This is a genomic window from Halarchaeum grantii, from assembly GCF_014647455.2.
Classification (GTDB): Archaea; Halobacteriota; Halobacteria; order Halobacteriales; family Halobacteriaceae; genus Halarchaeum; species Halarchaeum grantii.
Genome location: NZ_BMPF01000002.1, coordinates 325,666 through 380,799, shown reverse-complemented (window position 1 = coordinate 380,799; position 55,134 = coordinate 325,666). Strand labels below are relative to the sequence as shown.

Sequence of the window (55,134 nt, the reverse complement as noted above, 5' to 3'; positions counted from 1 at the left end):
GCCGCGTGTGCTCGCGCACGAACGCGTCGTCGACGCGCCCGGTCTCGACGACGTGCGCGAGGACGGCGCGCGCGAGCGGCAGGTCGCCGCCGGGGTCGGGCTGAACGTGGACGTCCGCCTGCTCGGCGCTCTCCGTCTCCACGGGGTCGACGACGACGAGCGTCCCCTCGGCGGCGCTGTCCGTCACCCACCGGAAGAGTACGGGATGCGCGACCGCCGGGTTCGCCCCCCAGACGACGTGGCTCTCCGCTTTCGGGATGTCCTCGTAGCTACACGGCGGCGCGTCGCTCCCGAACGCGTCGTAGTAGGCTTTCACCGCCGACGCCATGCAGAGCGTGGTGTTCGCGTCGTAGTAGCGCGTGCCGAGCACGCCGCGCGCGGCCTTCCCGAGCGCGTACGCGGCCTCGTTCGTCTGCTGGCCGCTCCCGAGCACGCCGACGGCGTCCGGCGTCTCCGCGCGCGCCTCGCGCATCCGCTCGGCGACCTCGCCGAGCGCGACGTCCCACGTCGTCGGCACGAGTTCGTCGTCGCGGCGGACGAGCGGGCGCGTGAGGAAGCGCGCGTCCGGGTCCGCGGTCTCGCGCACGCCGCGCTGGCACGCGAGCCCGCGGTTCGTCGGGTGCTCGGCGTTCCCGCGCACCGAGTCGACGCCGTAGCCGAGGTCGGCGCCGCGCTGGAGGTGTCCGCAGCCGACCGCACACCGCATACACGTCGTCGGCACCCAGCCGTTCACGCCCGACCACCTTCGTGTTCAGAAACCGGGACACACTCCCGAAAAGTCGAAACGAACGTATTGGTTCTCATGGTAGTGTGGCTAGTGTGTCTTGCTTAAGAAACTAACCGTTGACGTACGTCTTATATCGGTGGTCGATACCGACCGGACACCCACTCTTCGTATGTGTATCCTCACCTTAAGGACGTATTCGGCGCGCTCGCGCGGCGCTTTTGGCGCTCCGTCCCCAATCACGCGACGTGTCCGACACCGACCGGTCGTCGCTCGTCGCCCCCGCGCCCGCCGAGGCCGCCGCGTACGTTCGGGACGCCCACGAGCGGCGCGCGTTCTGCACGCTCCTCGGTCGCTGTCACGTCGCCTACGACGGCCGCACGACCTCCCACGCCGGCCCCGCCGACCGCCTCGTCGCGCTCAAACCCGACCTGACCCTCCTTGTTCACGCCGCCGACGGCCCGAAGCCGCAGAACTGGCTCGCCGCCGACGCCCTCGACGTCGACGTCGAGGACGGGTCGCTCCTCCTCACGGCGACGCGCGAGTCGCCGACCGAGGAACTGCGCGTCACCTTCGAGTCCATCGAACAGGCGGCGGCGATGGCCGCCGACGAGACGGACGCCACCGTCGAAATTTCGGGGACCGAAGCCGACCTGAAGGAGCGCGTCCTCGCCGACCCCGCGCTCGTCGAGCCGGGCTTCCGCGCGCTCGCCGCCGAGCGCGACACCCCCGCCGGCCCCGTCGACGTCTTCGGGCGCGATAGCTCCGGGCGAGCCGTCGCCGTCGAGCTCAAAGCCACCCGGGCGGGCCCGGACGCCGCCAGCCAGCTCTCCCGGTACGTCGACGCCCTCCGCCGCGACCTCCACGCGGACGCCGACGTTCGCGGGATACTCGTCGCGCCCTCCTGTACGCCGCGCACGCGCCGCGTCCTCGCGCGCGACGGCCACGAGTTCGTCTCGCTCGAACCCTAGAGCTCGCGCTGGAGGCGGTTCAGCGTCGTCAACGCCTCGATGGGCGTCATCTCCGCGAGGTTCAGCCGCGCGAGCTCATCGAGCACGTCGCTCTCCGCGTCCGCGCGCCCGCCGTCCGCGCTCGCCGCCGTCGCGGTCGACTCACTCGCGTCGTCCCCGACGGCGGCGTTCTCCGCGTTCTCGACGACGAGTTCGCGCGCCCGCTCGACCACCGAGGGCGGGACGCCCGCCTCGCGCGCCACCTCGATGCCGTAGGACGCCGTCGCCGCGCCCTCGGCGACCTCGTGGACGAACGTCACGTCCCCGTCCTCGCGCTCCGCGCGGAAGTGCAGGTTCTTCGCGCCCGCGAGGTCGTCGGCGACCGCCGTCAGGTCGTGGTGGTGCGTCGCGAACAGCGTGTACGCGCCCACCTCGTCGTGGACGTGCTCCGTGATGGCCCGCGCGATGGCGAAGCCGTCCGCCGTGCTCGTCCCGCGCCCGACCTCGTCGAGCACGACGAGCGAGTCCTCGGTGGCGTCCCGGAGGATGTCGCTCAACTCCGTCATCTCCACCATGAACGTCGAGCGCCCGCCCGCGATGTCGTCGCTCGCGCCGACGCGCGTGAACACCCGGTCGACGAGCGGGAGCGACGCCGACTCGGCGGGCACGAAGCTCCCGAGCTGCGCGAGCACCGCGACGAGCGCCGCCTGCCGCATGTAGGTGCTCTTCCCGCTCATGTTCGGGCCCGTTATCACCGCGACCGGCACGTCGCGGGTGAGCGTCAGGTCGTTCGGGACGAACGACTCCACCGTGCGCTCGACGACCGGGTGGCGCCCGCCCGCGATTTCGACCGCGTTACCACCCACCTCCGGGCGACAGTAGTCGTACTGTGCGGCGACGGACGCGAGCGAGACGAGGACGTCCACGACCGCGAGCGCGTCCGCGACGTTCTGGATGCGCTCGGCCGCCTCGCCGACGTCGCGCCGAACCTCCCGGAAGAGGTCGAGTTCGTGCTCGTCCGCGCGCGCCGACGCGTTCAGGATCTCCTCCTCGCGCTCCTTCAGGGCGGGCGTCACGAAGCGCTCCGAGTTCTTCAGCGTCTGGCGGCGCTCGTAGTTCTCGGGGACGGCGTCGAGGTTCGGGTTCGTCACCTCGATGTAGTAGCCGTGGACGGAGTTGTGCCCGACCTTCAGCGAGTCGACGCCAGTCCGCTCGCGCTCCTGTGCTTCGAGGTCGTCGATCCACTGCTGGCCCTCGCGCTCGGTCGCGCGCAGCTCGTCGAGGCGCTCGTCGTAGCCGTCCGCGATGATGCCGCCCTCCGTGAGTTCGCGCTCCGGGTCCTGCTGGATCGCCTCCCCGATGAGGTCCCGGACGTCCGCGAGGCCGTCGAGGCGCTCGCGGAGGTCCCGGAGGAGCGCGCTCTCGGCGTCGTCGAGGCCCGCCCGTATCTCGGGGACGACGTCGAGCGTGGCCTTCAGCGAGCGCAGGTCGCGGGCGTCCGCGCGACGCCGTGACACCCGCGAGACGAGGCGCTCGAGGTCGTAGACGTCCGCGAGCAGTCCACGCAGGGTATCGCGCGTGAGCGGGTCCTCGGAGAGCTCCTCGACGGCGTCGAGGCGCGCCTCGATGCGCTCGCGGTCGACGAGCGGGCGGCGGAGCCAGTCCTTCAGCTCGCGGCCGCCGAGCGCGCACGCCGTCTCGTCGAGGACGTCCACGAGCGCCGCGCCCTCGCTCCCGTGGACGCTCCGGCGCTCGAAGAGCTCGAGCGAGCGCAGCGCCACGCCGTCCAGCACCATGTACTCGCGGGGGTCGTAGCGCGTCAGGTGGTTCAGGTAGTCGAGGCGGCCGTGCTCGCCGCCGCGCGTGTACTCGGCGTACGCGAGGAGCGCGCCGCAGGCCCGGACCTCGGCGCGCCCCGCGAGATGCGTCTCCGGCGACCCGAAGTAGTCGGTGACGCGCTCGCGCGCCGCGTCCGCCGCGAACGCCTCGGGGTCGTACCCCGTCACCATGCAGCCGTCGGGGAAGACCCCTTCGGGCGCCTCGGGGCCGACGATGGCCTCGGCGGGGTCGAAGCGCGCGACCTCGTCGCGCACCGTCTCGCGGGTGCCGGTTCCCGTCGCGACGAAGTCGCCCGTGGAGACGTCGAGGAACGCCACCCCGTAGCTGCCGTCGTCGTGCGCGAGCGCCGCGACGAAGTTGTTGTCGTCCGAGCGCAGGAGCTCGGACTCGGTGAGGGTGCCGGGCGTGACGACGCGCGTGACGGCGCGCTCGACCACGCCGGACGCCTCGTCCGGGTCCTCCACCTGGTCGGCGACGGCGACCCGGTAGCCCGCCTCGAGCAGCGACTCGATGTACGATTCGGCGCTGTCGATGGGGATGCCCGCCATCGGGTAGGTGCCCGTGGAGTCCTCGCGCTTCGTCAGCGCGATCTCGAGGATGCGCGCCGCCGTCTCCGCCGCCTCGCAGAAGAGCTCGTAGAAGTCCCCGACTTGGAAGAGCACGAGCGAGTCGTCGTACTCCGCGCAGAGGTCGTGATACTGGGCCATCATCGGCGTCAGCTCCTCGCGTTGAGCCGCCATCGCCTGCGGTGGTCCCAGAGCCGCGTCCATACCCTCAGTTCAGCGCGCCGGCTCGGAAATACTCGTCGTCTACGCGGGTGCTCAGTCGGCGGCCTGCCCGCCGTCGACGGGGATGGTGTGCCCGGTGATGTAGGAGGCGTCCTCGGAGCAGAGGAAGGCCACCGCGCCCGCCATCTCCTCGGGGTCGGCCTGTCGGTCCATCGGGACGTCCGCCATCGCGGACGTGTCGAAGGGGAGCGTCGACGGGTCGCTCCCGCCCGTCATCCCCTGCTGGATGTTCGTCTTCGTCGGGCCGGGCGCGATGGCGTTCACGCGGACGCCGCGCCCCGCGTACTCGAGCGCGACGGTCTTCGTGAGGCCGACGACGCCGTGCTTGCTCGCCACGTAGTTCGAGAGCCCGCCCATCCCCACGAGCCCGGCCTCGGAGGCGGTGTTGACGATGGCGCCGCCCGTTTCCTCCATAACGGCGAGTTCGGCCTTCATGCAGAGCCAGACGCCCTTCAGGTTCACGCCGAGGAGGCGGTCCCAGTCCTCCTCCTCGATGTCGGTCACCGCGTCGAAGCCAGTGAGGATGCCGGCGTTGTTGTGCGCGAGGTCGAGGCTCCCGTAGGTGTCGAGGGCGACGTCGACCATGTGCTCGACCGACGCCGCGTCCGTGACGTCCACCTCGACGAACGTCGCGTCGCCGCCCGCGTCCTCGATGGCCGCGACCGTCTCCGCGCCGCCCTCGGCGTCGACGTCCGCGACGACGACGCTCGCGCCCTCCGCCGCGAGGCGCTGCGCCGACGCCCGCCCGATTCCCGAGGCCGCACCCGTTACGACCGCCGTCTTCCCGTCGAATCCGTTCATTGTGTCTCGTCGCCGTTGACTAACCGTTCATTCAACATAGCTCTTCCCCCGGTGCGCCCCGCATCGCTCGTCCGGCGCGCTCGCGGCCCCGCCAGCCACAACACTAAGGCACGTGACCGCACATCCCCCGAGCGTGACATGACCGGCGACACCCGCGAGCGGGTCCGCGAGGCGCTCGCCACCCACCTCGACGCCCGCGACCCCGCGCCGTTCGACGCGCTCCCGGACGTCGAGGCCCTCGTGGAGCGCTTCGACGTCGCCGCCGACCCCGACCCCGCCGTCGACGCCTACTGGGTGACCGAACCGTACGCGCACGTCGCCCTCCGGCGCGACCCCGACACCGAGGAACTCCGTTACGACGTCCTCGAACCGACGCGCTCGGAGTTCGCCGACTACGTCTACGAGGACCTCCGCGACGTCGCCCGGCGCGTCCTCCTCGACGAGGAGTACGCCCACGACGAGTCGGGACGCGAGGCGTTCGCCGACCGCCTCGACGACGTCCTCGCCGAGCACGCGCGCGGCGTCCCGCCCGCCGAGCGCTGGGTGGTGCGCTACTACCTCCGCCGGGATTTTCTGGGGTACGGCCGCATCGACCCCTTCATGTCGGACCCCGCCGTCGAGGACGTCTCCTGCGACGGCGCCGACGTCCCGCTCTACGCCTACCACCGCGACCACGGCCACCTCCAGTCGAACCGGTCGTGGGGGAGCGACGTCGTCGAGTCCATCGCCGTCCGCCTCGCCCAGCGCGCCGGCCGGCACGTCTCCGCCGCCAACCCGCTCCTCACGACGACGCTCCCGGACGGCTCGCGCGTGCAGGTGACGCTCGGCGGCGACGTCGCGACGCGCGGGTCGAACTTCACCGTCCGCAAATTCAGGGAGGAGCCGTTCACGCCCCCCGAACTCGCCTCCCTCGGCACGTTCGACGCCCGCCAGCTCGCCTACCTCTGGCTCGCCGTCGCGCACAACCGCTCCGTGCTCTTCGTCGGCCCGACCGGCTCCGGGAAGACCACGAGCATGAACGCCTGCGCGTTCTTCGTCCCGCCCGACCACAAGGTCGTCTCCATTGAGGAGACCCGCGAAGTCAACCTGCCACACGAGAACTGGGTGGCGGACGTCACCCGCACCGCCGACGACGCGAGCGCCGACGCCCGCCGCGAAGTCGACGGCTACCGCCTCCTCAGCGAGGCCCTCCACCAGCGCCCCGACCACATCGTCGTCGGCGAACTCCGCACCGACCCCGCCGTCGTCCGCGCGTTCTTCCAAGCGGTCGGCACCGGCCACGACGGCTTCACCACCTTCCACGCGGAGACCGCCGACGACGCCATCCGGCGCCTCACCCACGACCCGCTCTCGGTGCCGCCCGACCTGCTCGCCGACCTCGACGTCGTCGTCGTCCAGCGCATCGTCGACGAACCCGACGGCGTCGCGCGGCGCTGCTGGCAGATCGCGGAAGTCGGCACGCCCGACGGCGACGAGCGCCCCAGCATCCGCGACGTCTTCCGCTACGACGCCGACACGCAGGGTTTCGAGCAGCGCGCCCCGGCGCGCGTCCCGCGCGAAATCGCGGCCGACCGGGGCTGGCGCGACGACCGCCTCCGCGAGGCACTCGACAGCCGTCAGCGCGTCCTCGCGCACCTCGCCGCCGAGGGGAGCTTCGACTACGAGGCGGTCGCCGACCGCGTCTTCACCTTCGAGCGCAACCCCGAGCGCGTCCTCGCGGACCTCCCCGAGGGCGTGCGCGAGGGCGCCGAGCGGGTGCGTATCGCGGATGACTGACCGAGAGCCGGGCGCCCGCGAGCGCGTCCGCACCGACGGCTACGGGCCGGTTCGGACGTCCGTCATCGCGCGCCCCGAGCGCTTCGCGCGCCTCGACGACGCCCTCGAGAGCGCGCACGTCCCCGAGACCGTCGACGCCTACGTCGCGCGCGTCGCCCGCCACAGCGCCGTCGGCGCGCTCTGTGGCCTCCTCGTCGGCCTCCTCGCCGCCGCGCTCGCGCCCCTCCCCGCGCTCGCGCGGTTCGCCTGCGTCCCGCTCGGCCTCCTCCTCGGAGGCGGCGGCGTCGCCGGCGGCCACCTCGCGCTCCTGCGGCGCCGCATCGCGAGACGACGGCGCGCCATCGACGGCGCGCTCCCGCACGCAACCGTCTTCCTCTACGCGCTCGTCCACGGCGGCACCGACCTCTACGAGGCGTTCGACAGGCTCGCCGACGAGACGGAGGCCTACGGTCCGCTCGCCGAGGAGGTCCGCCTCGCTGTCCGGGACACCGAGCGCTTCAACGCCGACCTCTTCGACGCGCTCACCACGACCCGCGAGCGCACGCCGAGCGACGACTTCACCGTCCTCCTCGACGAACTCGTCGGCGTCCTCGAGACCGGCGGGGACGTCGAGGCCTTCCTCGCGGACGCCGTCACCGACCAGCGCGAGCGCGCCGAGCACCGACAGGAGCGCGTGCTCGAGGACCTCGAAACCACCGCCGAAGCGTACGTCGCCGTCGCGCTCGCCGGCCCCGCGTTCCTCTTCGTCGTCGTCCTCGTCGCCTCCTTCACCGCGCCCGGCCTCGTCGGCGCGCTCGCCGCGCTCACCTACCTCCTCCTCCCCCTCCTCCTCGTCGCGTTCTCCCTCGTCTTCAAGCGCCTGCTCGCGCGCGCCCGCCGCCACGGCGCCGACCCCGTCGCCGCCGTGGACGCCGGCGATGAGTGCGACCCCGCCGCCATCGACGACGGCCCGATAGACGACTACCTCGCCGGGCGCGAGCGCGCGACGTGGCGCGAACGCCTCGCCGCCCCGCTCGCCGCCGCCCGCGACGCCCCCCGGCTTCTCTTCCTCGCGAGCGTCCCGCTCGCCGCGCTCGCGCTCCTCGCGCTCGCCGCTATCGGCGTCGTCCCGCTCTCTGTCTCGGGGATGGCCGCGACCCCCATCCGCGCCACGACCGGCCTCCTCGCCGTCCCGTTCCTCGTCGCCGTCACGCCGTTCGCGCTCCTCTACCTCCTCGAGCGCCGGCGCGAACGCGACCTCCGGGGGCGCTTCCCGGACGCCCTCCGCGTCGTCGCGGACGCCGCGAGCAACAGCGTCCCGCTCGCCGACGCCGTCGGCCTCGTCGCCGAGCGCACCACGGGAACGCTCGCGGACGAACTCGACCGCGTCCGCCGGGACGTCGCGTGGACCGCGGACTTCCCGCGCGCCCTCCGGACGTTCGCCGACCGCCTCGGCGTCCCCGACGTCACGCGCGCCATCGGCCTCACCGTCGTCGCCGTCCGCACCACCGACGACCCCGGACCGGTGCTCGAGGCGGTCGCGGACGACCTCGGCCAGCGCCACGAGCGCGAGGTTGACCGCCGGCGCACCCTCGGGGTCTACGCCGGCATCGTCGTCGTCGGCGTCCTCGTCTACGTCGGGATGCTCCTCGCGTTCGACCTCGTCTTCCTCCCCGCCGTCGCGGACGCCGCCGGCGCCTCCGCTTCGCTCCCGGCCGCCGGCATCGCGGGCGTCCACGTCGGCCAGATCGACACCGGCACCTACCGGCTGCTCTTCTACCACTCCGCGCTCGTGCAGGCCGCCGGGAACGGCCTCGTCGTCGGCGCGCTAGTCGGGGGACGACTCCGCGACGGCGTCGCGTACGCCGCCCCCCTCGTCGCCGTCGTCGCCTGCGTCTTCCTCGGCGCGAGCGCCCTCTGAGGCGCGCGGTAACTCGACGACGAACACCGCGCCCCGCGGGTCGTTGTCCTCGACGTGGACGTTCCCGCCGAACTGCGTGAGCAGCGTCCGCACGAGGTAGAGGCCGATGCCCGTCCCGGTGCTCTCGACGCCCTTCGCGTCCTTCCCGAAGACGCGCTCCTTCTCCGCGTCCGGGACGCCGGGGCCGTTGTCCGCGACGCGCACCGTGACGGTGTCGGGGGCGACGCTCGCGGTGACGGTCACGACGGGGTCGTCGACGTCGCTGTGCTGGACGGCGTTGTTCAGGAGGTTGCGGAAGACCGAGGAGAGCAGTTCGTTCGCCTCGACGGCGACGTCCGGGAGGCCGGTCGGCGTCTCGAAGCGCGCGTTCGGGTAGGCCTCGCGGACGCGCTCGAGTTCGGCGTCGAGGTGCGCGTGGAGGTCGATGCGGTGCGTCGACATCTCGCCCTCGTCCGCGAGCGCGTCCACGAAGTCCCGGACGTTCTCCGTGATCTCGATGGTGTGCTCGGCGGTGCGGCGGATCCGCCACAGGGCGTCCCGCCCGTCCTCGTCGACGTGGTCCTCGAGCACCTCGCTCCACCCCGTCACGACCGCCATGTCGTTGCGGATGTCGTGGCGGACGACGCGGTTCAGCGCCTCCAGTTGCTCGCCGCGCGCCTCGAGACGCCGGCGGTAGCGCTCGCGTTCCGTGGCGTCCGAGACGACGATGGATTCGCCCGTCCGGGTCTCCCCCGCCATGAAGGGGTTCGTCGTGACGTCGTAGTAGCGCGTCTCCCCGCCGCGTTCGAGCGCGACGACGGACGCGCCGTCCTCGATGCCCGCCGCGAGCGTCGGGAGGACGTCCGCGAGGCGCTCGCCCGTCGCGCCGTCGAGTTCGCCGAAGAGCGCCGCAGCCTCCTGATTGTAGTCGCGGATGTACCCCTCGCGGTCGAGGAAGACGACGGGGTCGTCGATGTCGGCGGCGAGGTGGATGGTCTCGAAGCGCTCGAAGTAGACGAAGCCGACGCCGAGCGCGAACGCCGCGACGCCGAGCGGTTCGTAGAGGAGGGGCAGGAGCCACGGCGTGTCGAGCGCGACGATGTTCAGGAGCACGGGGAGCGCGGTGAAGCCGACGAGGACGGCGAGCGGGCGGGTGTCCGCGCCGGCGAGGTGGAAGTGCTCGAGGATCATGTAGACGCCGACGAACGCGAGGACGTACGCGAGGCCGAGCGAGAGCCAGTGCCCGATGCCGTAGTGGACGGCGAGGTGGGGGAACGGCTCCGCCACCGCCTCGACGCCGAAGTAGGCGTGGTGGATGGGGTTCGTGGCCTTGAACACGCCGACGGCGACGAGGACGCCGGCGGTGAGGCGGCTGTACGGGAGCGCGCTCGGCGAGCGCCCCGTGTAGGCGGCGGCGAAGTAGAGCCACGCGCCGACGGTGAGGAGGCCGAAGAGCAACCCGAGGATGACGAGCGCGCGCTGGACGGGGACGACGGGGATGAGGAGGAAGCCGACTGTTGTCGCGGCCCACCCGCCGCTCGCGAGGAAGAAGGCCACGAGGCCCGTGCGCGTTCCGTCGTGCTCGGCGTCGAGTGCGCGCCACGCGCCGAGGACGCACGCGATGGCGGCGAGCGCGAACGCCGCGACGTGCCCGGCGAGGAGGGCGTTCACCATGTGGGGTGTCTCCCGCGCCGCCACGGCTCCCGTCCCGTCTCCGAGTTCATACCTGTCGTGTGCGCGCGCTGAAGGGTAAAGTGCTGTGCCTCGCTCGCGTCCCGTTTCGCGCGTTCAGTGCCGGGGGCGTGGCCCTCTTGCGTCCCCGTCCCCTTCACGCCGTATGGCCGACACGATAACGGTGTTCAGCGACTACGTCTGTCCGTTCTGCTACCTCGGGCGCCGCTCGCTCGAGACGTATCAGGAGTCGCGCGAGGAGGAACTGGAGATCGAGTGGCACCCCTTCGACCTCCGGTCGAACCAGCGCAACGAGTCGGGCGAAATCGTGCAGGAGAGCGGGCACGACGACGAGTACTACGAGCAGGCGAAGCAGAACGTCGAACGCCTCCGCGAGCAGTACGACGCCGAGGAGATGCAGACGGACCTCGTGGGGGACGTGGACTCGCTGGACGCGCAGATCGCCTCCTACTACGTGGCCGAACACGAGGACTACGAGACGTGGCTGGCGTTCGACGAGTCGCTCTTCGCGGCGCTCTGGGAGGACGAGCGCGACATCGGCGACGTGGACGTGCTCGCCGACCTCGCCGACGAGGCGGGCGTCGACCCCGAGGCGGTCCGCGACGCCGTCGCGGACGAGGACCTGCACGAGACGGTGACGGAGAAGTTCCGGGCGGCCCACCAGCAGGGCGTGACGGGCGTGCCGACGTTCGCGTACGAGGGGTACGCGGCGCGCGGTGCCGTCCCTCCCGAACAGCTCCGCCGCCTCGTCGAAGGCGAGTAACACGGCATCGCGAGCCGAACGGCGATACCACGCGCCAGAACGTCTCGCACACGAGATGCCGGCCCGTCTTTTTCCTGCGTCGCCGCCTGCCCAACAGATACTGCGAACCCACCGGACACAAGCACAAAAATATCTTCCCTTCAGAAAAACATCTTCGCCCTCTGGTGGGAATATTACCTCGCTTGAAGCGAGCTATCGGTATGTTTATGGCCACAACGCGTGATGAATCAGGTACTAATGACGTGGTCAAACCAGGAGTGGTGGCCGGAGTTGCTGCGCGTCGACATCCTCGACGACGACGAGGAGCAACTCAACCCGTACGGCGAGGACTTCGACTACGCCGAGGAGTTCCAGAAGCTCGACCTCGAGGAGGTCAAGGCGGACATCCAGGAGGTCATGATGGACTCCCAGGAGTGGTGGCCGGCCGACTACGGCACCTACGGGCCGCTGTTCATCCGGATGGCCTGGCACAGCGCCGGCACCTATCGCACCCTCGACGGCCGCGCCGGCGCGTCCGGTGCCCGCCAGCGCCTCCCGCCGGAGAGTAGCTGGCCGGACAACGTCAACCTCGACAAGGCCCGCCGCGTCCTCCAGCCGGTCAAGCTGAAGTACGGCCGCAAGCTCTCGTGGTCCGACCTCATCGTGCTCGCCGGGAACGTCGCCCTCGAGACGATGGGCTTCGAGACGTACGGCTTCGGCGGCGGCCGCGAGGACGCCTACAAGTCGAACGAGGCCGTCGAGTGGGGCCCCGAGACCGAGTGGGAGACCACCGACCCCGAGCGCTTCGAGGACGAGGAGGTCGGGGACCTCAAGGACCCGCTCGCGAACACCGTCATGGGCCTCATCTACGTCAACCCCGAGGGCCCCTACGGCGAACCCGACGTCGAGGGCTCCGCCGCGAACATCCGCGAGGAGTTCGACCGCATGGCGATGGACGACGAGGAGACGGTCGCGCTCATCGCCGGCGGCCACACCTTCGGGAAGGTCCACGGCGCCGACGACGAGACCGAAGTCGGCCCCGACCCCGAGTCCGCGCCCATCGAGGACCAGGGCCTCGGCTGGGACCACGACTTCGAGAAGGCCGGCATGATCACGAGCGGCATCGAGGGCCCGTGGAACTCCACGCCGACGATGTGGGACACGGGATACATCGACAACCTCCTCGACTACGAGTGGGAGCCCCACAAGGGCCCCGGTGGCGCGTGGCAGTGGCAGCCGGCCACCGAGGAGGAGCGCGAGGACATCGAGAAGGCCCCGGACGCCCAGGACTTCGACGAGTCCGAGGAGCCGATGATGCTGACGACCGACGTCGCGCTGAAGCGCGACGACGACTACCGCGAGGTCCTCGAGGACTTCCAGGAGAACCCCGACCACTTCCAGCAGGCGTTCGCCCGCGCGTGGTACAAGCTCATCCACCGCGACATGGGCCCGAAGCAGCGTCTCCTCGGTCCCGAGGTCCCGGACGAGACGTTCGTCTGGCAGGACCCGATCCCGGAGGCCGACTACGAGACCGTCGGTGCCGAGGAGGTCGCCGAGCTCGAGGACGCCATCCTCGACTCCGACCTCGACCGGACGCAGCGCGTGAAGACCGCGTGGGCGTCCGCCTCGACCTACCGCGACAGCGACAAGCGCGGCGGCGCGAACGGCGCGCGCATCCGCCTCGAACCCCAGAAGGACTGGGAGGTCAACGAGCCCGCGACGCTCGCCGAGGTCCTCGACACCTACGAGGAGATTCAGGCGGAGTTCAACGAGTCGCGCGACGACGACGTCCGCGTCTCGCTCGCGGACCTCATCGTCCTCGGCGGCAACGTCGCCGTCGAGCAGGCGGCCGCCGACGCCGGCTACGACGTCGACGTGCCGTTCGAGCCGGGCCGCACGGACGCCAGCGCCGAGCAGACGGACGCCGACTCCTTCGCGCCGCTCAAGCCGAAGGCGGACGGCTTCCGCAACTACATCGGTGACGGCGACTACAACGACCTCTACGACACCCTCGAGGAGCGCATGGTCGACAAGGCCGAACTCCTCAACCTCTCCGTCACCGAGCTGACGGCGCTCGTCGGCGGGATGCGCGCGCTCGGCGCGACCTACGACGACACCGAGCGCGGCGTCCTCACGGACGACCCCGGGACGCTCACGAACGACTTCTACGTGAACCTGCTCGACATGGCCTACGAGTGGGAACCCGTGGACGAGGACGAGGAGGTCTTCGAGGGCTTCGAGCGCGACAGCGGCGAGAAGGTCTGGGAGGCAACGCGCTTCGACCTCATCTTCAGCTCGCACGCCCGCCTCCGCGCGCACGCCGACGTCTACGCGGCCGAGGACGGCGAGGAGAAGCTCGTCGAGGACTTCGTCACCGCGTGGAGCAAGGTCATGCAGGCCGACCGCTTCGACCTCGAGTAACCCGGCCGACGCCCACACGCTTCTTTCCCCTGCTTTCCCCTGTTCGCCGCGCGCCGAGCGGCGGCGCCGCCGCGACCCGGTAAGTGCTTTCTCCCCCGTCGTTCGAGACGGCCGCTCGGCGCGGGCACGCCGCTCAACGTGGGAGTCCGCACCAACCTTTATCCGTCTCTCGCCGATACTGTTGTCCCGACCGGGACATGAGTGCGACACCGCTCGCGCGCATCGAACCACTCCTCGAAGCCGGCCTCCGCCGGCTCGGCGTCACGCGGGTCTGTCCGGCCGAGCGCGCGGTTCGACTCACCGAGTTCGGCGCCATCGGCGTTTCGGGCGCGCTCGTGAACGTCGCCGTCTTCCTCGCGCTCGCCGGCGCCCTCCCGACGTCGCGGGCGGCGTTCGTCGCGTTCTTCGGCGGCGCCGTCTGGACGTTCGGGCTGAACAGCCGCTACACCTTCGCGGCCACCGACCGCCTCCGCCGGCGTTTCGCGCGCTATCTCGGCGTCTGCATCGTCGGCTACGCCGTCTACACCGCCCTCCTCACCGCGACGATCCAGTGGCTCACGCTCCCCTACTGGATGGCTTCCCTCTCGGCCGTCACCGGTGGGGGCCTCTGGAACTACGCGGGCAGCGAGTGGTTCGCGCTCGCTTAGGGCAACGGTTTTTCTCCCGCCGCCGTACCACTCCCGTATGGAGAGCGACCTACAGGACTACTGGGGCGTCGGCCCGAAGACCGCCGCCCGCCTCACCGAGGCGCTGGGCGAGGCCGCCGCGATCCGCGCCATCGAGTCCGCCGACGTCTCCGCGCTCGTCGACGCCGGCGTCTCGCCGGGTCGAGCCACCCGCATTCTCCGGCGCGCCGATGGCGGCGGGGACGCCGATCGCTTCGCGACCGACGACGCCCGCGACGTCTACAAGCGCGTCCTCGGGACGGCCGCCGAGTTCGCGCTCACGCGCCGCGCCCGCGACCGCATCCGCGTCCTCACGCCGCTCGCGGACGCCGACGCGCGCGAGGCCCGCCTCGACGCGGTCTTCGACGCCGTCGAGACGTGGCGCGAGCTCAACGAGGGCGAGCGCGAGGCCGCCATCGCCGCCTTCGAGGAGCACGACAGCCGCGACGGCGGGGAGCGCGCGGCCGTCGAAACCGCGCTCGCGCTCGTCGACGCCGGCCTCGATTCGGGGGCGTTCGCGGCGTTCGCCGACCTGGACGCCGACGCCCTCCGGGACGCCGCCGACGCCCTGCGCTATCGCGACGGCGACGGCGTCCGTGACGGCTACGACGACCGCCTCGACGACCTCCGCGAGCGCGCGGCCGCCGTCGAGCGCCTCGAACGCGACGCGCTCGGCGTGCTCGAGGACGTCCGCTCGGGCGACCTCCGCGGGCCGGACGAGTTCCGCGAAGCCGTCGTCGAGCACGTCGCGGACGTCACGGGCGTCGGCCCCGCGCGGATCCGCGAGCACGCCGCGACCGACGCCGCCGACGCCGCCGACTTCGTGAGCGGGACGCTCCGTTCGCTCGCCGACGCCCTCCGCGCGGACGCCGCGAGCCGCGAGGAATCGGTGCGCGCGGACCTCGACAGCGCCGTCGCCGAGGCCGACACCGACGTCGAGGCCGCGACCGAGGCGGTCCCCGACGTGGCGTTCACCGTCTCGCTCGCGCGCTTCGCCGTCGCCTACGACCTCACGCGGCCCGCGTACACCGACGACGCCGCGCTCGCGGTCGCGGGCGCGCGCAACCTCGGCCTCCGCGCGTCCGGCGCGAGCGTCCAACCCGTGACGTACGCGCTCGGCGACCACGACCTCGCGGGGCCGCCGGTCGGCGACCGCGTCGCCGTCCTCACGGGCGCGAACTCCGGCGGGAAGACGACGCTCCTCGAGACGCTCGCCGAGGTCGCGACGCTCGCCGCCCTCGGGCTTCCCGTCCCCGCCGACCACGCCGTCGTCGGGCGGTTCGACCGCCTCGTCTTCCACCGCCGCCACGCGAGCTTCAACGCCGGCGTCCTCGAGACGACGCTGCGCTCCGTCGTGCCGCCGCTCGCCCGCGACGGCCGCACGCTCATGCTCGTCGACGAGTTCGAGGCCATCACCGAACCCGGGAGCGCCGCCGACCTCCTCCACGGGTTGGTCTCGCTCACCGCCGACCACGACGCGCTCGGCGTCTACGTCACCCACCTCGCGGACGACCTCGACCCGCTCCCGGGGCGCGCGCGCGTCGACGGCGTCTTCGCCGAAGGGCTCTCCCCGGACCTCGCCCTCGAAGTCGACTACCAGCCGCGCTTCGGCGTCGTCGGGCGCAGCACGCCCGAGTTCATCGTCGAGCGCCTCGTCGCGAACGCCGACGACGACGCCGAGCGCGACGCCTTCGAGACCCTGCAGGGCGTCGTCGGCGACGCCGAGTAGGGGGACTCCGGGTGGGCTTACGGCCCTCGGGCCACTCCCATCGGTATGGTCGACGCCACCCTCGTCGTGCTCGCGGGCGCTTGCCTCCTCCTCCTGGTGGCGAGCGCCTTCTTCTCGTCCGCCGAAATCGCGACGTTCTCGCTCCAACTGCACCGCATCCAGTCGCTCGCCGCCACCGGTGACGCCCGCGCGACGGCGTTGCACGCGCTCCGCGAGGACCCGAACCGCCTCCTCGTCACCATCCTCGTCGGGAACAACGTCGTGAACGTCGCCTTCTCCACCATCATCGCGACGCTCACGGTGTCGCTCCTCCCCGCCGGCTCCGCCATCGTCGCCGCCACCGTCGTGACGAGCGTGCTCGTCCTGCTCTTCGGCGAGATCGCGCCGAAGGCCTACGGCGTCGCGCACGCCGAATCGTGGGCGCTCACCATCGCGCGCCCCGTCCACGTCCTCGAACGCGCGCTCTCCCCGGTCGTCTGGGCGTTCGACACCGCCGCGAACGCCATCACCTCGCTCCTCGGTGGCACCGACGCGGCGACGCCGTACGTGACGCGCGAGGAGATCCGCGCGCTCCTCGTGACGGGCGCACAGCTCGGCGTCGTCGCACCCCACGAGCGCGAGATGGTGCACGCCGTCCTCGACCTCGAACAGACCGCCGTCGCTGAGGTGATGACGCCGCGCGAAACCGCCACCGTGCTCGACGCGGACGCGACGCCGGCCGCCGCGCGCGACGCCTGCCTTGAGGCCGGCGTCGACGCCGTTCCCGTCGTCGGGGCCGACGGTGGCGTCGTCGGTATCGTGACGCTCGCCGCCGCCGTGCGCGCCGTCGAATCCGGCGGCACGCTCCGCGACGCCCTCGCGGACGTTCCCGCCGCTCTCGACTCGTGGACCGTGGACGAACTCGTCACCGAGTTCCGCGAGACGGGCGCCGCGCACGCCGCCGTCACCGACAGCCACGGGCGCTTCGTCGGCGTCGTCACGCGCGACGACATCGCGGCGGACGTCGTCTGGCGCGGGCGCTGAACGGCGCCGTCGCTACGCGGCGAGGGAAACGGGAGAAACCGAAACGCGCGGCGTTACTTCTTGCGCTGGCCGCCGTTCTTCGAGGGACGGACGTGCTCCGTGCCCTTCCCGCGCTTGCGGAGACCGCGGCCCTTCCGGCCGGCGGAGGTGAGACCGCGCAGCGCGCGGTTCTCCTGACTGTTGTTCGCGATCCAGCCGAGGTCGTCGTCGTTCTGGATGGCGGGATGCTCCGGGTCGAGGAGAATGACTTCGAACCACTTCTGCGACCCGTCTTCACCCACCCAGTAGGAGTTCAGCACGCGGAGGTTGACGTACTTGCGCGTCGCGCGCTCCTCGGAGATGCGCTGGAGGTTCTTCGCGCGACCGATGCGGTTGACGCCCTGCCGCTTCGTCCGGCGACCCGCCTTGTGGCGGGACTGCCGGGCGGTCCCCTTCCGGACGGAGACGCGCGCGACGACGACGCCCTGCTTGGCCTTGTAGCCGAGCTCGCGGGCCTTGTCGAGGCGGGTCGGGCGCTCGACGCGCTCGATCGCGCCCTGTCGGCGCCATTCCTGCTTGCGCTGCCACTGCAGCTCGGCGAGTTTGCCCTCGCCGGGCTGCTTCCACGCGTCCTTGATGTGGGAGTAGAAGCTTCGTGCCATGTGTTGTCCGCGGGCGCTGTCGATTCAGACCGCGAGGCGGTCCACATTTCGTCCCGTCGAGACGGGTGCCCGCTGGGCCCGCACCAGCGAGTTGGTGGTGCTACTGTCGTGTCGGGGTTAAGCGCTTCGAAACCCCCGCCTCACGACGCGTCGGGGTCGCGGAGGCGGAGCACGACGACGCGGCCGTCCTCCGCGACGGCGAGCGTGCCGTCGGCGGCCGTCACCGCCCAGTGGACGATCCAGAAGCCGAGGCCGTCGGCGTGCGCGAGCGGGGACTCCTCGCCCTGCTCCAGCACGCGCTCGTCGCCCTCGGAGAGCCACCGCTCGCCGAGCCGTACGCGGAGCTCGACCCCGGCGGTCGTTCGCTCGACGCGCACCTCGACGTCCTCGTCGGTGCTCGCGGCGTGCTCGGCGGCGGTCCGCACGAGGTGCTCGACGGCGAACTCGAAGAGCCGGGTGACGTCCGCGCGCGCCGACTCCGGGGCGTCCACCGCGACGCGCACGTCGGGGTGCGTGCGCTCGACGGCGGCGACGGCGTCCGCGACGGCGTCGGTGACGTCGCGGCGCGCCACCTCGGGGTCGCGCTCGAGTTCGGCGTCGACGTATCGCGACGTCTCGCTCACGTCGAGGAGTTTCTCGCTCGCGCTGTGGGCGCGCTCGAGCCACTCGCGCACCTCCTCGTCGTCGATGCGCTCGCGCGCCATCGAGACGTAGCCCTGCACGACCGAGAGCTCGTTGCGGACGTCGTGGCGGAGGACGCGATTGAGCGCTTGGAGGCGCTGTTCGGTGCGGCGGCGCGCGGTGACGTCGTGGCCGGAGAGCAGGTAGCCGCCGATGACGGGGTCGTCGCGCAGGTCGCGCGCCTGGCCCTCGATGACGTGCCAGCCGTCCTCGGCGTCCCGGACGCGCACCTCCCGGAGCGCGCCGGTCCCGTGCTCGTTCGCGTCCGCGAGCGCGCTCTGGAACGTGGGGACGTCGTCCGGGTGGATGAAGTCGGTCACGCGCTCGCCGACGATGTCGCCGGGGTCGTAGTCCAGCGTCCGCTCGAACGACGGCGTGGCGTAGCGGAGCCTGCCCTCGGCGTCGGCCACCGCGACGATGGTCGTGGACCGGTCGACGATGCTCTGATACCACTGCTCGAGCTCGCGCCGCCGCGTGATGTCCCGGAGGCTGACGAGCGTGCCGCTGACGGCGCCGAGCGAGTCCCGAACGACGGAGACGGAGACGTCGTAGTGACGCCGCTCGCCGTCGCGCTCGATGACGACGCTGCGCTCGCCGTCGTCGTCGGGTCGCTCGATCGCGTCGAGGAGAGCGGGGTGGTCGGCGAGCGCGCGCTCGGCCGGGCGGCCGATGAGGCCGTCGCCGTTGGCGAGGAGCGCGCGAGCGGTCGCGTTCGCGTCGACGACGCGCTCGTCGGCGTTGAGGACGATGAGGCCGTCGCTCATCTTCTCGAGGAGCTGGGTGCGCGCGACGGGGACGAGCGAGAGCGGCCGATAGCGGAAGAGCACGACGGCGACGAGCGGGAGGGTGACGCCGAACGCCATCGGCGTCGCGTCGACGTACGGGTAGGGGTGGAGGACGGCGACGCTGGCGACGCTGGCGGCGAGCGGGAGGACGGAGCCGAGACAGAGGACGGCGGCTTCGCGGCGTCGAGTGCCGCGTCGGGTGATGGCGGCGCGCGCGAGGAGGCCGATGGCGACGACATCGAGCGCGTACGAGTAGCAGAGGAAGAGCACGAAGAGGGGGCCGGGCGCGATTTCGAGGACGGTGATGCCCGCGACGTCGCGGAGGCCGACGGGCGTGAGGAGCCACCGGTAGTTCGCGCTCCAGACGGCGAGCACGCAGAGCGCCGGGAGCGCGGCGAGCGCAGCGAGGACGCGCGCACGGAGGACGCGGCGGTGCCCGGTGTACGCGAGGACGAAGACCGGCCAGCCGACGGCGGTGAGCGCGACGCCGATCCAGACGACGCGCGTCCAGAACAGTTTCGCGGCGACGGTCGTGGCGGCGAGTTGCTGCGTGTACGCGCCCGTCCAGAGGGCGGTGGCGAGCGCGACGGTGACGAACGCCGCCACGGCGGGCGGGTCGAGGCGCTCGCGCCGGCCGAGCGTGTACGCCGCGAGGAGGAGCCCCGTGACTGCCGCGAGGAGGAGCGGCACCGCGAACGGCGTCTCGGACCACGGCATACGCTTTCTCGGTGACACCGCTCCATAAGACACGGGGCCACCGGTCTGAATGAACGGTCAGTCAAAGCTTATGTGTCAGCGCGCGCTCTCCCGTCACGTATGAGCGCGATCCACGCCGAGCACCTCGCGGTGACGTACGCGGACGGAACGGAGGCCGTCACCGACGTCACGCTCGACGTCCCCGACGGCGAGTTCTTCGGCTTCCTCGGCGCGAACGGCGCGGGGAAGACGACGACCATCAAGACCCTCGTCACCCTCCTCAACCCGACAGAGGGGCGCGTCGCCGTCAACGACTACGACGTCGCGGACTCCCCCCGCGAGGTCCGCGAATCCATCGGCTACATGGCCCAAGAGACGAGCATCGACCGCGAACTCACCGCGCGCGAGAACGTCCGCTACGCGTGTGAGGCCTACGGTGTCCCGCGCGAGGAGCGCGAGGCGCGCATCGACGACCTCCTCGACCTCGTGGACCTCGCCGACGTCGCCGACAAGCCCGCGAAGGGCTTCTCCGGCGGGATGCAGAAACGGCTCGACGTCGCCACCGCCCTCGTCCACGAGCCGCCGGTCGTCTTCCTCGACGAACCCACGACCGGCCTCGACCCCAAGGCCCGCAACCGCCTCTGGGACTACTTCGAGCGCATCAACGACCGGGGAACCACCGTCTTCCTCACCACCCAGTACCTCGAGGAGGCCGACCACCTCTGCGAGCGCATCGGCGTCATCGTCGACGGCGAGATCGCCGTCACCGGCTCGCCCGCCGAACTGAAGGCCGAAGTCGGCGGCGACGTCCTCGAAGTCGACCTCGACGACCCGAGCGACGCGGAGGTCGAGCGCGCCCGCGAGGTCGCCGTCGACTCCCGCCTCGCGGCGGACGCCGACGCCGTCGAAGCGACCGACGAGGGGGTGCGCGTCACGTCGAGCGTGGCGCGCCGCCACGGCACCGACCTCCTCGTCGCGCTCCGCGACGCCGGCCTCACCATCACCGGCTTCAACGTCCGCAGTCCGACGCTCGACGACGTCTTCCTCTCCGTCACCGGCGAAGCGTACGACCCCGAGAGCGAGGAGGCCGACGGCGCCGAGCCGACGGGGGTGACGCGATGAGCGCGTCCGCGCCGGGCGAGAAAGCGGCGGGGAACGGCTTCGTCGTCGACACGTGGGTGAACCTCAAGCGGTGGCTGATCAAGACGACGCGCAACCCGTTCGTGCTCGTCTTCTCCCTCCTCAACCCCATCATGTTCCTCGTGCTCTTCACCGAGGTGTTCGGCGGCATCACGGGCGGCGCCATCGGGAGCGCGGTCGGCGGCGACACGAGCTACATCACCTTCCTCGTGCCCGCCATCGCGATTCAGGTGTCGCTCATCGCCGCCACCACCTCCGGCATCGGCCTCGTCGAGGACATCGAGTCCGGGATGTTCGAGAAGGCGCTCGTCTCCCCGATGCACCGGGGCGCGGTCTTCCTCGGGAAGTCCCTCTCGGAGGTGCTGCGCATCGTCGTGCAGGTCTGTATCATCCTCGTCTTCGGCTACGTCCTCCTCTGGATCGACACCGGCGGCGACCCCGGCACGTACGTCGCCACCGGCCTCGCGGGCGCCGTCGGCATCGTCCTCGTCGGCGTCCTCTTCTCCGTCTGGTTCACGGCGTTCTCGAACGTCATGGCGCTCGTCACGCGCGACCAGGAGTCCACGATGATCTCCGTGAACGTCCTCCAGTTCCCCCTGCTCTTCCTCTCGAGCGCCTTCCTCCCGCTCGACGCGCTCCCCGGGTGGGTGCAGGTCGTCGCCTCGCTCAACCCCCTCACGTACGGCATCGACGCCGCGCGCGCCCTCATGTTCGGCCGCGACGTCATGACCGCCATCGAGGTGTCGGCGTTCGGCGGCATCTGGAACACGCTCGCCCCCGCCGTCGTCGTCCTCGGCGCGCTCGACCTCGCGCTCGGCGTCGTCGCCGTCTACTTCATGGCGCGCGCGACGAGCGCCGACGCGCGCTGACTCGGACCAAACGGAACACTCGGGTCGCCGGCCGCGCCGTCGCGCCGCGCTCTCCGCGGCGTCGCGAAACGCCTACCGACTACTCGCCGTGGGCCCTGACGGTCTCGAACTCGTTCGCCGCCACCGCGTCCGCGACGGCCTCCGTATCGATGTCCGGCGTCGGGTTCGGGTACTTGCGCTGGAAGTAGGAGACGATGTTGCGGACGTCCCGGCCGAGGAACTCGCGGGCGTTCTCGTGATCGGTCGGGACGGACTGGGGCCAATCGAAGAGGACGACGCCGTCCTCGCGGACGAAGACGTTGTACTCGCTGACGTCCGCGTGCACGAACCCCTCGTCGTACGCCGTCGCAATCTCGTCGAGGACGAGGTCGAGGACGCCGACGACCTGTCCGTCCTCGAGTTTCGCGCGGTTCAACTCGACGCCGTCCACCTTCTCCATCACGATGGCGTGGCGGTTCTGGTCGACGGGTTGCGGGACGCTCACGTCCGGATAGAGCGAGTGGAGCGCCTCGTGCTCGCGCTCGGCGGCCTTTCTGGCCGTGTAGAACCACGAGACGTGGTCGTTGTCGCTCGTGTAGTCGCGCTCCTTCTGTACCTCGCGGAAGTTCGTGTAGCCCTCGCGGTGGAACTTCAGCGCGAGGGGCTTGTAGGACTGCACCTCGAAGACGTCGCTCTCCTTGCCGACGCCGAGCGGCGCGCCGAACCCACTGAGGGTGTCGCGCTCGGCGAACGCCTTCAGCGCGAGCGTGTCGTAGCCCTCGAAGGTGAGCCGGAACCCCTCGTACTGGATCGTCTGGCGCTCGACGAGTCCCCGGTCCTCGACGCGGTCGAGGCGATAATCCACCTCCTCCTCGGTGAGGCGTGCAAACTCCGGGAGCTTCTCCCGGTTCACCCACTCCGAGAAGCGCATGCCGTGCTCGACTCCGGAGAGGAGGTTGAAGTCCTCCTGCTCGAGGGCCGCGACGTCCTCGGCGACGTTCCGTACCATCTACCCCTAGAGTCGGTGGCGCGCGATAAAAGCCCCGCGACAGCACCGATACACCACCTACCGCGATACGGAATCGGTGCCGTCGGCGGTTCCCGCGCCTGAGCCGCGGTCGGACCGTCGGCGACGCCTCGGCGTGCGTGCGGACCCGCGCCGCCGCCCGTCGGTACCGCTCGCCCGAATACCGTGAGTTATATCCTCGCCGCATATTATTACACGTGTATGACGGACGACCGCATCCGCACGACGCACATCGGCAGCCTCCCGCGCCCGCCCGAACTCCTCGACCTCCTCCAGCGGAAACAGGAGGGCGAGGACGTCGACGACGAGGAGTGGGAGCGAGCGACCCGCGAGGCGACCGAGCGCGTCGTCGAGCGCCAGCGCGAGGTCGGACTCGACTCCATCAACGACGGCGAACAGCCCCGCGTCTCCTTCAACTGGTACGTCGCGAACCGCCTCAGCGGCATCGACGGCACGCAGGAGACCGAGCTCTGGGCGGACCTTCAGGAGTACCCCGAGTACGCCGACGAGACGTTCAAGACGGACGTCATCGACCTCTCGATGCACCCCGTCGTCACCGGCCCCATCGAGTACACCGGCCACGCGGAGGCCGAAGCGGAGATCGAGGAGTTCCTCGACGCGCTCGAGGCCGTCGATGGGGACGTCGAGGACACCTTCATGACGTCGGCGTCGCCGAGCATCGTCACGTCCACGCACGTCGATGAGTACTACGAGGACTACGAGGACTACCTCTTCGCGGCCGCCGACGCGATGCAGGAGGAGTACGAGCTCGTCGCCGAGACGGGTATGACGCTCCAGATCGACGCGCCCGAACTCCTCACGGTCGGCCAGACGGCGGCGTACGCCGACCGCTCCCTCGAGGAGATCAAGGACGCGACGCGCCTCCACATCGAGGCGCTGAATCAGGCGCTCGAGAACGTCCCCGCAGAACAGGTTCGCCTCCACACCTGCTGGGGGAGCTACGAGGGGCCGGGCCACCTCGACACGGCCCTCGTCGAGATGCTGCCCGTCATCTACGAGGCGGACATCTCGGGACTGAGCGTCGAGCAGGCGAACCCGCGCCACCAGCACGAATACCGCGCGTTCGCGGAGGAACCCCTCCCCGACGACTGGACGCTCATCCCCGGCGTCGTCGACGTGAAGACGAACATCATCGACCACCCGGAGACCATCGCCGACCGCATCGAGCGCGTCGCGAACGCCGCCCCCGACGACACCGACATCGTCGCCGCGCCGGACTGCGGCTTCGGCACGCAAGCCGGCCTCGGGATGGTCAGCCCCGAGCTCGCGTGGGCGAAGCTCGAAGCGCTCGTCGAGGGCGCGGAAATCGCGACCGAGCGCCTCTACTGAGGCGCCTCAGTCCGTGTACTGCTCGTAGAGGACGGTTCCGAGGCTGGTCGCGTCCCGGACTTCGACGTCGCCGTCGCGCGCGGCCGGCTGCCCGACGACGCCGGCCTCCTCGAGTTCGCTGACGCGGTCCTCGAGTTCGCCCTGCACGGTGGCGAGCAGCTCGTCCGGGACGTCCTCGAGGCCGTCGGGGTCGTCGAGTGCCTCGGTGCGGACGACGGTCCACTCGCGCGTCGTCGGGTCGTACTCGACGGCGCGCAGGCCCGTCCCGGTGACGAGGATGAGCGCGGTGACGAGTCGCGTGTCGCGCTCCGGGAAGTGGAAGGCGTTGACGGGGCGGACGGCGGCGAACGCGCCGGCGGCGTCGAGGACGGCGACATCGTCGTGTGCGAGCGGCCGGTTCGGGAGCGAGTCGAGCGCCATACGCTCGCGTGGGCCTCGACGCCTACGCGTGTTTCGAAAGCGCTCGGACGGTCGCCGTCCGAAACGCGAAGCTTCAAGCGCTCCGCGCGAGCCACGTCCGGGTATGTCCGGTCCGCTCGAGACGACGGTTCGCGTCGGCGAAATCCGGAGCGCCGAACGCTTCGAGGAAGCGCGCAAGCCCGAGCTGTTCAAGCTCGAAATCGACTTCGGCGACGAGACGCGCCAGTCGGCCGCCCAGTTGGGCTACAACCACGACCCCGCGGACGTCGTCGGCCGGCAGGTGCTCTGTGCGGTCGACCTCGGCACGGTGAACATCGCGGGCTTCGAGTCGGAGGCGCTCACGCTCGGCGTGCCCGACGCCGACGGGAACCCGATGCTCGTCGGCCCCGACGCGGACGTGCCGCTCGGCGGGGAACTCTACTGAGACGAGACCGGCGTCGAGGCCCTCACCCCCGAGCGCCGACCCGCTGAACACAACCGTCGAATAGTGGCTATGGGACGATTCTCTCTCGGTGCTGCCCGTGTCCGGGACCGCTGGTGCAGGGGGCACGACGACGTGCGTCCGGTCCCGACACACGATTTAGGTGTGCCTAAAACGCAAAAAGCTTTTCGGCGGACTCAGACGTCGAAGCCGAACGACTCCGAATCGGCGGGGCCGAAGGCGTCCTCGATGGCGTCGCGGACCGCCGCTATCGGCGGCTGTGCACGCGTCGCGTCCACCGGATGCTCGCCCACCCACCGATAGCGCACCGTCAGCTCCGAGTCCAGCAGGAACACCGAGCGCTTCGGGCGCCGCAGGAGCCTGAGAACGCGGTAGTCGACGCCGAACGCCTCCGTGAGCGCGAAGTCGCGGTCCGAGTAGAGCGGGAAGTCGAGGTCGAGGTAGTCGATGAAGCGCCGGTGAGTCGCCGCGCGGGATTTCGAGACGCCGATCACCTGCACGCGCTCGTCGTTCGCGAACCAGCCGTAGTCCCGGAACGAACACCACTCCTCCATGCAGTCCGGGCTGAAGTCGTTCGTGTAGAACGCGAGCAACACGGGTCGCTCCTCGACGAGCGACGAGAGCGCGACGTCCGCGACGCGGCCGTCCGGGTAGACGAGCGGGGCGCTCACGTCCGGCGCGCGCGCACCGACCGAGAGCGGGTCACCCATAGACGTAGCTCACGCGACACTCGGATAAGCCTCTTGCCCACCCGGCGGAACTCCGAAGTCCCTTTTGCGTCCCGCGCCCTCTCGACGGCCATGACTCTCAACGTGGGCGCGCACGTCTCCATCGCGGGCGGCATCGACAACGCCGTCGAACGCCAACTCGACGTCGGCGGGAACTGCGGGCAGATCTTCACGCACTCCCCACAGGTCTGGCAGTCGCCGAACGTCGACGACGGGGAGGCCGAGGCCTTCCGCGCGGAGAGCGAGTCGGAAGACGTCGGGCCGTGGGTCATCCACACCTCCTACCTCGTGAACCTCTGCACGCCCAAGGAGGACCTGCGCGAGAAGTCCCGCACGGCGATGCAGGAGGAGGTCGACGCCGCGCACAAACTCGGGATTCCGTACGTGAACGTCCACCTCGGCGCTCACACCGGCGCGGGCGTCGAGCAGGGCCTCGAGAACGCGGCGTCCGTCATCGACAGCCTCGACGTCCCCGACGACGTCACCGTCCTCATCGAGAGCGATGCGGGGAGCGGCACGAAACTCGGCGGCGACTTCGAGCACCTCGCGACCGTCCTCGAACTCGCCGACACCGACCTCGACGTCTGCCTCGACACCGCGCACGCGTTCGCCGCCGGCTACGACCTCTCCACTCCCGAGGGCGTCGAGGAGACGCTCGCCGAACTCGACGACGTCGTCGGCCTCGAGCACCTCGCGTACGTCCACCTGAACGACTCGAAGCACGAATGTGGCACGAACAAGGACGAGCACGCGCACATCGGGGACGGCCACATCGGGGACCGCGGCTTCGAGGCGTTCCTGAACCACGACGCCCTCGCGGACGTCCCGCTCGCGCTCGAGACGCCGACCGAGGACGGGCGCTCCTACGAGTGGAACATCGAGCACGTTCGGGAGCTCCGTGACGGCGACCAGTAGGGAGCCGTCACGTTGACGCGAGCGGGGAGGAACGACCCGCGAGCCTCCGTCGGGCCGAGTACCGCGCGGGCCGACGTTCCAGCGAGCGGGGAGGAACGACCCGCGAGCTGCGTGGCGACGACCAGCGGGAGGGGCCGCGAAACGACGAACGCCGAGTAGCGCGACGCGCGCCGCGAACCCTGCCGCGTCGGTCGTCAGCGTTTCCTCCCTCCCGCTCCTACGCCCGCGTAGTGAGACGCTTCTCGTCCGACTACCTGCGGGACACCCGCCGGGGGATGTGGGAGGACCGCTCGGCGCTCGCGCCCCTCGCCCTCGATTCGCGCTCCCGGATCCTCGACGTCGGCTGTGGCACCGGCGAACTCACGCGCGTCCTCCGCGAGGAGTCGGACGCCGAGGTCGTCGCGATGGACGCCGATCGGGCCCTGCTCGCGGAAGCCGAGGCCGACGCGCGCGCGCTCGGCGACGCGACGCGCCTCCCCTTCGCGGACGACGCCTTCGACCTCGTGGTCTGTCAGGCGCTCCTCATCAACCTCCCGGACCCGCTCGCGGCCGTCGAGGAGTTCGCGCGCGTCTCCGCGGACCTCGTCGCGTGCGTCGAACCCGACAACTCGGAGGTCGTCGTCGAGTCGAGCGTGGCGGCGGAAGCCCCGCTCGCGAAGCGTGCACGCGACACCTACATCGCGGGCGTCGAGACGGACGTGACGCTCGGGTCGGGCGCCGCCGACCTCTTCGCGGACGCCGACCTCACCGGCGTCGAGAGCCGCCGCTACGAACACGAGCGCACCGTCGCGCCGCCGTACGACGAGGCGGCGCTCGCCGCCGCGAAGGCGAAGGCGGCGGGCACCCGGATCGTCGAGCAGACCCCCACGCTCAGACGGGGCGGCCTCAGCGCGACGGCCGTCGACGAGCTGAAGAACGAGTGGCGCTCGATGGGCCGGACCGTCGTCGGGCAGATGGGCGAGCGAACGTACGAGCGCCGCGCTGTCGTCCCCTTCTACGTCGTCGTCGGCCGCGTCGCGTCGGACGAGACGGGCGACTAGACGACGTCGCCGCGCACCGTCGCGCCCTCCTGTGCGGCCTCGTAGGCGCGCATCGCCTCCGCCGCGTCCGCGGCGGCCGCCTCGTCGAACCCGAGCATGCCGAGGGCCTCCTCGAGCGTCGGGAAGGCGAGCGCGCCGTCGCGGAGTTTCGCGAGCGCGTCGTCGCTGCGCTGGCCCTCCGCGTAGAGGCAGACGCCGCGCGGGTCGATCACCTGCTCGTAGCTCTCGCGGGCCCGCGCGCCCTCCGCACGCTGGGTGACGTTGCGCTCGAAGCCCGCGTTACACACCTCCAAGTGGACGGGTTCGTCCTCGGGGAGGAGGTGGGCGGCGAGGCATTTCTCGGGGGCGACGTGGCCGCTGTCGTTCACGCGCACCCGCTCGGGGTGCTCGCGCGCCCACTCGGCGTCGACGGTGCGGCCGATCCCCTCGACGCCGAGCTCCGCGTCGAGGTCCGGCGCGGGGTCACCCCCGAGGAGGAGGTCCTTCGTGACGTAGACGTCGAGGCGCGTGAGGGGGTCCTTCCCGAGTGCGACGTCGCCGTAGACCCAGCACTCCCGGACGGGAACGGGGAGGCGTTCCTCCGTGATGGCGTCGAGAATCCGCTCCACGCGGTCGAGCGCGGCGTCGCGGTCCATGTCCGCAGAAGGGCGGCGAGCGCCTAAACGCCTACTGGTCGTCGACGAGGACGTGACTGCGGAGGTAGCCGTCGATGGCGCGCCGGGTGTGTGCGACGGGGTCGTCGTCGCCGAAGAGGACGCTCCGGGTGCGCGCGCCGTCGATCAGCACGAGGATGGTCTCGGCGACCGCGTCCGGATCGACGTCGCGGAACACGCCCGCCTCGACGCCGTCGCGGACGGTGTCGGCGAGCAGTTCGGCGAGGTGGTCGTCGTTCGCGGCGAACGCCTCCCGGTAGCTCTCGACGTAGGGGGCCTGCGAGCGCAACTCGAGCATCGCGACCTGGAAGTCGCCGGCCTCGTCGGGCCCGGAGAGGAGCGCGTCGACGAGCGTGTCGAGTCGCTCGCGCGGGGTCCCGTCGTTCGTCGCCTCGACGTTCTCGAGGAACTCCGCGAGGAGGTAGTCGAGGAACGCGACGAGTAGCTCCTCCTTCGTGTCGTAGTGGTAGTGGATGAGCGACTTCGACTTCTCGAACTCGTCGGCGATGGCCTGCATCGTCAGGTCGGCGTAGCCGTGCTCGCAGAGCGCCCGATAGGTCGCCTCCATGATGGCGGTCTGCGTCTCCGTGCGCGCCCCGTCGTCTCCCATTGCTGACTAATTGGTTAGTCAGACGGGAAAACGTGTCGATTACGGCGACCGCCGCGTGGCCCGACGCGCCCGACTGGACGCGCCGTGTCCCTCAGAAGACCTGCCACCCGCCGTCGACGTGGACGAACTCCCCGGTCACGTAGGACGCGTCCTCGCTCGCGAGGTAGAGGTAGGCCCCCGGCAGGTCGTCCGGGATGCCCGCGCGCCCGAGCGGCACGGGCTTGATGAACTCGTCCTCCTCGGCCTGCTCGAGCGCCATCTCCGTCCACCCCTCGAAGAACTCGGTCGCGATCTGGCCGGGCGCGACGGCGTTTACCCGGACGCCGTGCTCCGCGAGGTCGAGCGCCGACCCGCGCGTCAGCATCCGCACCGCGCCCTTCGTGGCGTCGTATCCGACCTGATCGTACTGCGCGAGGGTCGAGCTGATCGAGGCCGTGTTGAGGATCACGCCCGGGTCCTCGCGCTCCACCATGTCGCGGGCGGCGACCTGCGTCCCGAGGAAGACGCCCTTCACGTTCACGTCGATGGTGTGCGCGAAGTCCTCGTCGTCCAATTCGAGGATGGAGCCGCCGACCGGGAAGCCAGCGTTGTTCACCATGACGTCCACGCCGCCGAACTCGCGGGCGGCCTCGACGACGGACTCCACCTGTGCGCGCTCGGTGACGTCCGTCTCCACAAACACCGCGTCGCCGCCCGATTCCTCGATCACCTCGTGGGTCGGCACGTCCGCGTCCTTCGGTTCCTCAGCGAGGTCCGCGACGATCACCGTCGCGTCCGCCTCACCGAAGCGGAGCGCCACCGCGCGCCCGATGCCCGAGGCGCCGCCCGTCACGACCACGACGTCGTCCGAGAAGTCCGCGCGCAGTCGCCCCATCAGCGACCCGCCTCCGGGTGTGCGGCCCGCCCGGGGGTTCGCGGCGCACCGCGCCGCGTCCGATCCGCTCCGAATCGCGTCGTCTGCGTCATGGCTCGTGTGACGGTAGCGCGCGTCAAGAAGCTAGGCATCGCGGGTCCGGCGACCGAACAGGTCAAACGCCTCCGCGCGTAAGACGCACGCGATGGAGTGTACGAAGTGCGACCGCGAGGCGGTCATGCACGCGGCGTACTCGGGGACGCATCTCTGCGAGCGCCACTTCCGGGAGTCCGTCGAGCGCCGCGTGCGCCGACGGATCCGCGAGGACGACCTCCTCCCGAGTTCCGCGACGCCCGACGACCCGCAGACGTGGCTCGTCGGCCTCTCGGGCGGGAAGGACTCCGTGGTGCTCACGCAGATCCTCCACGAGACGTTCGCCGAGGACCCCCGCGTCGAACTCGTCGCGCTCACCATCCACGAGGGCATCGCGGGCTACCGCGACAAGAGCGTGGACGCCTGCGAGGAGCTCGTCGCCGACCTCGACATCGGCCACGAAGTCGTCTCCTACAGCGAGGAGTTCGACGTCGAGATGGACGACGTCGTCGACTCCGACCCCGAGGAGATGGCCGCGTGCGCGTACTGCGGCGTCTTCCGGCGCGACCTCCTCGCGACGTACGCGCAGGGGTACGAGGCCGACAAACTCCTCACCGGCCACAACCTCGACGACGAGGCCGAGACCGCGCTCATGAACGTCCTCGAAGGGAACGTCGAGCAGATGGGCAAGCACTTCGACGCCTCCCTCGGGCCGTTCGACGAGCGCAACGAGCAGGGCGGGATGGTCCCGCGCGCGAAGCCGCTTCGGGACATCCCCGAGAAGGAAGTCGCGCTCTACGCCCAACTGCGCGACCTCCCCGTCCACATGGCCGAGTGCCCGCACTCGAGCGAGGCCTTTCGCGGCGAGATACAGGACCTCCTCCTCTCGCTCGAGGACGCCCACCCCGGCACCCGACACAGCATCATGGCGGGCTACGAGGAGATGGCGGCGATGGCCGCCGACCGCTATCGCTCCGCCGGGAGCGAGGCCGACCTGAACGAGTGCGAGGAATGTGGCGCGCCCACCACGCGGGACGTCTGTCGGAAGTGCTATCTCGTCGACGCCGTCCACGCCGCCGACTAACGCGTCTTACACGTCTGACGCGACGCTACACGACTGTGGCGTCGGGACGGTGAAGCCGTGACGGGAGGGGGCTCCCGGTCACGCGTTCGGAAAGAAGAATCGCTTAGCGGATGACGTCGAGTCCGTTGTTCTGCTCGATCTCGTCCTGCCCGCCGTCGCTGTGCGCGCCCTCCCACTCGGACGTGGAGGAAGCGCCGTCCGCCTCGACCTCGCGGAGCTCCGCGCGGGACTTATCGGCCTGCTTCTGCGTGCTCGGGCCGAGGACCTGCGCGGACTGGACGCCGGTCATGATCGCCATGACGCGGACCTTGCCCTTGTAGTTCTCCTGAATCCGCGCGCCCCAGATGACGTTCGCGGAGGCGTCGAGGCGCTCGGTGATGTTGTCCGCGATGCCCTCGGCCTCTTTGAGCGTGAGGTCCGGTCCACCAGTAATGTGGACGAGGCCACCCGAGGCGCCTCGGTAGTCGACGTCGAGGAGCGGGTGGTTCATCGCGTCCTTCACCACTTCGTCCGTCTTGTTCTTGTCCTGCGTCTCGCCCACGAGCATCACCGCGACGCCGCCCTGGTTCATGATCGCGGTCATGTCGGCGTAGTCGAGGTTGATGAGCGAGGGCTGGGTGATCGTCTCCGAGATGCCCTTCACGGTCTCCGCGATGATCTGGTCCATCACGGAGAACGCCTTCCCGATCGGGAGGTTCGGGACGTAATCGAGGAGACGGTTGTTGTCGAGGACGATGATGGAGTCCGCTTCCTCGCGGAGTTTCTCCAGACCCTCCTCGGCCTTCACGGTGCGGGCGCGCTCGACGTTGAACGGCGTCGAGACCATCCCGACGACGATGGCGCCCTGCTCCTTGGCGATCTTCGAGACGACGGGCGCCGCACCCGTCCCCGTCCCGCCGCCCATGCCCGCGGTCACGAAGACGAGGTCGGCGTCGCCGAGGACCTCCTTGATCGTGCCCTGGGCCATCTCGGTGGCGCGCTCGCCCATCGAGGGGTCGCCACCGGCGCCGAGGCCGTTCGTCAGGGACTTCCCGACGAGGATCTTCGTGTCGGCCTCGATCATCTGCAGGTGCTGTTTGTCGGTGTTGATGGCGACGGTGTCCGCGCCCTCCACGCCGATGTTGTACAGCCGGTTGATCGTGTTGTTGCCGGCGCCGCCGCAGCCGACGATGACGATTCGCGGGTCGCCGAACTCGTCACCCTCGTTGTCGACGTCGCTCAGGTCTCGCTGTTCGGCCTCCGCGTTCTCGAGGGCTTGATTGACGATGTCTTGCATGTTACACCTTCGCCCAGCTGCGGTTTTCGTTCGACTGTGAGTCGGTCTGTTCGTCCAGCATCTCGCGGACGGCGGAGCGGATGGCCTCGGATCGGTTCGGGTACTTCCCGAGTTCGACCATCTGCTCGACCTCCTCGATCTGCTGCTTCGGAATCCGGAGTGTCACACGCTCCATTATTGTATTCCCCTGCAAGACGGCGGGGTCATCCCCGTTCTCTGTCTTACGTTCGTCTCGAACCGGGCGTACCGCACCGCATCACGCCGATTCAATGTAAGACGCCCGTCTTACGTACCCACAACGACAACGGACCTGCATAAATAGTTAATGGCTGTGTAAACGCTCGTCTTACCGGTCGAATACATCAGCCGAAACCGTCCGACGCCCGCAGTCCGGACAGAACGCCCAGTCCGAGCGAAGCTCCGCGCCGCACTCACAGGTCGGATGCCGTGCCGCACGCTCCCCGCAGTTCGGGCAGAACGCGTGCCCGTCGTCGAGCGACTCCCCGCACTGCGAGCACATCGGCGCGTCCGACGGCGCGTCCGGTGCCGCCTCCGTCGTCGTGTCCGCCTCCATTCCGCCACCGCGTTCGCCGTCCCGATTCGTGCGCGCCTCGTTCACGTTCACGTTCACCGTCACGTCGTCGCCGCGTCCGCCAGCGTCGCTCGCCCGCCGCTCGTCGAGACGCGCGTCGAGGCGCTCGTTGATCCGCGCCTCCACCAGCGCGTCGATCGCCCCGCGCTCCGTCTTACGCGTCGCCGCCGCGTCGCCGCCCTCGCCCCCGTCGAGGTACGCCCGGAGCGCACGCCGCATCACCTCGCTCTTCGAGGCGTCGAGGTCCTCGACGCGCTCGACGAGCTCGGCGTCCGCCCGGAACGTTATCTTCGGCATGAGGTGGCACACAGTACCGCCCCCGGATATATCAAACTAGGTGGCGCCACCGGTGTCGAATGAGAAGTCTTAAATTCGATCCACGGCCTACTGTTTGATGCGCCCGCCCTTAGCTCAGACTGGTAGAGCAGCCGACTGTAGATCGGCTTGCCCCCCGTTCAAATCGGGGAGGGCGGACTACTTCTCCCGTCGATTCGTGGCAGAGTGGAACCGCCGGACACGCCGAGTCGGGTTCCCTCCACGCTCTTTCGCGCTCGCGTCACTCACGCGTCGTCGGTCGCGAGAATTGGGACGGAGACGGTGACGGCGGTTCCGTGCGGGTCGCTCTCGGCGAAGCTGACGTCGCCGCCCATCATCTCGGTGCCCCACTTGACGATCCAGAGGCCGAGGCCGCTCCCGTGTCGGAGCGCGCTCTCGGTTCCGTCCTCGAGGACGGCGAGTTCGGTGTCGTTGATGCCGGGGCCGTCGTCGGTGATGGTGACGTGGACGCGGGTCTCGTCGCGTTCGACGCCGACGCGGACGGTCGGGCTGTCGTGGGTACCGTGTCGGACGGCGTTTTCGAGGAGGTTCTCGAGGACGGGTTCGAGGAGGTCGGAGACGGCGGCGTCGACGTCGGCGGCGTCGTACTCCCGTTCGATGCTGATCGCGGGGTTGGCTTCGTAGATGGCCGCGATGCAGGTGTCGAGGAGGTCGTCGAGGCGTCTCGCGCGTTCGCCGTTTCGGGCGTCTTGGAAGAGCTCGACGGCGTCCCGGCCCTTCTGCCCGATGGCGTCGATGCGGAGCGCGCGTTCTTTGATGATGTCGGCGGCGCGCTCGTCGCCGAACTCCTCGGCGTAGCCGTGTATGACGTTCGTCTCGGTGCGGATGTTGTGTCGGAGCACGCGGTTCAGCACTTCGAGGCGCTGTTGCTGTCGGAGGTAGCGTCCGATGTCGTGGAGAGTGACGACGCGGCCGATGGTGTCGCCGCGTCCGTTCTCGACGGGCGTCACGCCGACGTCGAACGGCCGGGTGCCGGTGTCGGTCTCGATCGTGAGGTAGCCGTCGAGGGTGCCCTCGGCGGGGAGGCGTTCGTACTCGGGGATGACGGTCCTCCCGGGGCGGCCGAGGAGGTCGCATCGCGGGGTGCCGAGCGCGTCGGCGATGTAGTCGTTGGCGTCGACGACGTAGTCGTTGGTATCGAGGACGACGGCGCCTTCCTGCATCCCGTCGAAGATTATCTGTCGCGCGCGTTTACGCGGCGCAGGGTTGGTGTGGAGGAGGCTGAACTGGGTGAGTGCGCCGAGGTACGCGACGCCGGAGACGGAGAACGCGATCGGCGTCGGGTCGATGCCGGCGGTGGGGAGGGCCTCGACGAGGTAGAGGGCGTTCGTCGCCCACGGGACGGAGACGCCGACGAGGAGCGCGGCGGCCTGCCCGCGAAAGGGGAGGGAGTCGCTCGAGACGAGGTCGAGGATGGCGACCGCGCCCGCGAGGCCGAGGAGGTAGGTGTAGCCGGCGACGACGGCGTACCACGGGCCGCCGTGTTCGACTTGGAGGACGCCGCTCCCCGCGACGGTGTCCACGTGTACGGTGAGGAGGTCGTGGTACGGTGTCGTGAACGCGAGCACGACGGTGGCGACGGGAACGATGGCGAGGCCGGCGAACGTGCCACGGGAGACGTAGGTGTCGCGGCCGGTGTATTCGAGGGCGAAGAGGAGCCACGCGAGCGGGATGCTGACGACGCCGAGCCACGCGAGGTCGGCCCAGAGGAGTTTGGCGGGGACGGTCGGCGCGCGGAGTCGGAAGACGATACACACGGCCCACCAGCTCTGTGCGGCGAGGAGGGCGACGAGCGGTGTCGCCCCGGGCTCGGGCCGCTCGCGCCACGCGAGGATCGCGGCCGCGAACCCGACGCCGATGGAGACGAACAACAGCCCCGTCAGTACAGTCTCGGGTGTCACCGCTACCCTCTCAGACACCCTGGATAGACATAAACCAACCGCAAAAATCGAGAAAACAATTAGATAGTGACTGGTCATCGGCCGGACGTGAAATATGCCTTCCGCGCGTCGTCGGCCGATTCAGACGCCGACGGCGACGAGTCCCGCGAGGACGAGGACGACGACGACCTGCTCGACTTCGCCGGCGACGGCGAGGAGTTCGTGGTGGTCGCTCCGGCCGACGGCGGTGGCGAGGCCGAACGCGTAGGCGACGCCGACGAGGACGGCGCCGGCGAACGCGGCCGGGACGACGCCCTGGACGGCGGCGACGACGAGGACGGCACCGAGGACGGCGTCGAGGCCGTAGAGGACGCGGCGCGTCCGTGTGACGCCGAGCACGACGGGGAGGGTGTCGACGCCGATGGCGGCGTCGCCCGCGGCGTCGCGGACGTTCGGGATCTCGGTGTTGACGAAGACGTCGAGGAAGATGTAGGTGGCGACGACGGCGACGGCCGGAGTGAGCGCCGCGTCGGCGAACGCGAGCGGGAGGCCGACGACGGCGAGCACCCACCCGGCGGCGACGAGGGCGGAGTTGACGAGGAGGACGTTCTTCAGTCGGCCGACCGAGAGGCGGGTCGACGGGAGCCAGTCGGAGGCGTAGAGTATCCAGAAGGCGCCGGGGAGGAGCGTGAGCGCGAGCGCGTCGGGGCCGCCGAGGACCGAGAGGGCGACCGCGACACCGTACGCGCCGGCCGAGAGGATCGAGAGGACGCGACGGTAGCGGCGGACGAACGCGCTCCGTTCGGGGTTCGACGCCTCGTCACTCTCGACGTCCGCGATGCGGTCGCCGACGTAGACGGCGAAGACGACGAGTCCGATGACGGCGATCGCGGGCGACGCCGAGAGCGAGAGGCCGTAGGTGACCGTGGTCGCCATCACTATCGCGACGACGACGAGGTAGGCGGAACTGTACACGAGTCCGTCACGCGCTCGCTTGGCGTACGCGAAGAGCGCGTTGCGGACCGAACTGTGCTGCGTGCTGGTGTCCCCGACTTGCGCGGGGAGCTGTTTCGTTTCACTCGACATGTTGTCTGCCGTCGGCCACGCCCGAGTGCGCGGCCGACACGACAATATTCGTCCACTTTGGGCTTAATTACACGCACTAGTTCATTTCAAAACACTCTCTGGCCCTCGCTCGGCCGCATCGTGTGGCACACCGCACCCCGACGCCGTAGAACGCGTTGTACCCGCGTGTGACGGTAATTTCACCTCTCGTTTCCAAAGTATTATCCACGACGCGCCGAAATCCTCCGAAGCCGTGATACTGGTTGCCGGTCCGGATCCGTCGGTCGCCGCCGCGCTCACCGAGGAGCGCGTACCCGTCGACTCCGTCGACGACCTCCCCGAAACCATCCCCGAAGGCGGCGCTCTCCTGGTCGATCCGGGCGCCGTTTCGGATGCGCGGGCGCTCGTCGCGGCCGCCCGCGAGCGCTCCCACGGGCCGCTCGCCGTCGTCGCATTCACCGACGCACCCTCGGAGTCCGAGCGCGAGCGATACGACGCCGTGGCCTCGGACGCGGCCGGCGTCGCCGCCGCCGTCGACCACGCCCGCCGTCTCGTCTCCTATCGCCACGCCGTCACCGAGTTCTACGAGGCGTGCCGCCGGGGCGAGGCGGGGTCACGTGACGCCGTCGACACGCGCTTTGCCGACCTCGACGACCTCGACGACGACGACCTCGCGGCGCTGCTTCGCGAGGACGGACTCGACGCGTAAGGCCCCGTCTGCGAGCGTCGCGCTCTCGAACGCACCAGCGTGCTTATACGCTCTGCTCGCCGATGTACGTCAAATGGTCGAAGCGTTCGCCGTCGCGAGCGGCAAGGGCGGCACCGGGAAGACGACGAGCACGCTCGCGCTCGGCCTCGCACTCGCCGAGGAGTACGACGTGACCGTCGTGGACGCGGACACGGGGATGGCGAACCTGCTTTTTCACGCCGGCCTCGAGGACGCCCCGGTGACGCTCCACGACCTCCTGCTCACCGACAGCGACGCCGCCGTCGCGGACGCCCGCTACGAGCGCTTCGGGCTCACCGTCGTCCCCTGCGGGACGGACCTCGCGGGCTTCCGCGACGCCGACCCGACGCGCCTGCGCGACGTCGTCGCCGAACTCGCGGCCGACACCGACGTCCTCCTCCTCGACTCGCCGGCGGCGCTCGGGTCGCCGGCGTCCGTCCTCCCCATCGTCCTCGCGGACCGCACGATCATCGTCACCCAGCCCACGATTCCCGCGCTCTCGGACGCGCTCAAGGTCCAGGAGTACGCGGCGTCCTACGGGACGGGCGTCGCGGGCGTCCTCTTCAACAAGGTCCGCCCCGCGGACGGCATCGACGCCATCGCGCCGAAGGCCGAGCGCTACTTCGAGGGGCCGGTCGTGGGGACGGTGCCGGACGACGATGCGGCGCGCGCCGCCCGCCGCGCCGGCGAACCCCTCCTCGCGTACGCGCCCGACAGCCCGGCCGCGCGGGCCTACCGGGACGCCGCCGCGACCATCGACGTTGACCGGGGCGACGGCGACGCGCTCGCCGACCGCTTCCGCAGCGCCGTCATCCCCGAGGCCATCTAGATGGCGGTCGGCGTGGACCTCGGTGGCGACCTCGCGTACTCCCGAGTCGTCGCCGACCCCGGAGCCGCGCTCTCGCAGGCGCTCGACGACGCGCTCACGGGTTACGCGGAACTCGTCCCCGCCGACGCGCTCCTCCTCGGCGAGGGCGGCGACGGCCTCGTCGCCTTCGAGGACGGCGTGCCGGTGCGCGCTCGCCACTCCGCCGGCGCCGTCGGCGCGGACGCGGTCGCGGCGCTCGTGCGCGCCGGCCTCGACGGCCCGCTCCACGTCCGCTTCTACGAGCACGCCGACCCGCCGCTCGACGCGGCGTCGGCCGTCCAACCCGACGCGCTCGCCGAACGGCTCGCGGGCGACCCCGCGCTCGCCGAGCGCACCCGCGAGCGCGCCCCCGACTCCCCGGACGTCGGGCAGGACGCGGTCGCGGCGTTCCTCGACGACGCCGACCGAATCGCGGAGATCCGCGCACAAGCCCGCGACGAGGCCGAGGCCCGCGCCGCCGAACTCGGCTTCGACCCGGTCGGCGACGCCGACGGCACGTAAGACGGTTCCCGCCCGGTCCGACGCCACGGGTCGCCTCCCGCCGAACGCGCGTGCGTCGTACCCTACCTTCATGAACGCCGCTCGTCTCACGGTGCGTATGACGCGCACCGATGCCGTCCGGGTCGGAGCCTTCTACGGTCTCCTCGGAACGGCCATCATCACTCTCGGCACGCTTCTGGCCGACGCCGCCCTCTCGGAACTCGACCTGTGGCTCGGCGTCCCGCTCGCGGCCGTCGTCTGGGCGGGCTGCGTCTACGTCGGTCTCAAGGAGGTCGCGAAGGGTCTCCACGCCGTCGTCGCGGACGCGAGCGCCGACTGACTAGCCGGCGCGTTCGACGACCACGCTGAGGTGCGTCTCGCTCCCGCCGGTGACGACGGTGACCTCGACGGCGACGGCGACGATGTGCGTCCGGCCGTCGCGCTCCTGGACGACGACGCCGTCGTGCGCCTCGCACGACCCGAAGGCGCGCCCGACGCCGGACGGGCAGTGCGCTCGGGCGTACGCCGCCGCGCCGTCCGCGTCGTATGCGACCACGACCGCACCGCCGGCCGCGAGGGTGCCGTCCGTGATGCCGTCGATGCGCGCGTCGAGCGCGTCGCGGTAGGCGGCGACCGCCCGACTCCGCGCGCCCCACGCGTACTGCTGGGCGAGGAGGGGGGCGGCGGTGTCCACGCTCCGGTCGAGCGCGGCGACGGTGGCCGCGCCGGTGTCGTCGCGCGCGGTCATCGCGGACGCGTCGCCCGCGTAGCCGAACTGGAGGTAGGCGAACAGCACCGGGACGAACGCGAGCGCGACGACGACGGCCGCGATCAGGACGAGCTGGCCACGGTCCCTCATACGTACCACACCTCGACCGTGACGGGGCCGCCGGCGGTCGGCACGGTCGCCTCGCCGACGGGGACGCCGGCGGGGCGCGGATAGCCCACGGTGCCGTGCGGCGTCGTGACGCGGAACATGCAGTTCGCGGGCAGGACGCGCGTCAGGCGCTCCTCGAGCGCCGCGCGCTCGCGCTCGAAGCGCGCCGCGGACGCGCTCACCTCCTCGAGTCGCGTGGCGCCGCCGTGGCGCGGCGGCTCCTCGGCGAGGACGGTCGCGGCGTCGTGCGCGTAGGCGTCGAGTTGGCGCTCCGTCCCGTCCGGGTGCGGGACGCCGAGCGTGAACCCGACGACGACCGCGAGCACGAGGACGACGCCGATGGCCGCCTCGATGACCGGGATGCTGAGCTGGCCGCGGTCGGCGTCACGCATCGACGCGCACCCCCAGCGTCGCCTTGTGCGTGACGACCGGATACGACGTGACGACGACGCTCCCGGCGGGGAGCGGCGCGCTCGCGGCGACGGTGACGGTCGCGTCGCGATACCGGCTCACCGAGACGTCGTACGTCCCGCCCAACCCGCCCATGGGGAGCCCGGTCGTCGCGTTCCCCCCGGCGGTCGCGGGCTCTCTGAGGACGACGCGGCCGTCCACGGCGACGGCTTCGACGACGACGCCCTGTGGCGGGGTGACGGCGACGGTGAGGCGGTCGGTGCGTCGGGGGAGCGAGAGCACCGTGTCCGCGTCGAACGCGGGCGCGTACGAGCGGGTCTGGCGCTCGGCGACGAGGACGAGGCGGTCGACGCGCGCGCCGCCGCTCGCGTCGCCGGTGTCGACGAGCACCGCGTCGTCGAGCGTGAGTCTGACGGCGTGGCCGCGCGCCGCCGGGAACGACGCCCCGACCGACGCCGCATCCAGGTCGTCGAGGGCGTCGCGGTCGAGGACGTTCGCGCGCATCGCCAGCGGGCCGTCGGCGGCGACGGCGCTCGCAGCGAGCGAGTCCGCGAGTCGGGCGTCGTCGGCGCTCCTGTCGACGCTCCCGAACGCGCCGCCGGCGAACGCGAGCGCGACGCCGAGCGCGCCGGAGACGAGGAGGAGGGCGACGCAGAGCGCGAGCAGGTTCGCCTGCGCGCGCCCGGTCATCGCGCCACCTCGCGGAGTTCGACGCTGAGGGCGTCGCCGCCGGTGACGACGACGAGCAGGTCGCGTCCGCTGTGCCACTCGCCGGAGACGCCGGCGACGCGCCCGGGGAGGCTCAGCGCCGCGCGGCCGCCGACGCCGGTGAGGGGGCTGTCGAGGACGAGCGTTCGGTCCTCCGCGCGGAGCGCGTACGGCTGGCCGCCGATGGTGTCGGGGAGCGCGACGCGTGCGCGGACGGTGACGGCGTCGGCGGCGACTCCGGGAACGGCGTCCTCGACGCTCGTCGCGGCGGCGTTCAGCGTTCGGTCGCCGACGACGCTCGCGGCGTCCGCCTGCGCGCTCGGGACGACGCCGCCGTAGAGCGCGGCGGTGACGAGCGCGACGTAGAGGAGGACGATGCCGATTTCGAGCGTCTTCCCGACGACGGGCGTCATTCCCCGGTCGGTCACGTCGCCACCTCGACGTCGTGGACGACGACGTACGCGTGTCTCGTCGGCGGGAAGTCGAGTTCGACGCTCGCGCGGCCCGCGTCGCCCCCGCCGGGGCGCGTCGTGACGGTGACGTTCCGCTCGGCGTAGTACGACGCGAACGCCTCGGGGTGGTCGGTCTCGACGGCGAGCCGGTAGTCGCCCGGCCCGAGGGCGCGGCGCTCGTGCGCGACGGTGGTTTCGAGGCGGGCGCCCGTCCCGCCGGTCCCGGCGACGGCGACGTCGCCGCGGACGCGGACGGCGCCGACGACGAGGACGTCCTCGCCGACGGTGACGGGGAGGCCGCGCCGGACCTGCGCCCAGTCGCCGCTCCGGACGAGCGTCGCGCCCGCGAGGCTGGTGACGCCGTGACCGGCGGCATCGAAGACGACGGCGTTCGTCCGGGCCTCGTAGACGGCGGTGCCGTTCGCGTCGAGGACGCTGATCGTGCGCGACTCCGTGTGGAGGTCGCCGTCGGCGAACGGAACCGGGACCGTCCGCGTGCCCGCGAGCGCGGTGGGACGGAACGCGTCGTCGAGCGCGGTGGCGACGCGCGTCGCGTCCGCGCCGGCGGCGGTATCGTCGACGACGACGCCGACGCCGGCGGTGATCGTGGTGAGCGAGAGCATCGCGAGGCCGAGCAGGAGGACGATGCCGACGACGTGCGATTGGCCGCGGCTCATCCCATCATCCCCGTGAGCGCGAAGACGGCGTACGTGAGCGCGACGAGCGCGCCCGAGTGGAGGAGCGCCTCGTAGCGCCCGCGACTCGCGGCGCCCGCGAACCAGCCGCAGGCGAGCATCGTCGCCTGCGTGACGACGTAGAAGCGATAGCGGTCGCGCTCGGGGTCGACGGCGCCCGGGTCGATAGCGAGGCTCGCGCCGACGCCGTGGACGGCGGCGAGCTGGGCGAAGCTCCCGAGGACGTAGGCGTTCACGACGACGACGATGCCGACGACGAGGAGCGCGGTCGTCCAGCCGACCGCGACGTAGATCTGGAGCTGCGAGCGCAGGCCCTTGCGCTCGTCGTAGAGGCGGCCGATCTCGGTCTGGAGCGCCTCGAAGGCGGTCTCGGCGTCGCTCCCGGTGTCGAGCGCGCCGGTGACGAGGCCGATGGACTGGTCGGCGAGCGGCGTCCCCACCTTGCTGGTGAAGCGCGCGAGCGCCTCGCGCCGGACCTCGTCGCCGTAGGCGGTGAGGCCGAGGTTGAACGAGAGGTCGGCGACGTCGGCTTTGAGGGGGCCGAGGTGGCCGTCGCGGGCGACGGCGTCGACGGCGCGCGGGAGCGGGTTCCCGAGGCCGACGTAGCCGGCGACGCCGTGGACGAAGTCCTTTATCTCGCGGTCCTTCGCGTCGTCGCGGCGGGCGCGCCGGACGGCGACGAGGCCGACGGGGACGGCCCCGGCGGCGTAGCCGAGGAGCGCGCTGCTGACGGCGTCGACGCCGGCGAGCCAGAGGCCGACGCCGACGAGGACGCCGATGACGGGGAGGGCGACGATGGCGTCCGCGGGGTTGTCGAGCGCGCCCCGGACCATCCCGGGGAGGTCGGCGCTCCGGGCGTACCAGTCGAGGCCGTAGCCGGCGGGGCGCAGTGAGTCGACGAGCGTCGCGGCGCCCGCGCCGACGACGACGGCGCACGCCGCACAGCCGTAGACGACGAGCGTGCGCAGCGTCACGGGGCCGACGACGGTGGGGACGGTGCGGCCGAGCGACGGCGCGAGGACGCCGAGGACGGTGACGACGATGACGAGGAGGACGGGCACGACGAGGAGGACGACGAAGAGCTCGGCGAGGAGTTCGAGGACGCCGGCGGCCTCGCGGTCGGCGCGCGACTGGCGGTTCGCGAGCATGCGCGCTTCGAGCTCGAGGTAGCTCTCGACGGCGTCCGGGCCCTGCTGGGCGTGCTCGCGGAACTTCAGGAGGAAGGGCGCGAGCAGGTCGCGCGAGGGCGTGTCGCGCGCGACGCCGCGAAGCGCCTCGTCGATGCTCCCGGTGAGGGCGGTGCGCGAGTGGACCGCGCGGAACTCGACGGCGGTCTCGCCGAAGGCGTCGGGGCGCTCGGCGACGCGCTGGACGAGGGTGCGTTCGTCGGCACCGCCGGAGGCGAGGACGCGGAGGTAGCGCACGGCGCCGGGGAGCGTGCGCTCGATGTCGGCGCGCCGCGCGCGGGCCTGCAACTGGAGGTAGCGCCCGCCCGCGCGTATCGTCAGATCGCCGGCGAGGACAGCGACCACCAATCCGACGGGGAGTGCGACGGCGAGCGGCGGTGCGGGGAGCGACGCGAGGAGGGGGCCGGCGAGGACGAGGAGCGCGCCGGCGCTCAGCGCGCCGGTGAGGAGGCCGACGAGGGCGGCGAGCGCGTAGACGCGCGCGAGGTAGACGTCGAAGCCGGCGCGAACGGTGGTCGCGCGGTAGTGCTGGCGGTCGCGGTCGTGGCGCGGCGTCGCGGCACGTTGGCCGAAGAGCGCGTAGCACGCCCGGTCGAGCGCATCGAACTGCCGACTCACCGCGCGCCTCCGTCGGTGCGGGCGCTCCGCTCGCCGCGGATGCGCTCGACGGTCGCGGCCTCGTCGACCCGGAGGTCGGCGAGGAACGCGAAGAGGGCGTCGGCGTCCCGAACGTCCTCCTCGACGAGGTAGCGGACGTAGCGGTGCTTGCGCTCGTACTCGGCCCGGACGGCGCCGACGCTCCGGTCGGTGCGGGCGGCGAGGCGCGCGAAGAACGCGGAGTCGGCGTCCCGGACGTCGAAGCCGCCGTCGTGGGTGCGCGCGACGAGGCGGCGATACCTGACCGTCGTCTCGCCCTTCACGATCTCGCCGTCCGCGGGGGCGTCGGCGTCCCGAACGAGCTCGACGAGTTCGCCGACGTAGCGCGCGCCGTCGACGTGACGGGGGAACACCACTAAGTCGACTTCGCGGAGGAGGTAGGCGGGGAGGCCGCGCTCGACGACGCGGTTGACGAGCGTCTCCATGTCCTCCGCGTGCGTCGTCCCGATGACGCCGTGGCCGGTGTTGAGGACCTCGCCGAACGTCTCGAAACTCGCGGGCGTGTTGATCTCGGCGATGACCTCGACGTCGGGGTTCAAGTAATTGGTCTCGGTCATGAGGTCGGCCATCGTCACGCGCTTGAAGGGGTTCTCGTGGTCGCGCGTGGTGAGGGAGACGCCGGTCTCGTGGGGGAGTCTGACCTCGCGGGAGCCCTCGTCGATGCTGATGGGGCGGTCGTCGAACGGGACGAAGGGGAGGTGGGCGTTCATGAGCGTGGTCTTCCCGGCGCCGGTGGGGCCGCTGAAGAGGACGGCGGCGTGGCGCTCGTAGGCCATCCAGAGCATCGCGACGGCCTCGGTGGGGATGCTGCCCTGTTTCACGAGGTCGACGGGCGTGAGCGGGTCGGGGGCCTGCTTTCGGATGGAGACGTGCGGGCCGCCCTCGCTGATGACGGGGAGCGCGACCGCACAGCGGATGGTGACGTCGGCGTCCACCTCCGGCGGGCGGAGGTTCACCTTCGCGGAGGGGTTGGCGGCGTTCAGCTCGACGCCGTCGTGGGCGGCGAGCTGGGTGACGAGGCTGACGAAGTGCGTCTCGTCCTCGAAGACGAGGTTCGTCGGGACCCGCTCGTCGCCGCCCCGGGGAACGACCTTCACGCGCTCGCCGACGCGGTTGGCTTCGACGTCCTCGAGGCGGTCGTCGCGGATGGGGACGGTGAGTTCGCCGTCGCCAACGAAGTCCCTGAGGACGTAGTAGACGAGGTCGTCGAGGCGGTCGGCGCTGAAGCGCCGGCTCACGGGCGGGACGGCGAGGTCGTAGGCGGCGAGCGCGCTCCGGGCGCGGTAGGCGAGCGCGTCGCGCCACGCGCGGGTCTGACGGGCGCTGAGCGCGCGCGAGAGGTGGCCCTCGGCGTACTCGCGGACGAAGCGCGTTCGGTCGTCGACGACGTCGTCGACGTTCGTCTCCCAGATGGCGTCCTTGCAGGCCTCGACGAGTTCGGCGTCGCCGGGGAGGAGCGGCGGTTCCTGGACGGCGTACTGCAGGTCGAAGGGGTCGGCGCCGAGGAGGTGTTCGCGGTAGACGACGACGGGAACGTCGAACTCGCCGAACGGCACGGTGTAGGCGTCGAGTCGCTCGGAGAGGAAGCGCCCGAGGTGGGCGGGGCGCGCGGGGAGTCGCGTTCGCGCGGGCGCGTAGTCGGTGGTGTGAACGACGAGGTGGTCGTCGGCGGCGTCGGCGACCTCGATGCGCTCGTCGAGGGCGTACGCGGTGAGGTCGCCGAGACAGCGCAGGTCCCGAAGGGCGTAGTACCGGAGGCGGCGCCTGCTCGCGGGCGCGTCCGGGGCGAGTCGGTCGACGATGCGGCGGTACTTCGCGTCGAGGCCGGCGGCGGCGCGCTCGACGGTGCCTTCGCGGGTGAGCGGGCGTTCGAGGTGGGCGTCGGCGAAGTGGGCTTCGACGCGCTCGCGGGCGGCGGCGTCGGCGGCGGGGAGGACGGGCTCGCGGACGTCGTACGAGAACCCCGCGCCGTCGTCGCGGACGGTGACGACGGTGCCGGGGTGGGACTCGTACTGCGCGCGGACGTCCGGGGCGTACCACGCCGCCGGGTCCGAGGGCGGCGCGAGCGGAGGGAGGGAGAAAACCATACTGTTCTGTCAGGAGACGTATGGGTATAAGCACGAGGTTGGTTATGCGTATCCATAGCACCGCGTCGGTCGCGGGGATGCGGCGGGACTCGCCACTTCACCCGCGATTCGTGTGAACGACACCCACGAGGCCTGTCGTGGCCGATTTCGCGCCTCTATCACAGGGTATAACTGTGGGACGACGTTCAAGCCCTGCTACGTTACGATGACTCGACGGAATCGCGACACGGTGAGCGGCCGCGCGAGCGCGGCGGCCGCAGGTTCGCGCATCGACCACCGGCTGCCCGTCCGCGGGGCCGGCGACGACGAGTGGCCGTCCACGCACGACCCGGGACCGACCGACGCTCGCCTACACACATGAAACTCTCACTCCGCTACCTCTTCGGCCTCGAGGACGCCGACCGCGCCGAACTCGGTCTGTTCGTCGTCGCGATGGGCGTCCTCCTCGGACTCGCCGGCGTCGGCCTCGTCGACCCCGCGCTGTTGAGCACGACGATGAACGGCGCGTTCGACTGGATACTCACGTGGTTCGGCTGGTGGTTCATCCTCCTCGGCTTCCTCCTCCTCATCCTCGTCACCGCCCTCACGTTCTCCAAGTACGGGAAACTCCGCATCGGCGGCGAGGACGCCACCCCCGACTTCGACACGTTCTCGTGGCTCTCGATGGTGTTCACCGTCGGCTTCGGCGCCTCCATCCTCATCTGGGGCGTCGGCGAACCCATCAGCATCGCGAACTCGCCGCCGCCGAACATGCCGATCTCGGCGACGCCGGGCACCATCGGCCTCGCGTTCATGTACATCCACGAGGTCTTCCCCGGCCTCGCGATGTGGTACCTGCCGGTGGGCATCGCGTTCGGCATCATCGTCTACACGCAGGGCGTCGGCGAGTACAAGGTCGGCGCGATGCTCGGCAACCTCATCAGCGTCGAGGACCACCGCTGGTTCCACTGGCTGGTGAACCTCTCCGCGATCGTCGCCTCCATCGGCGGCATCGCGACCACGCTCGGGTTCAGCGCGCAGACCGTCTCCTCCATCCTCGGCGGGACGTTCGGCCTCGAGTCCGCGTCGCTCACCTACCTGCTGTTCGCCGTCATCGGCGCGGTCTTCCTCTTCGACGTCTGGCTCGGCCTCCGAGCCGGCATCCGGAACGCCGCGCGCGCGACGATGGTGCTCATCGGCGTCGCGATGGCGCTCCTCGTCGTCGTCGGGCCGACGATCTACATGCTCGAACTCGGCCTGAACGCCACCGGCGTCTGGCTCTCGAACATGCTCCGGCTCTCGCTCTACACCGTCCCCGGCACCGCGAGCTCGTGGGCCGGCCAGTGGACCGGCTTCTGGTGGGCGTGGTGGGCCGCGTGGAGCATCTTCGTCGGGAGCTTCGTCGCCCGCGTCTCGAAGGGCCGGACGATCCGCGAGATGTTCCTCGTGCTCGTCCTCGCGCCCGCCGTTCTGACGTGGATCCAGCACTCCCTCATCGGCGGCTGGGTGCTCGCGCCCGGCTACCGCGAACCCGTCACCGCCGCCTACACGTCCTCGGGTATCCCCGCCGCGATCTCCACGGCGCTCTCCGTCACGCCGTTCGGCGAACTCCTCGCCGTCATCTTCGTGCTCGTCATCGCCGGCTACATCATCACCTCGCTCGACTCCGCCGTCTTCATGGTGTCCGCGATCACGCTCGGCGACGAGAACCCGAACGCCCGCATCCGCGCGTGGTGGGGCGTCCTCCTCGCCGTCTTCGGCATCATGAGCCTCCAGCTCTCCGGCTTCGGCGCCATCGAGTCCTTCGCCGGCGTGCTCGCCCTGCCGTTCACGGTGTTCCTGCTCGCCATCGTCTACGCGAGCTACCGGGCCGCGCGCGAAATCCTCGGTGAAACCGACGACTCCATCATCACCGAAGCCCAGCCCGAGAAGCCCTCCCAGCCCGCGACCGAGAGCGGTCACAGCGGCGACGCCGAGTCCGCCGACTGACGGCGCCGCCGCTCGAACCGGCTCGAACGCACTCCGTAAAAACACCCGCCCGCCCTACAGCCGTTTCAGGTTCTCCGCGCGCGGACCCTTGTCGGTCCGTGTGATGTCGAACTCCACCTCTTGGCCCTCCTCGAGGTCCTCGCCGCCGATGTCCTCCATGTGAAAGAAGACGTCGTCGTCCGCGTCGTCGGTTTCGATGAAGCCGTACCCCTTCGTGTCGTTGAAGAAGTCGACCGTTCCGGTTGCCATGACACGAGTACGCACGCAACCCGGGACCATAACGGCACCGGCGACGCCCGGTGCGCGACGGTTCGCGCGCCGCCGTCGCGTCGCTCGCGGGTCGCTACCGCTCCCCGCTCGTCTCTTCGCGGTTCCTCCTGTCGTCGGAACCGCGCTGCTCGGACTCGCGGAGGTCCGAACTCGGGAGGTTCGGGTCCCGGTAGGGGTTGCGCCCGTAGACGGCGCCGTGGAGGTCCTGCTCGTCCAGTTGGTCGCGTAGCACGCGCCGGAGGCGGTTGAGGTTCGTGATTTCGAGGCCGTGCTTCGCGGCGAGCGCCTCGAAGTGCGGGTCGTCCGTGATGGAGGTGAACTGCTCGTAGAGCGCCTCCAGTCGCTCCGGGGACCGCTCGGCGAGCCACTCCTGGTCCTGCAACCCGAGATAGCGCTCGCGCTCGTCGTCGACGACGTGCCGGATGGTGACGAGCGCGACCTTCTCGATGGCGCGCTGGCTCCCGAACGCCGTGAGGTCGAGGTCGACCATCACGCCGAGCGCGCGGTCGCGCTGCCACGGCGTCACGTCGAGGTCGTTGCAGAGCGCCTGCGTGATGCGGAGTTTCTCGAGTCGGTGCTGGCGCGCGCCGTGACCCTCGGTCGCGGGGTGGCGCTCGTCGTGGAGGCGCCGGAGGTTCTCGGAGACGTCCCCCTCGGGCGAGCGCGCGCGACCGATCTGGGTGGCGCTCGGACTCGTCGGGCCCCAGCGGCCGACGGTGGTGTCGCGGCGGTGGGCGGAGCGCGCGAGTGCGCCGTCGCCGGGACGTGCGCTGAACTGCTCCTCGTCGACCACCTCGAACTCGGGGGCCGACGTGGCGGCGTCGGTCATCACGCCCCGCTACCGCGCGCAGACGGATAAACGCACGACTACTCGACGCGGGACCACGGTAGAATCGGTGCGGCCCAGACGGGCCGTCCCTCGCTCGTATCTACTACTTGTGACGAGAAGTACTTAAACGGACGCGGGGCGGGTCGGCGACGCCCGCCCGGAACCCCGGTCGGTTCTTCGCCGGGGTGGCCGAACCCGAGCGCACGGAGCTGCGCCCACCGGCGAGTAGCGCCGGGGCGCGCCCCTCCGCGAACGCTCGACGCGTCGGACGCTATCTTGACCAGATTTATAGTCAAACTCCCCTACGAATCGAGTGTGCAACCGACACCCGACCTGTGGGTGCTCGTCGCCCTCGTCGGCCTGCCGTTCGCCGCGGCGGCGGCGACGCCCGCGGTCGCACGACAGCTCGGCAACCGGACGGCGTACTACGCCGCCGCCGTCGCGGCCGTCTGCCTCGCGCTCGTGGCCTCGCTCGCGGGCACCCACGGCGGCGCCTCGGTCACGTGGGTCGGCCCGCTCAGCGTCACGTTCGGCTTCTACGTGGACGGGCTCGCGACGTTCGTCGGCGCGCTCGCCAGCGGCGTCGGCGTCCTCGTCTTCGTCTACTCGGCCGGCTACATGCGCGAAGAACCGGGACAGACGAAGTACTACGCGACGATGCTCGCCTTCATGGGGTCGATGCTCGGCGTCGTCTACGCCGGCGACCTCGTCGTCCTCTTCTGCTTCTGGGAGCTGACGAGCGTCGCCTCCTTCCTCCTCGTCGGCCACTACTCCGAGGAGCGCGAGTCGCGCTACTCCGCGCGCAAGGCGATGCTCCTCACCGTCGGGGGCGGGCTCTTCATGCTCGTCGGCTTCGTCCTCCTCGCCTCCGCCACCGGGACGTACAGCCTCGCGGCGATGCTCGCCGACCCGGCGGCGACGCGCGCCGCCGTCGAGCAAGCCGGCCTCCTCTTCCCCATCGTCTCCCTCGTGGGTGTCGGCGCCGCCGCGAAATCCGCGCAATTCCCCCTGCACGTCTGGCTCCCGAACGCCATGGCCGCGCCGACGCCCGTCTCCGCGTTCCTCCACTCCGCGACGATGGTCAAGGCCGGCGTCTTCCTCCTCGGCCGGATGCGCCCCATCCTCGTCGGCGACGACTGGACGCACATCTTCGTCACGCTCGGCCTCGTCACGATGCTCATCGCGGCCATACTCGCCGTCTGCGCGACCGAACTGAAGGAGCTGCTCGCCTACTCGACGGTGAGCCACCTCGGCCTCATCGTCGCCGGCTTCGGCTTCTCCACGGCCGTCGGCGCCGAGACCGGCGTCTTCCACATCCTCAACCACGCCGCGTTCAAGGCCGCGCTCTTCCTCGTCGCCGGCATCGTCGCCCACGAGGCCGGCACCCGGAAGTTCTCCGAACTCGGCGGCCTCTGGCGTGACCTCCCCGTCGTCGCCGGCGTCACCGCCGTCGCCGCGCTCGGCATGGGCGGCGTCCCGCCGTTCAACGGCTTCTACTCGAAGGAACTCCTCTTCGAGGCCGCCTATCACCTCGCCGCCCACGACGGCGGCCTCACGTGGGCGTACCCGGTCATCGCCGTCGTCGGGAGCGTCTTCACGCTCGTCTACTCGCTGCGCTTCCTCGCCGTCTTCTTCGGCGAGAAACCGGAGGCGCTCGGGCACGTCCACCGCGCGCCGTGGTCGATGAACGGCCCGCCCCTCCTCCTCGCCGGCTTCGCGGGCGTCGTCGGCCTCGGCGGCGTGACGGCCGCGCTCGGATTTCCCCTTGCGCCCGTCGAGTCCTTCGTCGGCCACGTCGCCGCGAGCACGCTCCCGCCGGGCGCCGACCACCTCTCCTTCCACTACTACCTCCCGACGTACGTCTCCCCCGCCGTCGTCATGAGCGCCCTCGCGCTCGGCGGCGGCGCGCTCACCTACCTCGTCTGGGAGCGCGTACAGGCCGCCGTCACCGGGGCGCTCGATGCCGTCCCGCCGCTCGGCGCGGACTGGTGGTACGACACGCTCGTCTTCGGCGCGAACCGCGCGAGCACCGCCACCCACCGGACGCTCTGGACGGACCGACTGCGCACGTACGCGACGTGGACGTTCGCGGGCGCCGTCGGCCTCGGCGGCCTCGGCTATCTCGCGACGAGCGTCGGCGTCCCGCTCGCGACGCCGACGCTCGGCATCCCGCTCACCGTCATCCTCGCCGTCGCCGCGCTCGCCGCGCTCGCCGCGATCCGCGCGCCCTCGCACGTCGCGGGCGTCCTCGCGCTCTCCGTCGTCGGCTTCGGCGTCACCGTCTTCTTCGTGCTCGCGAGCGCGCCCGACGTCGCGCTCACGCAGGTCGTCGTCGAGACCGTGACGTTCGTCGTCTTCCTCGTCATCCTCGACAAACTCCCGAGCTACTACGGGCGCATCCAGCGCTCGCGGGCGGCACGGGACGCCGTCCTCTCCGTTCTCGTGGGCGGGTTCGTCACCGTCACCACGCTCGTCGCGACCGGCGCGACCCCCGACAGCATCGCCTCCTACTTCGTGGAGAACTCCGTCCCCGAGGCTGGCGGCCACAATCTCGTGAACGTTATCCTCGTGGACTTCCGGGGTATCGACACGATGGGCGAGATTTCCGTCATCGCGATGGCCGCCGTCGCGGTGTTGACTCTCATCGTTATGCGCGAGCGAGGTGAGACGCCATGACACGCGACGCCGACCGGCGGGAGGTAGCTTGCGTGACCAGCGTTGGACCTGTGGTCCAACTGGGTAACGAGAACCCGGGGGGGATTCTCGTGACCAGCGCCAGACGGCGGTCTGGCTGGGCCACACTCGCCACGCGGAGGTGGCTCGCGTGACCGTCATCCTCCGCACCGTCGCGCGCGTCGTCGTCCCCCTCGGGTTCGTCGTCTCGTTCGCGTTCTTCCTGCAGGGGCACAACCTCCCGGGCGGCGGCTTCATCGCCGGCGTCCTCGCCGCCTCCGCGATGGCGCTCGCCTACCTCGCCTACGGCCTCGACGGCGTCGAGGACGACGTCCTCGGCCGCGAGGTCGAGACCGCCGTCGAGCACGTCCAGCACGGCATCGTTCGGGACTACCAATCGCTCTACGCGGCCGGCCTCGGCATCGCCGTCACCGGCGGCCTCGCCTCGATCGCCTACGGCTACCTCACCGGCACGACCATCCCATACATGACTCAGACGTTCCGCCACGCGACCGTCCCGCTCTTCGGAGACATCGAGCTCGCGTCCGCCCTCGTCTTCGACCTCGGCGTCTACGCCGTCGTCGTCGGCGCGCTCCTCACGATAATCTCGGTGGTGGGTGCGGAATGAGCGGCGCCGTCATCGCCGCGACCGGGTCCGGAACCGGCACCGGGATGGCGGGCACGTCCGGGTCGCCCGTCGAGGTCGTCCTCGCGGTCGCGCTCGGCGTGCTCTTCGCCGTCGGGACGTTCCTCGTCCTCCGGCGCGACCTCGTTCGCGTCGTCTTCGGCGTGCTCATCCTCTCGCAGGCCACGAACGTCTACCTCGTTACGATGGGCGGTATCGGCGGCATCGCGCCGATAATCGGCCACGAGGAGGGCGCGGTCACGGACCCGCTCGTGCAGGCGCTCGTGCTCACCGCAGTCGTCATCGGCTTCGCGACCACCGCGCTCCTGCTCGTCCTCGTCTACCGGACGTACGAGGAACACGGCAGTATCGACCTCGAGGACATCGGGGGTGCGGTGCGATGACGACGAACCTCGTCGTCGCGCCGCTGCTCGTCGCGCTCGTGAGCGCGGTCGCGTGCATGCTCGTCCGCACCGCCCCCCGCCTCCAGCGCGCGCTCAGCCTCGCTGGCGTCGTCGGCTACGCGCTCGCCGTCGCGGCGCTCGTCGCCCGGCTCTGGCCGGCGGACACGCTCGCCTACCAGGTCGGCGACTGGCCCGCGCCCTACGGCATCACCCTCGTCGCCGACCCGCTCTCCGTGTTCATGCTCGCGATGACCGCCGTCGTCGCGCCCCTGACGCTCGTCTACAGCCTCCGGTACGTGAACGCGCCCGGCCAGCGCGTCTCCTACCACGCGCTCTTCCACTTCCTCCTCGTCGGCGCGACGGGCGCGTTCCTCACCGGCGACGTCTTCAACCTCTTCGTCTGGTTCGAGGTGACGCTGATGGCCTCCTACGGCCTCGTCGCCTTCTACAGCGGGAAGGACGGGACGCTCGCGGCGACGCGCTACGTCGTCCTCAACCTCGTCGGCTCCAGCGTGATGTTGCTCGCGGTCGGCGGCATCTACGGCGTCACCGGGACGCTCAACATGGCGGACATCGCGCGCTGGCTCGCGAGCGCGACGCCCGCCGAGTCCGCGCCCGTCCTCGGCCTCTCGCTCCTCCTCCTCGCCGTCTTCGGGCTGAAGGCCGGCCTCGTCCCCTTCCAGTGGTGGGTTCCCGCCGCCTACTCGGCGGCGCCCGCGCCCGCCGCCGCGATGCTCGCCGGCGTCGCGAAGAAGGTCGGCGTCTACGCCATCGTCCGCCTCGGCTTCACGGTGTTCGCGGCCGCCAGCCCGGGCGTCGTCCTCCCCGGCGTCGAATCGGGCCTCCTCGGCGTCTACGGGCCCGTCCTCTTCGTGCTCGCGGGCGCGTCCGCCCTCGTCGGCGGCTTCGTCGCGCTCGACCGGCCGACGCTCGAGGAGACGTTCGCCTACTCGAGCATCGCGCAGGTCGGCTTCATCGTCCTCCCGCTCGCGGTCGCCGCCGCCGTCCCCGACCTGCGCGCCGCCGGCGTCGCCGCCGCGCTCGTCTACGCGCTCAACCACGCGCTCGCGAAACCCCTCCTCTTCCTCGTCACCGGCACCATCAGCGACGCCGCCGGAACCACCGACCTCGGCGACCTCGGCGGGTTGGCGGGGCGGACGCCCGTGCTCGCGGGCGCGTTCCTCGTCGGCGGCCTCTCGCTCGTCGGCATCCCGCCGCTCGCCGGCTTCTTCTCGAAGCTCCTCGTCTTCCGCGTCGCCGCCGTCGGCGGCTCGCTCGGCGTGCTCGCGGTCGCCGTCACCGGCGCGATACTCACCATCGCCTACGTCTCCCGGACGTGGAACCGCGGCTTCTGGGGCGAGCGCACCGCCGCCGTCGAGACGATGGCGTCGCCCGACCGCGTGCAGGTCGCGGTCGTCGTCGCCTTCGCCGCGTGCGTGCTCGCCGTCGGCGTCGGCTTCGACCCCGTCTATCGCTTCGCCGAAGCCGCCGGCCACGTCGCCACGGGCGCCGGGCGCGACGCTTACGTCCGCGCGGTCCTCGGGGGTGGTGGCGCGTGAGGGACGTCCCGCGCTGGGTGACCGCCGGGTTCGCGCTCGCCGTCGTCTGGATATTCGTCGCGGAGACGCCGGGCACGCCGCGCGCGGTCGCCGCCAACCTCGTGATCGGCCTCGCGCTCTCCCTGCCGGTCGCCTACGTCTTCCGCGCGCTCTTTCCCGGCCGGAGCGACCTCTCGCGCACGACGGCGGTCGTCCCGGCGGTCGCCCGCTACGTCGGGACGTTCGTCTACGAGCTCCTCACGGCGAACGTCGAGGTCGCCAAGCGCGTGCTCGCGCCGTCGATGCCGCTCGACCCCGGCGTCGTCGTCATCCCGCTCCGCGTCGAGTCCGACGCCGCCGTCACCGTCATCGCCAACTCCATCACGCTCACGCCCGGAACGCTCACCATGGACTACGACGGCGACGCGAACGCGCTCCACGTCCACGCCGTCGACGCCGCCGATCTCGATGGTCTCGTCGAACCGGTGCGGCGCTGGGAGCGCTACGCGCTCGTCATCTTCGACGAGGACGCTGACCCCGACGCGCCCGCGCCCGCGCCCTCGCGCCTGGAGGTGAGCGACGATGAGTAGCGTCGAGACCGTCTACTACGCGGTGCTCACGTTCGGAACCGTCGTCGCGGCGCTCGCGACGCTCGCGTGCGCGGTGCGCGTCGTCGTCGGGCCGACCGTCCCCGACCGCACCGTCGCGCTCGACGCCATCGGGACGTGCGTCGTCGCGATCGTCGTCCTGCACGCCATCGAGGTCGAGCAGTCCTTCTTCGTCCTCGTCGGCGTCATGCTCGCCATCGTCGGGTTCGTCACGACCGTCGTCGCCGCGAAATACCTCACCGAGGGTGACATCATCGAATGATTCAGACCGCCATCACCGCCGCGACCGAGGGAGCGAGCGAGGCCGCACACGCCGGCCCCTCGGACCTCCGGCTCGCCGTCGTCGCCGCGCTCGTGCTCGTCGGAACGTTCTTCCTCATCGTCGGGACCGTCGGCCTCTGGCGCTTCCCCGACATCTACAACCGGATGCACGCCACGTCGAAGGCGACGACGCTCGGCGCCGCGTCGATGTTCCTCGCGGGCTTCGTCCGCTTCGGACCGTTCGACGCCGGCCTCACCTCGCTCGTCGGCATCGTCTTCCTCTTCGCCACCGCGCCGACCGGCGCGCACCTCATCTCGCTCGCCGCGCGGAGACTCGGCGTCGCGATGTACGAGAACCCGGACGGCTTCCGCGCGTCTCCCTCCGACGCCGACGACTCGGACGACTGACGCGCGCGGCGCTCGCGTCGCGGGGCGGTCGCCGTGCCGCACCACCGTGCCGTCGCCCCCGCGTCCCCCGCACTCACCCGCCCTGCTCCATGCGGTCGAGTCACACGATGTCGACAGGTCTAATTATAACGCGGGTAACAACTGACCCGTGCACCGCGCCCTTCGCGCCCTCCTCGTCGTCGGGGTCTGCCTGCTCGCGCTCGGGCTGGCCGCGGCG

Annotated in this window: 54 protein-coding genes and 1 tRNA gene (2 of these 55 cut by a window edge); 29 read left to right on the top strand and 26 right to left on the bottom strand. The window is 71.1% G+C overall.

The genetic code is table 11. The annotated features are described in order from the left end of the window. Positions 1–733: the 5' end (the start) of an assimilatory nitrate reductase NasA gene (nasA, locus tag IEY12_RS08190; RefSeq protein ID WP_188882326.1), read on the bottom strand. 1,346 nt of this gene lie to the left of the window's left edge; 733 of the gene's 2,079 nt are visible here — the first part of the coding sequence; its start codon is at positions 731–733; its stop codon lies beyond the left edge, outside the window. Positions 734–972: 239 nt separating this feature from the next. Here nasA and nucS point away from each other — a divergent pair, with 239 nt between their 5' ends. Then, positions 973–1,695, top strand: a complete 723-nt coding sequence (nucS, locus tag IEY12_RS08185) for an endonuclease NucS (RefSeq protein ID WP_188882318.1) — start codon at positions 973–975, stop codon at positions 1,693–1,695. Here the strand turns inward: nucS and mutS are convergent. Then, positions 1,692–4,283: a DNA mismatch repair protein MutS gene (gene mutS, locus IEY12_RS08180; RefSeq protein WP_188882316.1), complete on the bottom strand. Its 2,592-nt coding sequence runs from the start codon at positions 4,281–4,283 to the stop codon at positions 1,692–1,694. The genes nucS and mutS overlap by 4 nt on opposite strands. A gap of 51 nt (positions 4,284–4,334) precedes the next feature. Continuing rightward, positions 4,335–5,102 carry an SDR family NAD(P)-dependent oxidoreductase gene (locus tag IEY12_RS08175; RefSeq protein WP_188882313.1) on the bottom strand — a complete coding sequence of 256 codons (768 nt, stop codon included), beginning with the start codon at positions 5,100–5,102 and terminating at the stop codon, positions 4,335–4,337. Positions 5,103–5,240: 138 nt separating this feature from the next. Here IEY12_RS08175 and IEY12_RS08170 point away from each other — a divergent pair, with 138 nt between their 5' ends. Together IEY12_RS08170 and IEY12_RS08165 are read left to right on the top strand one after the other, a co-directional pair. Continuing rightward, positions 5,241–6,878 carry a type II/IV secretion system ATPase subunit gene (locus IEY12_RS08170; protein ID WP_188882306.1) on the top strand — a complete coding sequence of 546 codons (1,638 nt, stop codon included), beginning with the start codon at positions 5,241–5,243 and terminating at the stop codon, positions 6,876–6,878. Beyond that, on the top strand, positions 6,871–8,778 hold the full coding sequence (locus tag IEY12_RS08165) for a type II secretion system F family protein (RefSeq protein WP_188882304.1): 1,908 nt from the start codon (positions 6,871–6,873) through the stop codon (positions 8,776–8,778). The genes IEY12_RS08170 and IEY12_RS08165 overlap by 8 nt, the downstream gene beginning before the upstream one ends. Here the strand turns inward: IEY12_RS08165 and IEY12_RS08160 are convergent. Then, positions 8,686–10,455 carry a sensor histidine kinase gene (locus IEY12_RS08160; protein WP_229871057.1) on the bottom strand — a complete coding sequence of 590 codons (1,770 nt, stop codon included), beginning with the start codon at positions 10,453–10,455 and terminating at the stop codon, positions 8,686–8,688. The two genes, IEY12_RS08165 and IEY12_RS08160, sit on opposite strands and share 93 nt — an antisense overlap. A gap of 139 nt (positions 10,456–10,594) precedes the next feature. Here IEY12_RS08160 and IEY12_RS08155 point away from each other — a divergent pair, with 139 nt between their 5' ends. The 5 genes from IEY12_RS08155 (at position 10,595) to IEY12_RS08135 (ending at position 17,029) form a co-directional block, all read left to right on the top strand. Continuing rightward, complete coding sequence (locus IEY12_RS08155; RefSeq protein WP_188882292.1) at positions 10,595–11,212, top strand: DsbA family oxidoreductase; 618 nt, start codon at positions 10,595–10,597, stop codon at positions 11,210–11,212. A 222-nt stretch (positions 11,213–11,434) separates the two neighbouring features. Further along, positions 11,435–13,612, top strand: coding sequence for a catalase/peroxidase HPI (gene katG / locus IEY12_RS08150; RefSeq protein WP_188882282.1), 2,178 nt, complete (start codon positions 11,435–11,437; stop codon positions 13,610–13,612). A 197-nt stretch (positions 13,613–13,809) separates the two neighbouring features. After that, on the top strand, positions 13,810–14,259 hold the full coding sequence (locus tag IEY12_RS08145) for a GtrA family protein (RefSeq protein ID WP_188882279.1): 450 nt from the start codon (positions 13,810–13,812) through the stop codon (positions 14,257–14,259). Positions 14,260–14,296: 37 nt separating this feature from the next. Beyond that, positions 14,297–16,006, top strand: coding sequence for a helix-hairpin-helix domain-containing protein (locus IEY12_RS08140; RefSeq protein WP_188882277.1), 1,710 nt, complete (start codon positions 14,297–14,299; stop codon positions 16,004–16,006). Positions 16,007–16,051: 45 nt separating this feature from the next. After that, the gene (locus tag IEY12_RS08135) at positions 16,052–17,029 is read left to right on the top strand and encodes a CNNM domain-containing protein (RefSeq protein WP_188882272.1); all 978 of its coding nucleotides are present in this window, start codon (positions 16,052–16,054) and stop codon (positions 17,027–17,029) included. 53 nt (positions 17,030–17,082) lie between these two features. Here the strand turns inward: IEY12_RS08135 and IEY12_RS08130 are convergent, their stop codons facing one another. Both IEY12_RS08130 and IEY12_RS08125 read right to left on the bottom strand, forming a co-directional pair. Further along, complete coding sequence (locus IEY12_RS08130; RefSeq protein ID WP_188882265.1) at positions 17,083–17,670, bottom strand: 50S ribosomal protein L15e; 588 nt, start codon at positions 17,668–17,670, stop codon at positions 17,083–17,085. Positions 17,671–17,810: 140 nt separating this feature from the next. Next, positions 17,811–19,853 (bottom strand): histidine kinase N-terminal 7TM domain-containing protein, encoded by a 2,043-nt coding sequence (locus IEY12_RS08125; RefSeq protein WP_188882261.1) that lies wholly within the window; start codon positions 19,851–19,853, stop codon positions 17,811–17,813. Positions 19,854–19,952: 99 nt separating this feature from the next. Here IEY12_RS08125 and IEY12_RS08120 point away from each other — a divergent pair, with 99 nt between their 5' ends. Together IEY12_RS08120 and IEY12_RS08115 are read left to right on the top strand one after the other, a co-directional pair. After that, positions 19,953–20,954, top strand: a complete 1,002-nt coding sequence (locus tag IEY12_RS08120) for an ATP-binding cassette domain-containing protein (RefSeq protein WP_188882249.1) — start codon at positions 19,953–19,955, stop codon at positions 20,952–20,954. After that, on the top strand, positions 20,951–21,841 hold the full coding sequence (locus IEY12_RS08115) for an ABC transporter permease (protein ID WP_188882243.1): 891 nt from the start codon (positions 20,951–20,953) through the stop codon (positions 21,839–21,841). Before IEY12_RS08120 ends, IEY12_RS08115 begins: the two co-directional genes overlap by 4 nt. 79 nt (positions 21,842–21,920) lie before the next feature. Here the strand turns inward: IEY12_RS08115 and IEY12_RS08110 are convergent, their stop codons facing one another. Next, on the bottom strand, positions 21,921–22,829 hold the full coding sequence (locus IEY12_RS08110; RefSeq protein WP_188882236.1) for a serine/threonine-protein kinase RIO2: 909 nt from the start codon (positions 22,827–22,829) through the stop codon (positions 21,921–21,923). 219 nt (positions 22,830–23,048) lie between these two features. Here IEY12_RS08110 and IEY12_RS08105 point away from each other — a divergent pair, with 219 nt between their 5' ends. Continuing rightward, complete coding sequence (locus IEY12_RS08105; protein WP_188882234.1) at positions 23,049–24,197, top strand: methionine synthase; 1,149 nt, start codon at positions 23,049–23,051, stop codon at positions 24,195–24,197. Positions 24,198–24,203: 6 nt separating this feature from the next. Here IEY12_RS08105 and IEY12_RS08100 read toward each other — a convergent pair whose 3' ends face one another. Then, entirely contained in the window at positions 24,204–24,617 is a 414-nt protein-coding gene (locus tag IEY12_RS08100; RefSeq protein ID WP_188882231.1) for a DUF7964 domain-containing protein, read from the bottom strand. A 103-nt stretch (positions 24,618–24,720) separates the two neighbouring features. Here IEY12_RS08100 and IEY12_RS08095 point away from each other — a divergent pair, with 103 nt between their 5' ends. Continuing rightward, positions 24,721–25,041: a tRNA-binding protein gene (locus IEY12_RS08095; protein ID WP_188882229.1), complete on the top strand. Its 321-nt coding sequence runs from the start codon at positions 24,721–24,723 to the stop codon at positions 25,039–25,041. A gap of 194 nt (positions 25,042–25,235) precedes the next feature. Here the strand turns inward: IEY12_RS08095 and IEY12_RS08090 are convergent, their stop codons facing one another. After that, complete coding sequence (locus IEY12_RS08090) at positions 25,236–25,769, bottom strand: redoxin domain-containing protein (protein ID WP_188882227.1); 534 nt, start codon at positions 25,767–25,769, stop codon at positions 25,236–25,238. A 90-nt stretch (positions 25,770–25,859) separates the two neighbouring features. Between IEY12_RS08090 and IEY12_RS08085 the strand changes: the two genes are divergently transcribed. Both IEY12_RS08085 and IEY12_RS08080 read left to right on the top strand, forming a co-directional pair. Next, entirely contained in the window at positions 25,860–26,702 is an 843-nt protein-coding gene (locus tag IEY12_RS08085) for a deoxyribonuclease IV (protein ID WP_188882226.1), read from the top strand. A 230-nt stretch (positions 26,703–26,932) separates the two neighbouring features. After that, positions 26,933–27,742 (top strand): class I SAM-dependent methyltransferase, encoded by an 810-nt coding sequence (locus IEY12_RS08080; protein ID WP_188882219.1) that lies wholly within the window; start codon positions 26,933–26,935, stop codon positions 27,740–27,742. Here IEY12_RS08080 and IEY12_RS08075 read toward each other — a convergent pair. The 3 genes from IEY12_RS08075 to IEY12_RS08065 all read right to left on the bottom strand — a co-directional run bounded on the left by IEY12_RS08075 (position 27,739) and on the right by IEY12_RS08065 (position 29,879). Next, positions 27,739–28,377: a DUF7095 family protein gene (locus IEY12_RS08075; RefSeq protein WP_188882217.1), complete on the bottom strand. Its 639-nt coding sequence runs from the start codon at positions 28,375–28,377 to the stop codon at positions 27,739–27,741. The genes IEY12_RS08080 and IEY12_RS08075 overlap by 4 nt on opposite strands. Before the next feature lie 31 nt (positions 28,378–28,408). Next, entirely contained in the window at positions 28,409–29,005 is a 597-nt protein-coding gene (locus IEY12_RS08070; RefSeq protein WP_188882215.1) for a TetR/AcrR family transcriptional regulator, read from the bottom strand. A 91-nt stretch (positions 29,006–29,096) separates the two neighbouring features. Further along, positions 29,097–29,879, bottom strand: a complete 783-nt coding sequence (locus IEY12_RS08065; protein WP_188882213.1) for an SDR family NAD(P)-dependent oxidoreductase — start codon at positions 29,877–29,879, stop codon at positions 29,097–29,099. Positions 29,880–30,063: 184 nt separating this feature from the next. Between IEY12_RS08065 and ncsA the strand changes: the two genes are divergently transcribed. Beyond that, entirely contained in the window at positions 30,064–31,035 is a 972-nt protein-coding gene (gene ncsA / locus IEY12_RS08060; RefSeq protein ID WP_188882211.1) for a tRNA 2-thiolation protein NcsA, read from the top strand. A gap of 103 nt (positions 31,036–31,138) precedes the next feature. Here the strand turns inward: ncsA and ftsZ are convergent, their stop codons facing one another. The 3 genes from ftsZ to IEY12_RS08045 form a co-directional block, all read right to left on the bottom strand. Next, positions 31,139–32,311 (bottom strand): cell division protein FtsZ, encoded by a 1,173-nt coding sequence (gene ftsZ / locus IEY12_RS08055; protein ID WP_123074236.1) that lies wholly within the window; start codon positions 32,309–32,311, stop codon positions 31,139–31,141. A gap of 1 nt (position 32,312) precedes the next feature. Next, complete coding sequence (locus IEY12_RS08050) at positions 32,313–32,486, bottom strand: ribbon-helix-helix domain-containing protein (protein ID WP_123074235.1); 174 nt, start codon at positions 32,484–32,486, stop codon at positions 32,313–32,315. A gap of 171 nt (positions 32,487–32,657) precedes the next feature. Further along, the gene (locus IEY12_RS08045; RefSeq protein WP_188882209.1) at positions 32,658–33,200 is read right to left on the bottom strand and encodes a zinc-ribbon domain-containing protein; all 543 of its coding nucleotides are present in this window, start codon (positions 33,198–33,200) and stop codon (positions 32,658–32,660) included. Positions 33,201–33,303: 103 nt separating this feature from the next. Between IEY12_RS08045 and IEY12_RS08040 the strand changes: the two genes are divergently transcribed. Further along, positions 33,304–33,377: transfer RNA gene (locus tag IEY12_RS08040), tRNA-Tyr, on the top strand. 86 nt (positions 33,378–33,463) lie between these two features. On the opposite strand, the gene IEY12_RS08035 is transcribed toward IEY12_RS08040, so the two are convergent. Both IEY12_RS08035 and IEY12_RS08030 read right to left on the bottom strand, forming a co-directional pair. Continuing rightward, on the bottom strand, positions 33,464–35,140 hold the full coding sequence (locus IEY12_RS08035) for a histidine kinase N-terminal 7TM domain-containing protein (RefSeq protein WP_229871054.1): 1,677 nt from the start codon (positions 35,138–35,140) through the stop codon (positions 33,464–33,466). A 120-nt stretch (positions 35,141–35,260) separates the two neighbouring features. After that, complete coding sequence (locus IEY12_RS08030; RefSeq protein ID WP_188882203.1) at positions 35,261–36,205, bottom strand: UbiA family prenyltransferase; 945 nt, start codon at positions 36,203–36,205, stop codon at positions 35,261–35,263. A 232-nt stretch (positions 36,206–36,437) separates the two neighbouring features. On the opposite strand from IEY12_RS08030, the gene IEY12_RS08025 reads away from it, so the two are divergent. The 4 genes from IEY12_RS08025 (at position 36,438) to IEY12_RS08010 (ending at position 38,599) form a co-directional block, all read left to right on the top strand. Beyond that, complete coding sequence (locus IEY12_RS08025) at positions 36,438–36,893, top strand: hypothetical protein (RefSeq protein ID WP_188882201.1); 456 nt, start codon at positions 36,438–36,440, stop codon at positions 36,891–36,893. A 73-nt stretch (positions 36,894–36,966) separates the two neighbouring features. Continuing rightward, positions 36,967–37,740: a nucleotide-binding protein gene (locus IEY12_RS08020; protein ID WP_188882199.1), complete on the top strand. Its 774-nt coding sequence runs from the start codon at positions 36,967–36,969 to the stop codon at positions 37,738–37,740. Further along, positions 37,741–38,280, top strand: coding sequence for a DUF8054 family protein (locus IEY12_RS08015; protein ID WP_188882195.1), 540 nt, complete (start codon positions 37,741–37,743; stop codon positions 38,278–38,280). Positions 38,281–38,377: 97 nt separating this feature from the next. Then, the gene (locus IEY12_RS08010; protein WP_188882193.1) at positions 38,378–38,599 is read left to right on the top strand and encodes a hypothetical protein; all 222 of its coding nucleotides are present in this window, start codon (positions 38,378–38,380) and stop codon (positions 38,597–38,599) included. On the opposite strand, the gene IEY12_RS08005 is transcribed toward IEY12_RS08010, so the two are convergent. From IEY12_RS08005 to IEY12_RS07975, 7 genes are read right to left on the bottom strand one after another with little or no spacing between them, the layout of a single operon-like run. Continuing rightward, complete coding sequence (locus IEY12_RS08005) at positions 38,600–39,118, bottom strand: DUF7261 family protein (RefSeq protein WP_188882191.1); 519 nt, start codon at positions 39,116–39,118, stop codon at positions 38,600–38,602. It abuts the gene before it with no gap. After that, positions 39,115–39,528 (bottom strand): DUF7262 family protein, encoded by a 414-nt coding sequence (locus IEY12_RS08000; RefSeq protein WP_188882189.1) that lies wholly within the window; start codon positions 39,526–39,528, stop codon positions 39,115–39,117. The genes IEY12_RS08005 and IEY12_RS08000 overlap by 4 nt, the downstream gene beginning before the upstream one ends. Continuing rightward, positions 39,521–40,237, bottom strand: coding sequence for a DUF7263 family protein (locus IEY12_RS07995; RefSeq protein WP_188882187.1), 717 nt, complete (start codon positions 40,235–40,237; stop codon positions 39,521–39,523). The genes IEY12_RS08000 and IEY12_RS07995 overlap by 8 nt, the downstream gene beginning before the upstream one ends. Next, positions 40,234–40,683 (bottom strand): DUF7266 family protein, encoded by a 450-nt coding sequence (locus tag IEY12_RS07990; RefSeq protein ID WP_188882184.1) that lies wholly within the window; start codon positions 40,681–40,683, stop codon positions 40,234–40,236. Before IEY12_RS07990 ends, IEY12_RS07995 begins: the two co-directional genes overlap by 4 nt. Further along, complete coding sequence (locus IEY12_RS07985; protein WP_188882182.1) at positions 40,680–41,384, bottom strand: DUF7289 family protein; 705 nt, start codon at positions 41,382–41,384, stop codon at positions 40,680–40,682. The genes IEY12_RS07990 and IEY12_RS07985 overlap by 4 nt, the downstream gene beginning before the upstream one ends. After that, on the bottom strand, positions 41,381–43,207 hold the full coding sequence (locus IEY12_RS07980) for a type II secretion system F family protein (RefSeq protein WP_188882180.1): 1,827 nt from the start codon (positions 43,205–43,207) through the stop codon (positions 41,381–41,383). Before IEY12_RS07980 ends, IEY12_RS07985 begins: the two co-directional genes overlap by 4 nt. Further along, positions 43,204–45,333, bottom strand: coding sequence for a type II/IV secretion system ATPase subunit (locus IEY12_RS07975; protein WP_188882159.1), 2,130 nt, complete (start codon positions 45,331–45,333; stop codon positions 43,204–43,206). Before IEY12_RS07975 ends, IEY12_RS07980 begins: the two co-directional genes overlap by 4 nt. A gap of 357 nt (positions 45,334–45,690) precedes the next feature. Here IEY12_RS07975 and IEY12_RS07970 point away from each other — a divergent pair, with 357 nt between their 5' ends. After that, on the top strand, positions 45,691–47,301 hold the full coding sequence (locus IEY12_RS07970) for a BCCT family transporter (protein WP_188882153.1): 1,611 nt from the start codon (positions 45,691–45,693) through the stop codon (positions 47,299–47,301). A 54-nt stretch (positions 47,302–47,355) separates the two neighbouring features. Here IEY12_RS07970 and IEY12_RS07965 read toward each other — a convergent pair whose 3' ends face one another. Together IEY12_RS07965 and IEY12_RS07960 are read right to left on the bottom strand one after the other, a co-directional pair. Next, positions 47,356–47,550: a cold-shock protein gene (locus IEY12_RS07965; RefSeq protein WP_188882150.1), complete on the bottom strand. Its 195-nt coding sequence runs from the start codon at positions 47,548–47,550 to the stop codon at positions 47,356–47,358. Between the two features lie 94 nt (positions 47,551–47,644). Continuing rightward, positions 47,645–48,400 carry a DNA-directed RNA polymerase subunit epsilon gene (locus IEY12_RS07960; protein WP_229871045.1) on the bottom strand — a complete coding sequence of 252 codons (756 nt, stop codon included), beginning with the start codon at positions 48,398–48,400 and terminating at the stop codon, positions 47,645–47,647. Positions 48,401–48,715: 315 nt separating this feature from the next. On the opposite strand from IEY12_RS07960, the gene mbhE reads away from it, so the two are divergent. From mbhE to IEY12_RS07920, 8 genes are all read left to right on the top strand, one after another. Beyond that, a complete protein-coding gene (mbhE, locus tag IEY12_RS07955; protein ID WP_188882146.1) occupies positions 48,716–51,076 on the top strand; it encodes a hydrogen gas-evolving membrane-bound hydrogenase subunit E in 2,361 nt (786 codons plus the stop codon). Positions 51,077–51,224: 148 nt separating this feature from the next. After that, positions 51,225–51,701 carry an MnhB domain-containing protein gene (locus IEY12_RS07950; protein WP_188882144.1) on the top strand — a complete coding sequence of 159 codons (477 nt, stop codon included), beginning with the start codon at positions 51,225–51,227 and terminating at the stop codon, positions 51,699–51,701. 44 nt (positions 51,702–51,745) lie between these two features. Beyond that, positions 51,746–52,102, top strand: coding sequence for a sodium:proton antiporter (locus IEY12_RS07945; RefSeq protein ID WP_229871099.1), 357 nt, complete (start codon positions 51,746–51,748; stop codon positions 52,100–52,102). Next, positions 52,099–53,661: a complex I subunit 5 family protein gene (locus IEY12_RS07940; protein ID WP_188882141.1), complete on the top strand. Its 1,563-nt coding sequence runs from the start codon at positions 52,099–52,101 to the stop codon at positions 53,659–53,661. The genes IEY12_RS07945 and IEY12_RS07940 overlap by 4 nt, the downstream gene beginning before the upstream one ends. Beyond that, complete coding sequence (locus tag IEY12_RS07935; RefSeq protein ID WP_229871039.1) at positions 53,658–54,230, top strand: Na+/H+ antiporter subunit E; 573 nt, start codon at positions 53,658–53,660, stop codon at positions 54,228–54,230. The genes IEY12_RS07940 and IEY12_RS07935 overlap by 4 nt, the downstream gene beginning before the upstream one ends. Next, a complete protein-coding gene (locus tag IEY12_RS07930) occupies positions 54,223–54,510 on the top strand; it encodes a monovalent cation/H+ antiporter complex subunit F (RefSeq protein WP_123074216.1) in 288 nt (95 codons plus the stop codon). The genes IEY12_RS07935 and IEY12_RS07930 overlap by 8 nt, the downstream gene beginning before the upstream one ends. Further along, complete coding sequence (gene mnhG, locus IEY12_RS07925; RefSeq protein WP_188882137.1) at positions 54,507–54,917, top strand: monovalent cation/H(+) antiporter subunit G; 411 nt, start codon at positions 54,507–54,509, stop codon at positions 54,915–54,917. The genes IEY12_RS07930 and mnhG overlap by 4 nt, the downstream gene beginning before the upstream one ends. Before the next feature lie 148 nt (positions 54,918–55,065). After that, a protein-coding gene (locus IEY12_RS07920; RefSeq protein WP_188882135.1) for a DUF4129 domain-containing protein crosses the window boundary here: on the top strand, positions 55,066–55,134 show its start. It continues 891 nt past the right edge of the window; only the first 69 of its 960 coding nucleotides appear in the window; it begins with the start codon at positions 55,066–55,068; its stop codon lies beyond the right edge, outside the window.

What these genes read in the sequence shown, in the direction of transcription:
- mutS (WP_188882316.1), bottom strand. Translation starts at nt 4,283, where the DNA reads ATGGACGCGGCTCTGGGACCACCGCAGGCGATGGCGGCTCAACGCGAG.
- IEY12_RS08175 (WP_188882313.1), bottom strand. Translation starts at nt 5,102, where the DNA reads ATGAACGGATTCGACGGGAAGACGGCGGTCGTAACGGGTGCGGCCTCG.
- IEY12_RS08170 (WP_188882306.1), top strand. Translation starts at nt 5,241, where the DNA reads ATGACCGGCGACACCCGCGAGCGGGTCCGCGAGGCGCTCGCCACCCAC.
- IEY12_RS08165 (WP_188882304.1), top strand. Translation starts at nt 6,871, where the DNA reads ATGACTGACCGAGAGCCGGGCGCCCGCGAGCGCGTCCGCACCGACGGC.
- IEY12_RS08155 (WP_188882292.1), top strand. Translation starts at nt 10,595, where the DNA reads ATGGCCGACACGATAACGGTGTTCAGCGACTACGTCTGTCCGTTCTGC.
- katG (WP_188882282.1), top strand. Translation starts at nt 11,435, where the DNA reads ATGAATCAGGTACTAATGACGTGGTCAAACCAGGAGTGGTGGCCGGAG.
- IEY12_RS08145 (WP_188882279.1), top strand. Translation starts at nt 13,810, where the DNA reads ATGAGTGCGACACCGCTCGCGCGCATCGAACCACTCCTCGAAGCCGGC.
- IEY12_RS08140 (WP_188882277.1), top strand. Translation starts at nt 14,297, where the DNA reads ATGGAGAGCGACCTACAGGACTACTGGGGCGTCGGCCCGAAGACCGCC.
- IEY12_RS08135 (WP_188882272.1), top strand. Translation starts at nt 16,052, where the DNA reads ATGGTCGACGCCACCCTCGTCGTGCTCGCGGGCGCTTGCCTCCTCCTC.
- IEY12_RS08130 (WP_188882265.1), bottom strand. Translation starts at nt 17,670, where the DNA reads ATGGCACGAAGCTTCTACTCCCACATCAAGGACGCGTGGAAGCAGCCC.
- IEY12_RS08125 (WP_188882261.1), bottom strand. Translation starts at nt 19,853, where the DNA reads ATGCCGTGGTCCGAGACGCCGTTCGCGGTGCCGCTCCTCCTCGCGGCA.
- IEY12_RS08120 (WP_188882249.1), top strand. Translation starts at nt 19,953, where the DNA reads ATGAGCGCGATCCACGCCGAGCACCTCGCGGTGACGTACGCGGACGGA.
- IEY12_RS08115 (WP_188882243.1), top strand. Translation starts at nt 20,951, where the DNA reads ATGAGCGCGTCCGCGCCGGGCGAGAAAGCGGCGGGGAACGGCTTCGTC.
- IEY12_RS08110 (WP_188882236.1), bottom strand. Translation starts at nt 22,829, where the DNA reads ATGGTACGGAACGTCGCCGAGGACGTCGCGGCCCTCGAGCAGGAGGAC.
- IEY12_RS08105 (WP_188882234.1), top strand. Translation starts at nt 23,049, where the DNA reads ATGACGGACGACCGCATCCGCACGACGCACATCGGCAGCCTCCCGCGC.
- IEY12_RS08100 (WP_188882231.1), bottom strand. Translation starts at nt 24,617, where the DNA reads ATGGCGCTCGACTCGCTCCCGAACCGGCCGCTCGCACACGACGATGTC.
- IEY12_RS08095 (WP_188882229.1), top strand. Translation starts at nt 24,721, where the DNA reads ATGTCCGGTCCGCTCGAGACGACGGTTCGCGTCGGCGAAATCCGGAGC.
- IEY12_RS08090 (WP_188882227.1), bottom strand. Translation starts at nt 25,769, where the DNA reads ATGGGTGACCCGCTCTCGGTCGGTGCGCGCGCGCCGGACGTGAGCGCC.
- IEY12_RS08085 (WP_188882226.1), top strand. Translation starts at nt 25,860, where the DNA reads ATGACTCTCAACGTGGGCGCGCACGTCTCCATCGCGGGCGGCATCGAC.
- IEY12_RS08075 (WP_188882217.1), bottom strand. Translation starts at nt 28,377, where the DNA reads ATGGACCGCGACGCCGCGCTCGACCGCGTGGAGCGGATTCTCGACGCC.
- IEY12_RS08070 (WP_188882215.1), bottom strand. Translation starts at nt 29,005, where the DNA reads ATGGGAGACGACGGGGCGCGCACGGAGACGCAGACCGCCATCATGGAG.
- IEY12_RS08065 (WP_188882213.1), bottom strand. Translation starts at nt 29,879, where the DNA reads ATGGGGCGACTGCGCGCGGACTTCTCGGACGACGTCGTGGTCGTGACG.
- ncsA (WP_188882211.1), top strand. Translation starts at nt 30,064, where the DNA reads ATGGAGTGTACGAAGTGCGACCGCGAGGCGGTCATGCACGCGGCGTAC.
- ftsZ (WP_123074236.1), bottom strand. Translation starts at nt 32,311, where the DNA reads ATGCAAGACATCGTCAATCAAGCCCTCGAGAACGCGGAGGCCGAACAG.
- IEY12_RS08050 (WP_123074235.1), bottom strand. Translation starts at nt 32,486, where the DNA reads ATGGAGCGTGTGACACTCCGGATTCCGAAGCAGCAGATCGAGGAGGTC.
- IEY12_RS08045 (WP_188882209.1), bottom strand. Translation starts at nt 33,200, where the DNA reads ATGCCGAAGATAACGTTCCGGGCGGACGCCGAGCTCGTCGAGCGCGTC.
- IEY12_RS08030 (WP_188882203.1), bottom strand. Translation starts at nt 36,205, where the DNA reads ATGTCGAGTGAAACGAAACAGCTCCCCGCGCAAGTCGGGGACACCAGC.
- IEY12_RS08020 (WP_188882199.1), top strand. Translation starts at nt 36,967, where the DNA reads ATGGTCGAAGCGTTCGCCGTCGCGAGCGGCAAGGGCGGCACCGGGAAG.
- IEY12_RS08015 (WP_188882195.1), top strand. Translation starts at nt 37,741, where the DNA reads ATGGCGGTCGGCGTGGACCTCGGTGGCGACCTCGCGTACTCCCGAGTC.
- IEY12_RS08010 (WP_188882193.1), top strand. Translation starts at nt 38,378, where the DNA reads ATGACGCGCACCGATGCCGTCCGGGTCGGAGCCTTCTACGGTCTCCTC.
- IEY12_RS08005 (WP_188882191.1), bottom strand. Translation starts at nt 39,118, where the DNA reads ATGAGGGACCGTGGCCAGCTCGTCCTGATCGCGGCCGTCGTCGTCGCG.
- IEY12_RS08000 (WP_188882189.1), bottom strand. Translation starts at nt 39,528, where the DNA reads ATGCGTGACGCCGACCGCGGCCAGCTCAGCATCCCGGTCATCGAGGCG.
- IEY12_RS07995 (WP_188882187.1), bottom strand. Translation starts at nt 40,237, where the DNA reads ATGACCGGGCGCGCGCAGGCGAACCTGCTCGCGCTCTGCGTCGCCCTC.
- IEY12_RS07985 (WP_188882182.1), bottom strand. Translation starts at nt 41,384, where the DNA reads ATGAGCCGCGGCCAATCGCACGTCGTCGGCATCGTCCTCCTGCTCGGC.
- IEY12_RS07975 (WP_188882159.1), bottom strand. Translation starts at nt 45,333, where the DNA reads ATGGTTTTCTCCCTCCCTCCGCTCGCGCCGCCCTCGGACCCGGCGGCG.
- IEY12_RS07970 (WP_188882153.1), top strand. Translation starts at nt 45,691, where the DNA reads ATGAAACTCTCACTCCGCTACCTCTTCGGCCTCGAGGACGCCGACCGC.
- IEY12_RS07965 (WP_188882150.1), bottom strand. Translation starts at nt 47,550, where the DNA reads ATGGCAACCGGAACGGTCGACTTCTTCAACGACACGAAGGGGTACGGC.
- IEY12_RS07960 (WP_229871045.1), bottom strand. Translation starts at nt 48,400, where the DNA reads ATGACCGACGCCGCCACGTCGGCCCCCGAGTTCGAGGTGGTCGACGAG.
- IEY12_RS07945 (WP_229871099.1), top strand. Translation starts at nt 51,746, where the DNA reads ATGGCGGGCACGTCCGGGTCGCCCGTCGAGGTCGTCCTCGCGGTCGCG.
- IEY12_RS07940 (WP_188882141.1), top strand. Translation starts at nt 52,099, where the DNA reads ATGACGACGAACCTCGTCGTCGCGCCGCTGCTCGTCGCGCTCGTGAGC.
- IEY12_RS07930 (WP_123074216.1), top strand. Translation starts at nt 54,223, where the DNA reads ATGAGTAGCGTCGAGACCGTCTACTACGCGGTGCTCACGTTCGGAACC.
- mnhG (WP_188882137.1), top strand. Translation starts at nt 54,507, where the DNA reads ATGATTCAGACCGCCATCACCGCCGCGACCGAGGGAGCGAGCGAGGCC.